This window comes from Streptomyces sp. NPDC001493, assembly GCF_053597235.1.
In genome coordinates, this window is the sequence record NZ_JBSFHV010000007.1 from 54,998 (window position 1) to 112,668 (window position 57,671).

Here is a 57,671-nt window from a genome sequence, read left to right on the forward strand (position 1 = left end):
TGCCGCCGCCGAAGCGGTCAAAGCCGCGATCGACCGTCACCTCGACGCGGTCGAACGCCGTAGCGGGGACGAGGACCCCGCCGTCTACGAAGCGTTCAACGCTCTCGCCGCCGCCGCCGAGGTCTACGACGAACTCCTCTACGAACGGCACGACGAAGTCACTCCCTTCGAGATCCCGGGCGCGGACGATTCCCTGCCCCCGTACGCAGGACCGGCCGAGCCGAGCGCGCTCAGCGTGCTGATCCGGCGCGACTACGCGGTGGCGGAACCGCAGCGGCTGCTCGCCCAGGCGCAACGCCTCGCGGACGCCGATCCGGACGACCTCGACACCGGCCACGCCGCGGTCGTCGGTACGAGCGTCCACGCCGCGCTCGGCGTGCTGTTCGGCGAGTACGAACCCGACGAGATCGCCTCCCGTCACAAGGAGTTCGGCCTCGCCGAGGGAGACTCCACGCTCTGGATCGCCGCCGCCGAGGACACGGCGGAACCGGGCGAGTGGCTCGGGGCCCCGTTCGACGACGTGGACCCGGAACTGGTGGTGTGCCGGTTCGACGTCAGCTCGGTCTTCGACGACGACCTGGACGACGATCCCGACGACGACGACCTGGACGACCTCCCGTCCGGGGCCTGACCGCAGCCGGCGGAGCCCGGCGGCCCACGGAAGACCGGTGGCCCGGTGCGTCGTGCACCGGGCCACCGGCCTGTCCGAGGCGCCGCGGGGCCCGTCTCCGGGCCCAGGACGTTCCGGGCCGCCCGGGCCCAGAACTCTCCGGCCCAGGACTTTCCGGCCCAGGACGCCTAGGACGACGCGTCGGGCGTCGGCAGTGCCTCCAGGAGGGCGCGCAGCCGTGTGGTGCGCTCCTGCGCCGGGATCTCGGCCACGGCCCTGGGCAGCGCCCGGTCCACGCCGTGCACCACGGACAGATGACGCTCGCCCCGGCCGAACGCGGTGTACACCCACGGCCTGCTGAGTCCCTGCGCCGCGTCCCCGGGGAGCACGACGACCGCGGCCGGCCAGCGCGTCCCCGCCGCCTGGTGGGCGCTGAGCGCCCAGCCGTGCCGGACCGCCGAGGCCACCCGCCCCTGCGGTACGACGACCTCGGTGCCCTCGCAGTCCAGCCGCAGCCCCTCGGCGCCGGCCGACACCACGACTCCGGGTACGGTCCGGCCGGGCGCGGGCACGTGGACCACCCGGTCGCCCGGGTCGAAGCCGCCGAACCGGCCGGGCCCGGGGTTGAGGCGCTCCTTGAGCGCCGCGTTCAGCGCCCGGGTGCCCGCCGAGCCGCCGTGGCCCACGGTGATCACCCGGGTGTCCGCGGCGTCGATGCCGAACGCGCGCGGTACGGAGTCGGCGACCAGCTGCACGGTGCGGTGCACGGCCTCGCCCGCGTCCCGCACCGGCACGATCACCACTTCCTTGCCCGGTGCCTCGACCTGGTTCAGCTCACCGATGCCGATGCCGGAGACGAGCTCGCCGATGGGCCCGGGATCGGGTGTGCGGGAGATCACCTGCGGGCAGGCCCGGGCGGCGAGCACGTCCGCGAAGACGCGGCCCGCACCGGCCGAACCCAGCACCCCCGGGTCTCCGCTCAGCACCAGCCGCGTACCGTCCGCGAGGGCCTCCACGAGCGCCGCGGCGGTCTCCACGTCCAGCTGCGGGGCGTCCAGGACCACCAGCAGGTCGAGCGCGAGCGCCCCCTCCTCGTCCCGGCCGGGACCCTCGGCGCCGGAGAGCAGCCCGGCGAGCGTGACGGCCGCGCCGGGGTCCCCGGCCCCGGCGGCCAGCCGGCGGCGGCCGTCCGTGCTGTGGACGGCACCCAGCGCGCGCAGGCCGAGCCCTCGGGCCGCCACCAGCAGGGCGGCGGGCTCGGCGCGGGCCGACTCACCCCCGGAGTGGACGACCAGGCCCGCTCCCGCGACCGCGCGGATCAGCTCGGCGGCCGAGGGCGAGGGAGCCGCCGAGGCCGCGTCCGTCCAGTCGGCGCCCTTCTCGGACGCGTTGGCCAGGCGGCCCAGACCGTCCGCGAGGCTCTCCTCGGCCAGGGCGTACCGGTCGAGCCCCAGCAGAGCGGGGCCCGATGCCTGCGCACCGGCGTTCTCGTCGTCCTCACCGGCGGTGCCGGCACGTTCGTCCCCGGCGTCCCCGGCTGCGGACCCCTCGTCGGGCTCCTCGGCCCCGGCCGGGTCCACGCCCTCCTCGAAGAGCAGCGCGACCCCCTCGGCCACCGCGTCGTCCACGGCCGTCTCCGGGTCCGTCACTCCGTGTCCGGCCAGCGCGGCCCGTACCGTGACGACGTCCAGGGCCGTGTGGCCGCGCACGGCGGCCTGCTCCAGCAGCCACCCCACCAGTGCGGCGGTCCGGCGCGCGTCGTCGGGACCGCACTCCGGCCCCAGCAGCGCGCGGGCGAACCCGTCCGCCTGTTCGGGGCGCACCCCGGGGACGGCCAGCAGCTGCCAGGGGTCCTGCCGCAGCACCTCGGCCGCCTGCTCGCCCAGCGTCCGGGCGGCCGCCGGAGCCAGCGCCGCCGGGCCGCCCGCCCCGGCCAGCACGGTGCGAACCGCCTCCACGGCCTCCTCCGGCGCCTCCTGCGGCACCGGGGCGGCGGAGGCGGGCGCGGGGAGGGGAGCGCGGGGGCGCTCCGCCACCGGGGCGGCCGGGCGCGCGGCGGGAGCCTCGTAGAACGCGGAGGCGGTCTTCTCGCCGCTCTCCACCGCGCGGACGGCGGCCAGCAGATCGGCGGCCGTGCCGCTCAGTCGCGCCCCCGCCGCGATCGGACCCGCCTTCTCGGCCTTCCGCTGCTCGATGCGCTTGCGCAGCTCACGCTGGGCGGCGAGCTCGGCCTGCGCCTCGGACACCGCCGGGGGGTCACCCGCCTCGCCCGTCGTGGTGGCCTCGGGGGTCTCGCCGGTCGCGGAACCGCCGGCCGGATCGTCGGCGGAACCGTCCGCGACGTCGACGGGCAGCCCCGAGGACTCGTCCGAGCCGCTCTCGGGCAGCCCCGAGCGATCCTCGGGCAGCCCCGAGCGGTCCTCGGTGTCCTCGGTGTCCTCGGCCGAGTGGCCCGGGGTCTCCCCCCGGGGAAGCGCAGTCACAGCGTGCTCCAGTCCTGGTCCGGATAGCGGTGCACGGGCGCCGACACGTCGTCGAGCGCCTGGCAGATCTCGTCAGGAAGCGTAAGCGTCTCCACTGACAAAGCCTCGGTGAGCTGCTGCGCGTTGCGCGCGCCGATCACCGGGGCGGCCACGCCCGGCCGGTCGCGCACCCAGGCGAGCGCGACCTGCAGCGGGGTGGTGGCCAGCCCGTCGGCCGCCGTCGCGACCGCCTCCACGATGCGGCTCGCCGCGTCGTCGAGGTACGGCTCCACGAAGGGCGCCAGCTGCTCGGAGGCCCCGCGTGAACCGGACGGGGTGCCGGTGCGGTACTTGCCGGTCAGCACGCCGCGCCCCAGCGGGGACGAGGGCAGCAGCCCCACCCCGAGGTCCAGGGCGGCGGGCAGCACCTCGCGCTCCACGCCGCGCTGCAGCAGGGAGTACTCCATCTGCGTGCTCGCCAGCCGGGTCCGCGCCCCGGGCGCCGCGAGCTGCCAGGTCGCCGCCTTGGCCAGCTGCCAGCCGCAGAAGTTGGACACCCCCGCGTACCGCACCCGGCCGGAGGTGACCGCCAGGTCCAGCGCCTGGAGCGTCTCCTCCAGCGGAGTCACCGGATCGAAGGCGTGCACCTGCCACAGATCGACGTAGTCCGTGCCGAGCCGCTCCAGGGACGCGTCCAGCGCGGCCAGCAGATGCCCGCGCGAACCGTTGAACCTGCGGTACGGGTCGCGCACGCTGCCCGCCTTCGTGGCCACCACGAGGTCCTCCCGCGGCACCAGCCCGCCCAGGAGCCGTCCGAGGAGGTACTCCGCCTCCCCGCCCCCGTAGGCGTCCGCGGTGTCGACCAGAGTGCCGCCCGCGTCCCAGAAGGCCTTCAACTGGTCGGCGGCGTCGTGCTCGTCCGTGTCCCGGCCCCAGGTGAGCGTGCCGAGCCCGATCCGGGACACACGAAGGCCGGTACGGCCGAGATGCCTCTGCTCCATGGGCGCAGAGATTACTGTCCGGGCCCCCGGAGCGGGGAAGCCTGTGGACAACCATGGCGCGGCCCTGCCCCTGCCGGACGGCGTCCCACCGCGCTAGAGTCCGGCGCACAGAGACGTTACTGATCAGTAAGGGGAGCGGATATGCGGCTCGGCATCAATCTCGGTTACTGGGGCGCGGGCATGGACGCCGACAACCTCGCCGTCGCGCAGGAGGCGGACCGCCTCGGCTACGACGTCTGCTGGGCGGCGGAGGCGTACGGCTCCGACGCGCCGACCGTGCTCACCTGGGTCGCGGCACAGACCGAGTCCATCGACGTGGGGTCCGCGATCATGCAGATCCCGGCCCGGCAGCCCGCGATGACCGCCATGACCGCGGCCACCCTCGACTCCCTCTCCGGCGGACGCTTCCGCCTGGGCCTCGGCGTCTCGGGGCCGCAGGTCTCCGAGGGCTGGTACGGCGTGAAGTTCGACAAACCGCTGGCCCGCACGCGCGAGTACGTCGACATCGTCCGCAAGGCGATGGCCCGCGAGCGCCTGACGTACGAGGGGCAGCACTGGACCCTCCCGCTGCCCGGCGGCCCCGGCAAGCCGATCAAGCTGACCGTCCACCCGCAGCGCGAGCACATCCCGCTCTACATCGCCGCCATCGGCCCGAAGAACCTGGAGCAGACCGGCGAGATCGCCGACGGCGCCCTGCTGATCTTCCCGTCCGCCGAACACCTGGAGGAGACCGCGCTGCGGCACCTGCGGGCGGGCCGCGAGAAGGCCGGGCTGCCGCTGGCGGGCTTCGACGTCTGCCCGACCGTCCCGCTGGCGGTCGGCGACGACGTGAAGGGGCTGGCGGACATGTTCCGGCCGTACACGGCGCTCTATGTCGGCGGCATGGGCAGCCGGAAGCAGAACTTCTACAACCAGCTCGCCCAGCGCATGGGGTACGAGAAGGAGGCCGCCGAGATCCAGGACAAGTACCTGGCCGGCGACAAGAACGGCGCCGCCGCCGCGGTTCCGCACCGGCTGATCGACCAGACCACCCTGCTCGGTCCGGTCGACCGGATCGCCGACGGGATGCGCGCCTACGCCGAGGCCGGTGTCACCACCCTCACCCTCGCCCCGGCCGGATTCACGCTGGAGGAGCGGATCGCCGCCCTGCGCGCCGGTACGGAGGCCCTGGAGCGCTCCGGCGCCGCCGAGTAACCGCCACCGGCCGGAGCGGGCGGAGCGGGCCCCGGGCGGTGGCCGGCCGCCCGCTCCGGTTGCCCGGAGCGCCCTGGAGCCTTTGACTTCTTAACTACGGGCAAGCCGTTGTGCGCGGACACCGGTACGGAGGTGGCAGTCATGCTCTCGGCAAAAAGTCTCTTCCAGGAGATCCTCGACGACGACGAGTCGTTCCGGCTCTTCTGCTCCATCGCCGCCAGCGGTGAGTCGCAGGGGGGCTGGGAGAACGCCCGCATCGCCGCGCTCGTACCGGAGAGCCAGCGCGCCCTGGCCCCGAAGATCGTCCGGCACGGTGCCGACGAGGACAAGCACGGCCGGATCTTCAACGCGCTGCTGAAGAAGCGCGGGCTGCCCGCCGCCGATGTCCCGGCCGACACCGACTACACGATGCTGCTGGAGCGCCACGGGATCGGCCTCGCCCATGCGCGGCTCAAGGGCGAGGAACCGCTCACGGAGCGCGACATCGTCACCTATCTGGCCCACAGCCGGGTCACCGAACAGCGGGCCTCCGAGCAGATGCGCCTGCTGCTCAAGTACTTCGCCGACGACCCCGTCATCGGCCGCGCCGTGCGGATGATCTCGCACGACGAGGACAACCACCTCGCCTACTGCCACGAGGAACTCCTCCGCCTCGCCCGGGCCGGCCACGGCCGCACGATCCAGCGCATCCTGCGCGAGTGCGCCCTCGCCGAGATCAGGGTCTACCGCGACGTCAGCCTCGCCGTCATGGCCCACATGGGCCGCGTCCTCGGCTGGCCCCGGCCGAAGGCGGCGGCCCTGGCTGCGGGGATCCACGCGATGTACGCGTACGAGCGGCTGGCCGGCTGGCGCCGGATGGTGAGCCTGGCCGAGCCCGAGCGCCGCGACGCCCTCGGCTCACCGGCCGTCGCGGGCGCCGAGTTCGCCTGAGAGCCGGACCCGGTCCGGGGCGGCCGCACCGGACCGGTGCGGTCAGAGCCAGCCGCGCCGCTTGAACTGCCGGTACAGACCGAAGACCACCCCGGCCATCAGGACGATCACCGCGGGATAGGACCACACCCAGTGGAGCTCCGGCATGTGGTCGAAGTTCATGCCGTAGATGCCCGCGACCATCGTCGGCACGGCGGCCATCGCCGCCCAGGCCGAGATCTTGCGCATGTCGTCGTTCTGCCGGACCCCCATCTGCGCCAGATGCGCCGAGAGGATGTCGGACAGCAGCCGGTCCAGCCCCTCGACCTGCTCGTTGGCGCGGGTGAGGTGGTCGCCGACGTCCCGGAAGAAGGGCTGCGACTCCGCGTGCACGAACGGCACCCCGGTCCCCGCGAGCCGGGTCATCGGCCCGGCCAGCGGCCCGGCGGCCCGGCGGAACTCCATCACCTGGCGCTTGAACGTGTAGATGCGGCTCGCGGTGTGCTGGGACTCGGCGTTGCCGCTCGGCGCGAACACCTGGGTCTCCAGCTCCTCCAGGTCGATCTGCAGCTCGCCCGCCACGTCTATGTAGTGGTCCACGACCGAGTCGCTGACGGCGTACAGCACGGCGGTCGGCCCCTGCCGCAACACCCCGGGCTGGGCCTCCAGCCGGCGCCGCACGTCCGACAGCGGGGAGCTCTCGCCGTGGCGGACCGTCACCACGAACGAGTCGCCCACGAAGACCATCAGCTCGTCCGCGCTGACCGTGTCGCCGTCCGGCTCGTACGCGATCGGCTTGAGCACCATGAGCAAAGAGTCGTCGTAGATCTCCAGCTTGGGCCGCTGGTGCGCCTTGAGCGCGTCCTCCACGGCGAGGGGGTGCAGCCCGAACTCCTTGGTCACCAGGGAGAACTCCTCCTCGGTGGGCTCGTGCAGCCCGATCCAGAGGAAGGCGTCCCCCACGGCCCGCGCCTCGTCCAGCGCGTCGGAGAAGTCGTCGGGGCCGTCCGTCCGGCGCCCGTCCCGGTAGATGGCACAGTCGACAATCACGGCGCGCATTCTTCCCTGCCCCGGCCGAAAGCACACCTTCGCCCCACCCCGGGACCTGCGCGAGGGGTCGTTAGGCTGGCCGGTATGCCCACCCTGATCCTCGTACGCCACGGACGCTCCACCGCCAACACCTCCGGGGTGCTCGCGGGCCGTACCCCCGGTGTCCAGCTGGACGAGCGCGGCGCCGCACAGGCCGCCGGGCTGCCCGGCCGCCTCGCCGGACTGCCGCTCGTGGCCGCCGTCAGCAGCCCCCTCCAGCGTTGCCGGCAGACCCTCCAGCCACTGCTGGACGCGCGCCCCGGTCTCCCCCTGCACGTCGAGGACGACCTTTCGGAATGCGACTACGGGGACTGGTCCGGGCGCAAGCTCGCCGAGCTCTCCGACGAGCCGCTGATGTCGGTCGTGCAGCAGCACCCCTCCGCCGCCGCCTTCCCGGGCGGCGAGTCGATGCGCGCGATGCAGAACCGCGCGGTCGACGCGGTACGGGCCTGGAACGCGCGCATCGAGGCCGAGTACGGCGAGGACGCCGTCTACGTCATGTGCTCGCACGGCGACATCATCAAGGCCGTCGTCGCCGACGCCCTCGGCATGCACCTGGACCTCTTCCAGCGCATCCACGTCGACCCCTGCTCGGTCACCGCCGTCCGCTACACGCGGCTGCGCCCCTTCCTGCTGCGCCTCGGCGACACCGGTGACCTGGCAGGACTCGCCCCGCGCGAGCAGGGACTCGGCGCCGACGCCACCCCCGCCGACGACGCGGACCACGGATCGCACGCCCAGGTGGGGGGCGGCGCTGGGGCGCCGTGATCGCTCCTGGCGATAGGGTGGACGGGCCGTGGGCGGCCCGTCCGAGGGTCTCCCGGCACCCGTCCCCGGGCGGCGGGGGTCAGACCCCGTCCGCCGCCGATTCCCCAAGGGAGAACTGGACGTGTCCCGTCAGGTGTTCCTCTACGACCCGCCGGAACGATTCGTGGCCGGCACGGTCGGGCTGCCTGGACGCCGTACGTTTTTCCTTCAGGCGTCCGCCGGCGGCCGGGTCACCAGCGTGGCCCTGGAGAAGACCCAGGTCGCCGCGCTCGCGGAACGGATCGACGAACTGCTGGACGAGGTCGTCCGCCGCACCGGCGGCAACTCGCCGGTCCCCGCGGTCGCCCCGATGACCGTCGCCGACACCGCGCCGCTCGACACCCCCGTCGAGGAGGAGTTCCGGGTCGGCACGATGGCGCTGGCCTGGGACGGCGACGAGCAGTGCATGATCGTCGAGGCCCAGGCACTCGTCGAGATCGACATCGAGACCGAGGACGACCTCGCGGCGGCGGAGGAAAGGCTTCTCCAGGACGAGGAGAACGGCCCGCCGATGCTCCGGGTGCGCCTCAGCGGCGCCCAGGCCCGGGCCTTCGCCAAGCGCGCCCTGGACGTCGTCTCCGCGGGCCGCCCGCCGTGCCCCCTGTGCAGCCTGCCGCTCGACCCGGAAGGACACGTGTGCCCGCGTCAGAACGGATACCGGCGCGGGGCATGACGACCGCAGCCGAACTGGTCACCCTGCTCACCGAGGGACGGCTCACCGTCCTCGGCCGCGTGCCCGGCGCCTCCAACGCGGTCCTGCGCTGCACCGTCACGCACGAGGGTGTGGAACTGCCGTGCGTGTACAAGCCCGTCGCCGGGGAGCAGCCGCTCTGGGACTTCCCCGACGGCACGCTCGCCCAGCGCGAGGTGGCGGCCTGGGAGGTCTCGGAGGCCACCGGCTGGGGGCTCGTCCCGCCCACCGTGCTGCGCGAGGGCCCGTACGGCGAGGGCATGTGCCAGCTGTGGATCGACGCCGAGCCGGACGCCGGACCGATGCTCGCCCTCGTCGAGGGGGAGGAGCCGGAGGACGGCTGGAAGGCCGTGGGCCTCGCCGAGGTGGGCGAGGGGAAGACCGCTCTGCTGGTGCACGCGGACGACGCCCGGCTGCGGCGGCTCGCGGTGCTCGACGCGGTGATCAACAACAGCGACCGCAAGGGCGGCCACCTCCTGCCCGCACCCGGCGGGCTGCTCTACGGCATCGACCACGGCGTCACCTTCCACGCCGACGACAAGCTGCGCACCCTGCTCTGGGGCTGGGCGGGCGAGCCGTTGACCGCAGAGGCGGTGGAGGTGCTGGACCGGCTCGCCGACGAGCTGGAGGCGGGGGCGCCGCTGTCCGGACGGCTGGGCGGGCTCATCACCCCGGCGGAGCTGGACGCCGTACGCGAACGGGTCGCCGCGCTCCGGGCGACCGGGCTGCACCCGGTGCCGAGCGGACAGTGGCCCGCCATCCCGTGGCCGCCGGTCTGACGGACGTTTTGTCCGGGCCTGTCTTACGGACCTGTGTGGCGCTCTCGTGCGGCGGACCGGTGCGGGCGCGGCGCGCCCGGCGCCGACTAGCCGGGCCGGACGATTCCGTCAAGAATGCGTCTTCGGACACGATTCGCCATCCGGTTCGTATCCGGAACCTCCGTCCGGTTACGCTCATGACATGCATGCCTGGCCCGCTTCTGAGGTCCCCGCCCTGCCTGGCAAGGGCCGCGACCTTCGGATCCACGACACCGCGACCGGCGGACGGATCACCCTTGACCCCGGTCCCGTCGCCCGCATCTACGTCTGCGGCATCACGCCGTACGACGCGACCCACATGGGTCATGCGGCGACCTACAACGCGTTCGATCTCGTACAGCGCGTGTGGCTCGACACCAAGCGGCAGGTTCACTACGTCCAGAACGTGACCGACGTGGACGACCCCCTGCTGGAGCGGGCCGTGCGCGACGGAGAGAACTGGACCGCACTCGCGGAGCGCGAGACCGCCCTGTTCCGTGAGGACATGACCGCTCTGCGGATGCTCCCGCCGAAGCACTACATCGGCGCGGTCGAAGCCATACCGGGCATCGTGCCCCTCGTCGAGCGCCTGCGTGACGCGGGTGCGGCGTACGAGCTGGAGGGCGACGTCTACTTCTCGGTCGAGGCCGACCCGCACTTCGGCGAGGTCTCCGGGCTCGACGCGGAGGCCATGCGGCTGCTCTCCGCCGAGCGCGGCGGCGACCCCGAGCGTCCCGGCAAGAAGAACCCCCTCGACCCGATGCTGTGGATGGCCGCCCGTGAGGGCGAGCCCAGCTGGGACGGCGGCAGCCTCGGAGCCGGACGGCCCGGCTGGCACATCGAGTGCGTCGCCATCGCCCTGGACCACCTCGGCATGGGCTTCGACGTGCAGGGCGGCGGCTCCGACCTCGCGTTCCCGCACCACGAGATGGGCGCCTCGCACGCGCAGGCGCTGACCGGCGAGCACCCGTTCGCCCGGGCGTACGTCCACGCCGGCATGGTCGGCCTGGACGGCGAGAAGATGTCCAAGTCGCGCGGCAACCTGGTCTTCGTCTCCACCCTCCGCCGCGAGGGCGTGGACCCGGCGGCGATCCGCCTCGCCCTGCTCTCGCACCACTACCGGAGCGACTGGGAGTGGACCGACCAGGTCCTCGCCGACGCCGTCGCCCGGCTCGGACGGTGGCGCGCCGCGGTCTCCCGCCCGGACGGCCCGTCCGCCGACGCCCTGGTCGAAGAGGTCCGCGAGGCCCTCGCCGACGACCTGGACGCGGTGACCGCGCTGGCCGCCGTGGACCGCTGGGCCGAGCGTCAGCACTCCGAGGGCGGTACGGACGAGGGCGCACCCGGCCTCGTCTCCCGTACCGTCGACGCGCTCCTGGGCGTCGCCCTGTAGAAACGGCGTCGCCCTGCAGAACGGCGCCGTGCGGAACGGTGCCGTGCGGAACGGTGCCGTGCGGAACGGTGCCGTCGCCCTGCAGAACGTCGTCGGCCCGCAGAACCCGGACGCATCCGCGTACGGCAACGGCCCCGGTTTCCTCTCCGAGAAGAGGGGACCGGGGCCGTTGCCGTCACAGCAGGGGGCGGGTCTCAGCTCTCCGGCTTGTCCCCGTCGGGGGAGCCGGAGTCCGTACCAGGGCCCGCGTCCGTACCAGGGCCGGAGTCCGTACCCGGGCCGTCGCCGTCGTCGTCCGACGGCTTCTTCTCCTCGGACCCTCCGCCGGCCGTGCCCGGACCGGGCTCCGCCGGGCGCTGCGGCTTCGGCGGGCGGGTGCGGCCGCTCGCCGGGTCCCGCAGGTACGGCGCGTCGCCGCTCTCCGTCGCGTGCCCGCCGGGCGCCTGGCCGGGACCCGGACCCGGGCCGGGGTCGCGGCGCCGCAGATAGCGCTCGAACTCGCGGGCGATGGCCTCTCCGGACGCCTCGGGGAGCTCGGCGGTGTCCCGGGCCTCCTCCAGCGTCTGTACGTACTCGGCGACCTCGCTGTCCTCCGCGGCCAGCTGGTCCACACCGATCTGCCAGGCGCGCGCGTCCTCGGGCAGCTCGCCCAGCGGGATGCGCAGCCCGAGCAGGTCCTCCAGCCGGTTCAGCAGGGCCAGCGTCGCCTTCGGGTTGGGCGGCTGCGAGACGTAGTGCGGTACGGCGGCCCATAGGCTCACCGCCGGAACCCCCGCGTGGGTGCACGCCTCCTGGAGGATGCCGACGATGCCGGTCGGGCCCTCGTACCGCGTCTCCTCCAGGTCCATGGTCGCGGCCAGGTCCGGGTCCGAGGTGACCCCGCTGACCGGCACCGGCCGGGTGTGCGGGGTGTCGCCGAGCAGCGCGCCGAGGATGACCACCATCTCGACACCCAGCTCGTGGGCGAAGCCCAGCAGCTCGTTGCAGAACGAGCGCCAGCGCATAGACGGTTCGATGCCTCGGACCAGCACCAGGTCACGGGGCTTGTCGCCACCGACGCGGACCACCGAGAGTCGCGTCGTCGGCCAGGTGATCTTGCGGACACCGCCGTCCAGCCACACCGTGGGGCGGTTGACCTGGAAGTCGTAGTAGTCCTCGGCGTCCAGCGCCGCGAAGACCTCGCCCTTCCATTCCCGGTCCAGATGTCCGACCGCGGTGGAGGCGGCGTCACCGGCGTCGTTCCAGCCCTCGAACGCGGCCACCATGACCGGGTCGATCAGCTCGGGTACACCCTCGAGCTCGATCACCCAGGCCTCCTTCCGAAGTTCCCTTGCGTATACGTACGCACCAACCTTACGGGTTGGAGCATTCCCATCCGAAGCCCCTTTGCACGGGCGGGTGAACCTCGATCGCCGAAGTGCAGCAGCGATCGAATCGGGGCATCCGCCTCCGGATTCATCCGAGCTGTGAGCCCCCAAATTTCTCCTGCGGCTGGACGAAGAGGCTTGTATGACGCTATACATCGGATGTTCGCTGTAGAGATCCGATGTTATTGCCCTGGGGGCGCGCATGAGTCAGACCGTCACGGACGTCGAGGTCCACGACATCCGCTTCCCGACGTCCCGAGAACTGGACGGCTCGGACGCGATGAACCCCGACCCCGACTACTCCGCCGCCTACGTGGTGCTCCGCACCGACGCCCCCGGCACCGGTGACGACGGCACCCTCGAAGGCCACGGGTTCTGCTTCACCATCGGGCGCGGCAACGATGTCATGGCCGCCGCGATCGAGACCCTCAAGCCGTACCTGCTGGGCCGGCCCGTGCCGCGCACCGCGGCGGACCTCGGGGACCTGTACCGCGAGCTGACGCACGACTCGCAGCTGCGCTGGCTCGGCCCGGAGAAGGGGGTCGCGCACATGGCGGCCGGGGCCGTCGTCAACGCCGCCTGGGACCTCGCGGCGAAGGCGGCCGGGCTGCCCGTCTGGCAGTTCCTGGCGACGATGACCCCCGAAGAGCTCGTCTCCCTGGTGGACTTCCGCTACCTCACCGACGCCCTCACCCCCGAGGACGCGCTGGAGATCCTGCGTGCCGCCGAACCGGGCCGCGCCGAGCGGACCGAGCGGCTGCTGGCCCAGGGCTACCCCGCGTACACCACCTCGCCCGGCTGGCTCGGGTACGACGACGAGAAGCTCGTCCGCCTCGCCAAGGAGGCCGTCGCCGACGGCTTCACCCAGATCAAGCTGAAGGTCGGCGGGGACCGCGACGACGACGTACGGCGCCTGAAGCTCGCCCGCGAGGCGGTCGGCCCCGACGTCCGGATCGCCGTGGACGCCAACCAGCGCTGGGACGTGGCCGAGGCGGTGGAGTGGATGAGCGCCCTCGCCCCGTACGACCCGCACTGGATCGAGGAGCCCACCAGCCCCGACGACATCCTCGCGCACGCCGCCATCCGCGCCGGACAGCCGGTCAAGGTCGCCACCGGCGAACACGGCGCGAACCGCGTCGTGTTCAAGCAGCTGCTCCAGGCCGGGGCCGTGGACTTCGTCCAGATCGACGCGGCCCGGGTCGCCGGGGTCAACGAGAACCTCGCGATCCTCCTGCTCGCGGCGAAGTTCCAGGTACCCGTCTGCCCGCACGCCGGCGGCGTCGGACTCTGCGAACTGGTCCAGCACCTCTCGATGTTCGACTTCGTGGCCGTCTCCGGCACCTGGGAGGACCGGGTCATCGAGTACGTCGACCACCTGCACGAGCACTTCACCGAGCCCGCCGTCGTGACCGGCGGACGGTACGTCACCCCGCGCACCCCCGGCTTCTCGGCCCGGATGCTCCCCGCGTCGATCGCCGAACACCGCTACCCCGAGGGCCCCGTCTGGGCGGCCCTCCCCGACCACGAGGAGGCCGGCCGATGACCGGTACGAAGGACTTCGACGGACTGTCCGCCCTGGTGACCGGAGGCGCGTCCGGCATCGGCGCCGCCGTCGCCACGCTGCTGCTGGAACGCGGCGCCCGGGTCGCGGTGCTCGACCGGGACACCACCGGAGCGCCCGAGGGGACGTTCGCCGTCCAGGCCGACGTGACCGACGACGCCCAGGTCCGCGCGGCCGTCGACCGCGCCGCAGCCGAGTTCGGCGGGCTGCACACCCTGGTCTCCAACGCCGGCATCGGCTCCATCGGCACCGTCGAGGACAACGCCGACGAGGAGTGGACCCGGGTCCTGGACATCAACGTCCTCGGCATGGTCCGCACGGCCCGGCACGCCCTGCCGCACCTGCGGGCCGCGGCCCAGGAGCGGCCCGGCGCGGTCTCGATCACCCAGACCTGCTCCATCGCGGCCACCGCCGGACTGCCGCAGCGGGCCCTCTACAGCGCGAGCAAGGGCGCGGTCCTCTCCCTCACCCTCGCCATGGCCGCCGACCACGTCCGCGAGGGCGTCCGCGTCAACTGCGTCAACCCCGGTACCGCGGACACCCCGTGGATCGGACGACTGCTCGGCCAGGCCGGCGACCCCGAGGCCGAACGGGCCGCGCTCAACGCCCGCCAGCCGCTCGGCCGCCTGGTCTCGGCCGACGAGGTCGCCGCCGCGATCGTCTACCTGGCGAGCCCCGCCGCGGCCTCCGTCACCGGCACCGCTCTCGCCGTCGACGGCGGGATGCAGGGCCTGCGGCTGCGCCCCGCCGGGGACTGACCGGCCGCCGGCTGCCGGGCACCGTACCGGCAGCCGGCCCGAGCGCTCAGAGCGTGGAGCGCAGCCACTGCTCCACGCTCGCCACGTGCACCGTCGCCCACGCCCGTGCCGCCTCCGGGTCCCGGTCGCGCAGCGCGGCCAGGATGGCGCGGTGCTCCTGGAGGGTGCGGCTGAGCGCGTCCTCCTGGGTCAGTCCGCGCCAGACCCGCGCCCGGGTGGTCGGCCCCGACAGGCCGTCCAGCAGCGAGCAGAGCACCGTGTTGCCCGAGGCCTGGACGATCCCCCGGTGGAAGCGGAGGTCGGCGGCGACGAGTTCCTCCACCGAGGGCTCCTCGCCCAGCGCGTCGAGTTCCGCCGCGAGCGCGTCGAGCTCCTCGTCCCCGATCCGCGAGGCGGCCATGGCCGTGGCGGCCGGCTCCAGGATGCGGCGGACCGCGAGGAACTCCAGCACCGTGTCGTCGCGGTGGAAGTCCACCACGAAACTCAGCGCCTCCAGCAGGAGCTGGGGGTCCAGGCTGGTGACGTAGGTGCCGTCGCCCTGCCGTACGTCGAGGATGCGGATCAGCGACAGGGCGCGCACCGCCTCGCGCAGGGAGTTGCGGGACAGCCCGAGGTCCGCGGCGAGTTCGCTCTCCTTGGGCAGCCGGTCCCCGGGGCGGAGCGCACCCGAGACGATCATGCCCTTGATCTTTTCGATCGCCTCGTCGGTGACAGCCATGACGGTCCTCCTGGGTACGGACGGGGTTCAGACATCCGATGTCTGAACCCCATTATGAGGGTCCGCCCCGCCCGTCCCCTTCGCCCGGAGCCGGGATCACTCCCACAGGCTCGTCGGGGCCTCCCTGCGGACCACCGGAGCGATCTCCTCCGCGAACCGCTGCAAGGTCTCCAGCTGCTCGGGACGGCTCAGACCGAGGCCGTCCACGGTGATCGACTGGAGATCGTGGTGGTACTCCTCGTAATAACCGAGGATCTTGTCGATGATCTGCTGAGGGCTGCCGATCAGCTGCGGACCGCCCGCGATGGCGTCCTCGATCGTCCGGAACGGGGTGTTGTACCCGGCCTTCCCCTCCAGATGCGGCCGGAAGGACTGCCGCACCCGCGCCTCGTACAGATCCTTGTAGCGCTCCACCGCCTGCTGCGAGCTGTCCGCGATCAGCAGCCCGCCGGAACCGGCCGCCACCCGGGCGTCCGCCGGATCGTGCCCGTACGCCTCGAACCGCTCGCGGTAGTGCGCGATCAGCTTCGCGTACGCGGCCTTCGGCTGGATGGCGTTGGCGGTGAAGAGCGGGTCGCCGTGCTTGGCGGCCAGCTCGGTGGAGTGCAGGCTGGTCGCCGAGCCGTGCCAGACGCGCGGAGCGCCGTCGTACGGACGCGGCACGGTGGTCGTGTTCTTCAGCGGCGGGCGGAACTCGCCCTCCCAGTCGACCCCCTCCTCGGTCCACAGCCGGCGCAGCAGCTCGTACTTCTCCTGCTGGAGGTCCCACTGCCGCTCCTCGTCGAGCCCGAAGAGCGCGAAGTGCCCGGCCTCGGCCCCCTTCCCGACGACCAGTTCGAGCCGCCCGCGCGCTATCTGGTCGAGGGTGGCGTAGTCCTCGGCGACCCGGACCGGATCGAGGATCGCGACGACGGTGACCCCCGTCAGCAGCCGGATGGAGGTCGTCCGCGCGGCCACGGCTCCCAGCACCACGGTCGGGCTCGACGAGAGGAAGGCGCCCGCGTGCCGTTCGCCGACGGCGTACGCGTCGAAGCCGAGCCGCTCGGCGTCCGAGGCGGTCGCGATCACCTCGGCGAATCGGTCGGCGGGGGAGAGGATTTCGCCGGTCAGCGGGTGCGGGGCATGCCCGATGAGGGAGAGCACGGAGAATTTCATGCCCTCCACTGTCGCCGCGTTCCATTGCGGCGGTGTGGCGGCGACATGGCAGGGTCGCCGCCACACGGACCCGCTCCGACGGGCCCTCAGCCGCGCTCCGCCAGCACCGACTCGACCCCGGCCCGCACCTCGTCGGTGGCCAGCCCGCGGATCGTCAGCGTCGTCCGCCGCCGCAGCACGTCGTCGGCGGTCTCGGCCCACTCGTGGTCCCGCGCGTACGCCACCTGCGCCCATATCTCCGGAGCGTCCGGGTGGATGCGGCGGGCGAGGGCCGGGTCCTCCTCCGCGAGCCGGGTGATGTCGAAGGCGAGCGAGCCGTAGTGCGTGGCCAGATGCCGCGCGGTGTCCGCCGCCATGCGGGGGCCGGACCCGGCGCCGTCCGCCAGCAGCCGGTGCGTCACCGCCTCGGGACTGGCGATCCCGGGCAGCGGCAGACGCCTGGGCAGCCGGTCCATCGGCTCCATCGCGTCGCCCAGCGGACGCCCCGGCAGCGCGGCCAGCTTGGCCATCACGGTGCGGCCGATGTGACGGAACGTCGTCCACTTGCCGCCCGCCACCGACAGCATCCCGCCGCGCCCCTCCGTCACGACCGTCTCCCGCTTGGCCGTCGAGGTGTCGCCCGGACCCCCCGGAAGCACCCGCAGCCCGGCGAAGGAGTACGTGATCAGGTCGCGCGAGAGCTGCTGGTCCCGGACGGAGAAGGCCGCCTCGTCCAGGATCTGCGCGGTGTCCTTCTCCGTCACCGCCAGGTCCTCGGGCTCGCCCTCGTACACCTCGTCCGTGGTGCCGAGCAGCAGCATGTCCTCCCATGGCAGGGCGAAAGTGATCCGGTACTTGTCGATCGGCGTCGCCAGCGCCGCCCGCCAGGGGGCGGTGCGCCGCAGCACCAGGTGCGCGCCCTTCGAGAGCCGTACGGAGGGGGCGGCGCCCGGGTCCTCCATCCTCCGCAGCCGGTCCACCCACGGGCCGGTGGCGTTCAGCACCAGGCGGGCGTCCACCCCGAACTCCGTACCGTCGACCCGGTCGGCCAGCTCCGCGCCGGTGACCCGGCCCCGGGTGAACCGGAGCCCGGTCACCGCCGCGTGGTTGAGCACGTCCGCACCGGCCGCGACCGCCGCGCGCACGGTCATCAGGGCCATCCGCGCGTCGTTCATCTGGTCGTCGCCGTAGACCGCGACCGCCTTCAGCCCGTCCGTACGCAGCTCGGGCACCTCCCGGCGGGCCCGCTGCGGGCTGATCACATGGCCGACGCCGTCGCCGAAGGCGGAGAGCGCCGAGTAGGCGAAGACGCCGGCGCCGAGCTTGGCCGCCCCGTGCGGGCCTCCCTTGTAGACCGGCAGGTAGAAGGTGAGCGGGTTGGCGAGGTGCGGGGCGACCTGCCGGGAGACGGCCCGGCGCTCGAAGTGGTTCTCCGCCACCAGCTTCACCGCGCCCGTCTGGAGGTAGCGCAGTCCCCCGTGGAGCAGCTTCGACGAGGCGGAGGAGGTGGCGCCCGCGAAGTCGCCGGCGTCCACCAGGGCCACCCGCAGTCCGGACTGCGCGGCATGCCAGGCGGTGGAGATGCCCAGGATGCCGCCGCCGATCACCAGGAGGTCGTACGTCGTGCGGGAGAGCCGCTCCCTGGTTTCGGCGCGGCTCGGGAGAGAGCCTGCGGCCGGGCGCGTCCCGGGGGCGGGGACGCTCTGCGGGATGGTCATGTCTGCTACTCCTCGGTGTCGTCGAGCCAGCCCATGGAGCGCTGCACCGCTTTGAGCCAGCTCTTGTACTCGCGGTCACGGGTGGCCGCGTCCATACGGGGTGTCCACTCGGCGGCCCGGCGCCAGTTGGCGCGCAGCGCGTCGGTGTCCGGCCAGAAGCCGACGGCGAGACCGGCGGCGTAGGCGGCGCCGAGACAGGTGGTCTCGGCGACCATCGGGCGCACCACGGGCGCGTCCAGGCAGTCGGAGAGCATCTGCATCAGCAGGTTGTTGGAGGTCATGCCGCCGTCGACCTTGAGCGCGGTCAGCTCGACGCCGGAGTCCTTCGTCATGGCGTCACTGATCTCGCGGGTCTGCCAGGCGGTGGCCTCCAGCACGGCCCGGGCGATGTGCGCCTTGGTGACGTACCGCGTGAGCCCGGCGATGACGCCCCGGGCGTCGGGGCGCCAGTACGGGGCGAACAGGCCGGAGAAGGCGGGCACGAAGTACGCGCCGCCGTTGTCGTCCACCGAGGAGGCCAGGGTCTCGATCTCGGCGGCCGAGTTGATGAGCCCCATCTGGTCGCGCATCCACTGCACCAGCGAACCGGTGACGGCGATCGACCCCTCCAGCGCGTACACGGCCGGCTGGTCGCCGATCCGGTAGCCCACGGTGGTCAGCAGTCCGTTGTAGGAGTTGACCGGGGTGCCGCCGGTGTTGATGAGCATGAAGGTGCCGGTGCCGTACGTGGACTTGGCCTCGCCCTCCGAGAAACAGGTCTGGCCGAAGAGCGCCGCCTGCTGGTCGCCGAGCGCGGAGGCCACCGGGACCCCGGCGAGCACCCCGTCGGCGGCGAGCCCGTACACCTCGGCGGAGGAGCGGATCTCCGGCAGGACGGCGGCCGGGATGTCCATGGACCGCAGGATGCGCTCGTCCCACGTCAGGTTGTGCAGGTTCATCAGCAGGGTGCGCGAGGCGTTGGTGACGTCGGTGACGTGCACGCCGCCGTCGGTGCCGCCGGTGAGGTTCCAGATGACCCAGGAGTCCATCGTGCCGAAGAGGATGTCCCCGCGTTCGGCCCGCTCGCGCAGCCCCTCGACGTTGTCGAGCAGCCAGCGGATCTTGGGTCCGGCGAAGTAGGAGGCGAGCGGCAGACCGGTCTCGCGGCGGAAGCGGTCCTGGCCGACGTTGCGGCCGAGCTCCTTGCAGAGCGCGTCGGTACGGGTGTCCTGCCAGACGAGGGCGTTGTGGACGGGCTCTCCGGTGTGCCGGTCCCACAGCAGCGTGGTCTCGCGCTGATTGGTGATGCCGATGGCCTTCACGTCGTCGGCCGTGACACCCGCCTTGACGACGGCTCCGGCCACCACCTCGCGCACGTTCTCCCAGATCTCGGTGGCGTCGTGCTCGACCCAGCCGGGCTTCGGGAAGATCTGCTCGTGCTCCTTCTGGTCGACCGAGACGATCCGGCCGTCCTTGTCGAAGACGATGCAGCGGGTGGAGGTGGTGCCCTGGTCGATGGCCGCGATGAACGGGCCGGCGGTGTGTGCGTCGTTCACGGTGTGCTCCCCGGGGTCTGTGGTGGTGTGGGTGGAGGCGTCTGCCGGGCTCTCGCGCATCAGGCGAAGGCGACGTTGTAGAGGAGGCCGGCCAGGGCGCCGCCGACGAGCGGTCCCACGACGGGTACCCACGCGTAGCCCCAGTCCGAGCCGCCCTTGTTCGGCAGCGGCAGCAGTGCGTGCACGATACGCGGGCCGAGGTCGCGGACCGGGTTGATCGCGTAGCCGGTCGGGCCGCCGAGGGAGAACCCGATGCCGACCACGACCAGGGCGGTGACGAGCGCGCCCAGCGTGCCGAGCCCGTTGCCGTCGTCGTTGAGGCCCTGGGTCAGGATGGCCAGCACCAGCACGAGGGTGGCGATGATCTCGGTGACGAGGTTCTGCACGGCGTTGCGGATCTCGGGGCTGGTGCAGAAGACGCCGAGCACCGGTCCCGCGTCGGGCGCGGTGGTCTGGTCGACCATCCCCTCGGCGGGGTTCTCGGTGCCGGTGATCTCCGGGTCGGTCAGGTGGGCCCGGAACTGCCCGTAGTACACGGCCCACACCAGGACCGCTCCGACGGCCGCACCGAGCAGCTGCGAACCGATGTAGAGGGGCACCTGGCTCCACGGCGTACCGCCCTGGATCGCGAGGCCGATGGTGACGGCCGGGTTGAGATGGGCCCCGGACACACCGCCCGCCAGGTACGCGCCGGTGAGCACCGCGAAGCCCCAGCCGAAGGCGATGGCGACCCAGCCCGCGCCCTTCGCCTTGGAGCGCTTGAGCGTGACGGCGGCACAGACACCACCGCCCAGCAGGATGAGTACGGCGGTACCGATGGTCTCGCCGATGAAGATGTCGGAGCTGGACACCGCGACTCCTTTGTCCTTCGTCCAGAGGAATGCGCACCACCGGGTCCCTCCGGGGGTACACGCCCCAGATGACGCCCCCGCCGAGGGGATGCGCCGCCTGCAGGGGCTTGACCGGCCCTCGGCATTGCCACACCTTAACGCCTATGGTCGCGAGGCGTTCGGCAATGCCGACCGGTGAACGGCAGTGTTTCGCTCGGCCGAGGTGGGAGTCAAGGGGGTGTGGCATACGACTCGGACCGGGTGGTGCGCTCCGGCGGAGAACGGCCGGCCGACGGGGAGGCGACCGGCCACGGCGACCGGCCGGCGCGGGGGCCGCGCATGCGGGAGCCCGCCCGGTCGGGGGAGACGGGCGGGCTCGGAGGTGCCGGGTACGGGCCGGGTGCGGGCCCGTGCGTGCGTGGGCCCCGTGCGCGGATCGGGTACGGGCGGGGCCCCGGGCTCAGAAGCGGCCGGCCCCCAGGTCGCGGGAGACCGCCCGGGCGCAGTCGCGTACCGCCGCGATCAGCTCGGGGCGCAGCTCGCCGTCCGGGCGCAGCCGCTCCACCGCGCCGGTCACCGCGACCGCCCCGACCGGCATCCGGCGGCCGTCGTGGATGGGGGCCGCCACGGCCGCCACCCCGTCCCAGGTCTCCTCCGCGTCGTCCGCCCAGCCGCGCGCCCGGGTCAGCGAGAGCGTCTCCTCGAACGCGTCCTGCGCGGTGACCGTGCGGGCGGTGAAGGAGCGCCGCTCGCCGTCCAGCGCCTCGCTGTGCGCCACCGGGTCGAACGCGGCGAGCACCTTGCCGAGGGCCGTGGAGTGCAGCGGCTGCATCGCGCCGACCTCCAGCACCTGGCGGCTGTCGTCCGGCCGGAAGACGTGGTGCACGATCAGCACCCCGTGCTGGTGCAGCACGCCGAGGTGGACGCTCTCGCCGCTCGACCGGGCCAGGTCGTCGGTCCAGACGAGGGCCCGGGCGCGCAGCTCGTGGACGTCCAGATAGCTGTTGCCCAGGCGCAGCAGCTCCGCGCCCAGCTGGTAGCGGCCGGACGCGGGGTCCTGCTCGACGAAGCCCTCCAGCTGGAGAGTGCGCAGGATGCCGTGGGCCGTTCCCTTGGCGAGGCCCAGGGACGAGGCGATGTCGGAGAGGCCGAGCCGGCGCTCGCCGCCCGCCAGCAGGCGCAGCATCGCCGCCGCCCGCTCCAGCGACTGGATGTTCTTGGCCATCGCGCCGTACTCCTCCACTCGTCCACTCGGTTCGACAATGCTGAACACTATCGGCCCATGTCGACCTCCGCGCGGGGCAAGGGGCAGTGTTCCGTCGCTTCCCCGCCACACCATTTCCGCCACAGCATGCAGTCCGGTCGGTGGGACGCCCGCACAGGGGTCACCGGTAGCGGGCTACGCTGGCCGGGTGCGCCTTCCGCCTGAAGTGCGCAAAGCCGACAGCCGTCGCATCCCTGGGAGATCATCCATGGCCTCGTTGCCGACCCCTTCCGCTGCCGGCCCGAACAGGGTCGAAGCACTCCGCGAAGCACTCGCCACCCGTGTGGTCGTGGCCGACGGTGCCATGGGCACCATGCTCCAGGCCCAGGACCCCACGCTCGAAGACTTCCAGGACCTCGAAGGCTGCAACGAGATCCTCAACATCACCCGCCCCGACATCGTGCGCTCCGTGCACGAGGAGTACTTCGCGGTCGGCGTGGACTGTGTCGAAACCAATACCTTCGGCGCGAACTCCTCCGCCCTGGGCGAGTACGACATTCCCGAGCGCATCCACGAACTCTCCGAGTCCGGCGCGCGCATCGCCCGCGAGGTCGCCGACGCGTTCACCGCGTCCACCGGGCAGCAGCGGTGGGTGCTCGGCTCCATGGGCCCCGGCACCAAGCTGCCGACCCTGGGCCACGCCCCGTACACCCAGCTCCGCGAGGGCTTCCAGCAGAACGCCGAGGGTCTGATCTCCGGGGGCGCCGACGCGCTCATCGTCGAGACCACCCAGGACCTCCTCCAGACCAAGGCCGCCATCCTCGGCGCGCGCCGGGCGCTGGAGGCGCTGGGCAGCGACCTCCCGCTGCTGGTCTCGCTGGCCTTCGAGACGACCGGCACCATGCTGCTCGGCTCGGAGATCGGTGCCGCGCTGACCGCGCTCGAACCGCTCGGCGTCGACATGATCGGCCTGAACTGCTCCACCGGCCCGGCGGAGATGAGCGAGCACCTGCGCTACCTCACCCGCCACTCCCGCATCCCGCTGCTCTGCATGCCCAACGCCGGTCTGCCCGTCCTCACCAAGGACGGCGCGCACTTCCCGCTCGGTCCCGAGGGCCTGGCCGACGCCCAGGAGACCTTCGTCCAGGAGTACGGCCTCTCGCTGGTCGGCGGCTGCTGCGGTACGACCCCCGAGCACCTGCGCCAGGTCGTCGAACGCGTCCGGGGCACCGTCCCCACCACCCGCGACCCGCGTCCCGAGCCCGGCGCCGCCTCGCTCTACCAGACCGTCCCGTTCCGCCAGGACACCTCGTACCTCGCCATCGGTGAGCGTACGAACGCCAACGGGTCCAAGAAGTTCCGCGAGGCCATGCTGGAGGCCCGCTGGGACGACTGCGTGGAGATGGCCCGCGACCAGATCCGCGAGGGCGCGCACATGCTCGACCTCTGCGTCGACTACGTCGGCCGCGACGGGGTCGCCGACATGGAGGAGCTGGCCGGGCGCTTCGCCACCGCCTCGACCCTGCCGATCGTGCTGGACTCCACCGAGGTCCCCGTGCTGCAGGCCGGTCTGGAGAAGCTCGGCGGCCGCGCCGTCCTGAACTCCGTCAACTACGAGGACGGCGACGGACCCGAGTCCCGCTTCGCCAAGGTCACCAAGCTCGCGTCCGAGCACGGCGCCGCGCTGATCGCGCTCACCATCGACGAGGAGGGCCAGGCCCGTACCGTCGAGCACAAGGTCGCCATCGCCGAACGCCTCATCGCGGACCTCACCGGCAACTGGGGCATCCACGAGTCGGACATCCTCATCGACACCCTGACCTTCACCATCTGCACCGGTCAGGAGGAGTCCCGCAAGGACGGCATCGCCACCATCGGCGCCATCCGCGAGCTGAAGAAGCGCCACCCCGACGTCCAGACCACGCTGGGCCTCTCCAACATCTCCTTCGGCCTCAACCCGGCCGCCCGGGTCGTGCTGAACTCCGTCTTCCTCGACGAGTGCGTCAAGGCCGGACTCGACTCCGCCATCGTGCACGCCTCGAAGATCCTGCCGATCGCCCGCCTGGAGGAGGAGCAGGTCAAGGTCGCCCTCGACCTGATCTACGACCGCCGCGCCGAAGGCTACGACCCGCTGCAGCGGCTCATGGAGCTGTTCGAGGGCGTCAACATGAAGTCGATGAAGGCCGGCAAGGCCGAGGAGCTCCTCGCCCTGCCGCTCGACGAGCGCCTCCAGCGCCGCATCATCGACGGCGAGAAGAACGGCCTGGAGGCCGACCTCGACGAGGCCCTGAAGACCCGTCCGGCCCTCGACATCGTCAACGACACCCTGCTCGAAGGCATGAAGGTGGTCGGCGAGCTGTTCGGCTCCGGCCAGATGCAGCTGCCGTTCGTGCTCCAGTCCGCCGAGGTCATGAAGACCGCGGTCGCCTACCTGGAACCGCACATGGAGAAGTCCGACGCGGAGGGCAAGGGCACCATCGTGCTGGCCACCGTCCGCGGCGACGTCCACGACATCGGCAAGAACCTCGTCGACATCATTCTCTCCAACAACGGCTTCAACGTCGTCAACATCGGCATCAAGCAGCCGGTCTCCGCGATCCTGGAAGCCGCGGAGGAGCACAAAGCCGACGTCATCGGCATGTCCGGCCTCCTGGTGAAGTCCACCGTGATCATGAAGGAGAACCTGGAGGAGCTGAACCAGCGCAAGCTGGCCGCCCGGTACCCGGTGATCCTCGGCGGCGCGGCCCTCACCCGCGCCTACGTCGAGCAGGACCTGCACGAGATCTACGAGGGCGAGGTCCGCTACGCCCGCGACGCGTTCGAGGGCCTCCGGCTGATGGACGCCCTCATCGGCGTCAAGCGCGGCGTCCCCGGAGCCGTGCTCCCCGAACTCAAGCAGCGCCGGGTGCCCAAGCGCGACACCGCCGTCCTGGAGGTCACCGAGCCGGAGACCGGCGTCCGCTCCGACGTCGCCACCGACAACCCGGTACCCACCCCGCCGTTCTGGGGCACCCGCGTCGTCAAGGGCATCCAGCTCAAGGAGTACGCCTCCTGGCTCGACGAGGGCGCGCTCTTCAAGGGCCAGTGGGGCCTCAAGCAGGCCCGCGCCGGCGACGGACCGACGTACGAGGAGCTCGTGGAGACCGAGGGCCGCCCGCACCTGCGCGGCTGGCTCGACAAGCTCCAGAGCGAGAACCTGCTCGAAGCCGCCGTGGTCTACGGCTACTTCCCCTGCGTCTCCAAGGGCGACGACCTGATCCTGCTGAACGAGGACGGCTCGGAGCGCACCCGCTTCACCTTCCCCCGACAGCGCCGGGGCCGCCGCCTCTGCCTCGCCGACTTCTTCCGCCCGGAGGAGTCCGGCGAGAAGGACGTCGTCGGCCTCCAGGTCGTCACCGTCGGCTCCAAGATCGGCGCCGAGACCGCCAAGCTCTTCGAGGCCAACGCCTACCGGGACTACCTGGAGCTGCACGGCCTCTCCGTCCAGCTCGCCGAGGCCCTCGCCGAGTACTGGCACGCCCGGGTCCGCTCCGAGCTCGGCTACTCCGGCGAGGACCCGGCCCACGTCGAGGACATGTTCGCGCTGAAGTACCGCGGCGCGCGCTTCTCCCTCGGCTACGGCGCCTGCCCGGACCTGGAGGACCGCGCCAAGATCGCCGACCTGCTCCAGCCCGAGCGCATCGGCGTCCACCTCTCCGAGGAGTTCCAGCTCCACCCGGAGCAGTCCACGGACGCGATCGTCATCCACCACCCGGAGGCGAAGTACTTCAACGCGCGCTGACGCGCCGCGCACGGTCGCCGGGCGCCACCTTCCCGACGTGCTCACGTCGGGAAAACACCCGGGACCGTTCACGCGCGAACGCCGGACGAGTCGTAGACTGGTCGGTCCAGTGAGGCCGGTCGCCCTTCCCCTGAAGGGTGGCCGGCCTTCTCGTCCCTCACGGAAGGTGTGCCGCATGACCAGTACGGTCCCCGCGTCCCTGACCCGCACGGCCGACGGTGCCACCCTGCAGGCCGTCCTTCTCGACATGGACGGCACCCTGGTGGACACCGAGGGTTTCTGGTGGGACACCGAGGTCGAGGTGTTCGCCGACCTCGGCCACCGGCTCGACGAGTCCTGGCGCGAGGTGGTCGTCGGCGGGCCGATGACCCGCAGCGCCGGCTACCTCATCGACGTGACGGGTGCGGACATCGCGGTGGAGGAGCTCACCGTCCTGCTGAACGACCGCTTCGAGAAGCGCATCGGACGGGGCGTCCCCCTCATGCCCGGCGCGGCCCGGCTGCTCGCCGAACTCGCCGCCCACTCCGTGCCGACCGCCCTCGTCTCGGCCTCGCACCGCCGGATCATCGACCGGGTCCTCGACTCGGTGGGCCACCACCACTTCGCGCTGACCATCGCCGGGGACGAGGTCGCCCGCACCAAGCCGCACCCCGATCCCTACCTCGCGGCCGCCGCCGGATTCGGCGCCGACCCGGCCCGCTGCGCCGTCATCGAGGACACCGCCACCGGCGTCGCCTCGGCGGAGGCCGCCGGATGCCGGGTCGTGGCCGTCCCCTCCGTGGCGCCCATCGCACCGGCCGCCGGACGCGCGGTCGTCGGCTCGCTGGAAGACGTCGACCTGGCCTTCCTGCAGAAGCTCGTCCTGGCCCCGGCCTTCCACGGGGACCAGAGCTGATCGGCCCGGCGGATCCCGGCCGGAGCCCGGAGCCCGGTGCGCGCTCCGACAGGGCAGGCCGAGCGGTCACGAACCGCGTGCGCGGCAGGGGCGACCGCGACCCTTCCGCCCTCGCCGCACTGGGGGCGCTGCTCGACGGCTCGCTCACGCAGATCGCCGACGCCTCCGCGGACGCCCGCCGTTTCGACCGCGAGAGCGTCCGAGCGGCCGCCGACGTGTGGGACAACGGAACCTACCCGCTGTTCCGTGCGGCGACCGCCCTCACCCGGCGCGGGCGCGAACGCCGGGCACGCGTGCTGCTGAAGTGGCTCGCCGACCTCGGTGAGCAGCGACGGACCTGGATACTGGAGCGTGCTGCGGCAGCCGGGCACTCCCTGGACCGGCTGCTTCCGCCGACCGAACCGTGGTGCGGGCCGTGGCGCGACCCCGGCGGACACGTGATGGCACCGATGGGCGAGCGGCTGACACGGTCGAGTGCGGGGGAGCTGGCGGCCGACTACGACATGGCGACGGCCCAGGTCCACGATCTGAGGGTCGAGCTGGCGGGCAGCCGCCTCGTGGGCCACGTCCGGCTGGACGTCGACCGCTCTTTTCCGGTCGGAGGAGGTGAGCCGCCCGACCAGGCGAATCTGTACCTGTGGCTGGAGGACGTCGCGGAAGTCAGCTTCGACTCCCTCGACGCCCCGGGCGCCTCGCTCGACGGGTCGAGCACCGGCGAGGCGTCGATCCGTATCGGCACCCGCGGTGCACTCCGCGCGGCCACGGCGCACTACAGCCTCAAAGACCCCTACTGGTACGCCTCCGCCACGGGGCGCCGGGCCGACGCGACCGAGGAGCGTCGCGAGAACCGTTCCGCCGGGGCGGCGTCGCCACCGTGGAGGTATCTGGGCCCGGCCGCGTGGGCGGCGGCGACCGTCCTGCGTGAGGCCATGGTGGAGATCCGCGGAGTCCGCTTCCCCCGCCACTGCGAAGAGATTCCGGTACGAGCCCTGCACCGGGCCTTCGCCGGAGCGGGGGAGGCGATACTCGCCGCGGGGGCACACCGACTGCCCCACCGCAGGGAGGCCGCCTTCCGCGAGCTGATCCGGACCTGGGCCGGGCGCGGAGGTCCCGGCCTGGCCCACTGGTTCGCCACCGTGCTCCGGGACGAGGCCCGCCGGTCGAAACATCTGACCGAACTCCACGAGGCGCTGAGTGGCCGGGTCGGCGCACCCGACCGCTCGCCGACGGACGAGCACCCGGCCGGCGACCCACCGGCGCGGCCCGATCCCGATGGTCCGGGACCGGCGCGGTCCGAGCTCCGGCTGGCCATGTACACCTCGAACCGCAACCAGTTCGGCGGGGACCGGGAGGCATCGGGCCTGATCCACCTGGCGGTGCCGCCAGGGCCCGAGGACGGCGACCCGGCCGCCTGGCGCCTGCGTGAGGACGCGACCCCGGACCCCGCCCGCTTCCGCGTGCGGACCGAGGCCTTCCGAGGGGCCGCCCGTCCCCGCACCACCGTGGACGAGGAGGGAGCCCGCCATCTCACCCTGGGCGACGGGGCCCTCGAGATCACGGGCCGGAACCGGGTGGCCGATCCCCGGCGAACACCGGAGCGGTGACCCGCCGGGCCGGGCGGGCCACCGCTCGGTCCAGCACCGCTCCCGCCACTACTGAGCGCCGGGCCGGACCAGACCGCTCTCGTACGCGTACACCGCCGCCTGCACCCGGTCGCGGAGCTGGAGCTTGGTCAGCACGTGCCCGACGTGCGTCTTCACCGTCGTCTCGCTGACGAAGAGGTCCGCCGCGATCTCCGCGTTCGACAGGCCGCGCGCCACCAGCTTCAGCACCTCGACCTCGCGGTCGGTCAGCCGGTGCAGGGCGTCCGGGACCGGCTCCTCGCCGGACGGGAGGTGGTCGGCGTACTTGTCGAGCAGCCGCCGGGTGACGCTCGGGGCGAGCATCGCCTCGCCCGCGGCCACCACCCGGATCGCCTGGACCAGCTCGTTGGCCGGGGCGTCCTTGAGCAGGAAGCCGCTGGCGCCCGCGCGCAGCGCCTCCACGACGTACTCGTCCAGATCGAACGTCGTCAGCACCAGGACCTTCGCCGGGCCGTTCCGGTCCGGGCCGGTGATCTGGCGGGTCGCCTCCACACCGTCCATCCTCGGCATCCGGATGTCCATCAGCACCACGTCCGGCTGGAGCGCCCGGACCTGGTCGATGGCCTGGAGTCCGTCGCCGGCCTCGCCGACCACCGCGAGATCGCCCTCGGCCTCCAGAATCATCCGGAAACCGGTGCGCAGCAGTGGCTGGTCGTCGACCAGCAGGACGCGGATTGCCACGAAGAACTCCTCAGGAACCGTCTGGGGACGCGGGCCGACCGGCGTCGGCCCCGACCGGCCCCATTCTGCCCGCCCCATCCTCACGGGACTCCGGCAGCACCACGGGGAGCGGATAGACCGGGGGAGTCCCGCCGAATTCCGGACAGACCGCCTGGTGGTCGCACCAGCCGCAGAGCTTGGTCGGCCTCGGCCGCCACTCGCCGGTCTCCGTCGCCAGCCGGATCGCCTCCCAGAGCGCGTGCAGCTTCCGCTCCACCCGCTCCAGGTCCGCGACCACCGGGTCGTACGTCATGACGTCGCCGCTGCCGAGGTAGACCAGCTGGAGCCGGCGCGGCACCACGCCCTTGAGGCGCCAGACCACCAGCGCGTAGAACTTCATCTGGAAGAGCGCGCCCTCCGCGTACTCCGGACGCGGCGCCTTCCCCGTCTTGTAGTCGACGATCCGGACCTCGCCCGTAGGCGCGATGTCGACGCGGTCGATCACCCCGCGCAGCCGCAGCCCCGACTCCAGCTCCGTCTCCACGAACATCTCGCGCTCAACCGGCTCAAGCCGCGTCGGGTCCTCCAGCGAGAACCACCGCTCCACCAGCCGCTCCGCCTCGCCCAGCCACCCCGCGAGCCGCTCACCCCCGGTGTCCTCGGCGAAGAGCTCCGTCAGCTCCGGCTTCGACTCCAGCAGCCGGTCCCACTGCCCCGGCACCAGCGCCCGCGCCCTCGGCGCCGTACGCTCCGCGGCGGGCGCGTCGAAGAGCCGCTCCAGCACCGCGTGCACCAGGGTTCCCCGGGTGGCCGCCTCGCTCGGCTTCTCCGGCAGTTTGTCGATGACGCGGAAGCGGTAGAGCAAAGGGCACTGCATGAAGTCGTTCGCCCGCGACGGCGACAGGGAGGACGGCGGCGCGGGGGGCCGGGGTGCGGAACTCATGCCCCAGACCCTACGACCCGCCACTGACAGCGGGCGGCATACCATCGACGGCAGAGCTTCGGGCACTGCATGATCGACTCAGACGCCCCGGACGGAAGGACCCAGTGGACGAGAGCGACCAGAGCGGCGACAGCGGGCGCCGGCAGCCCGGCGCGGGGGGAACCGACCCCGGACCGGGCAAGGAACGCCCCCGCCGCCCCGCCGGACCCGGCGGCGGCCTGCTGATGGGCCGCCCGTTCGGGGTGCCCGTGTACGTGGCCCCCAGCTGGTTCGTCGTCGCGGCGCTCATCACCTGGGTCTTCGGAGGACAGCTCGACCGCGTCCTGCCCGGGCTCGGCGCCGCCCGCTACCTCGTCGCCCTCTTCTTCGCCATCGCCTTCTACGCCTCCGTACTGGTCCACGAACTCGCGCACACCGTCGCGGCCCTCCGGTACAAGCTGCCCGTGCGCCGCATCCAGCTCCAGTTCTTCGGCGGTGTCTCCGAGATCGAGAAGGAGACCGAGACCCCGGGGCGCGAGTTCGTCCTCGCTTTCGTGGGGCCGCTCCTCTCCCTCGTCCTGGCCGGAGTGTTCTATCTCTCCATGCAGTTCGTGGAGCCCGGCACCGTCCCCGGCGTCCTGCTCGCCGGACTGATGATCTCCAACCTCATCGTCGCCGTCTTCAACCTGCTGCCCGGGCTCCCGCTCGACGGCGGACGCATGCTGCGCGCGGTCGTCTGGAAGATCACCGGCAAGCCCATGAGCGGCACCGTCGTCGCCGCCTGGGTCGGCCGGGGCCTCGCCGTCGCCGTACTCGTCGGCCTGCCGCTGCTCACCCACACCGGCGGCTCGGCCGACGAGATCGGCGGCATGGAGACGGTCACCGACGCCCTGCTCGCCGCCATCCTCGCCGGGATCATCTGGACCGGCGCGGGCAACAGCCTGCGCATGGCACGGCTGCGCGAACACCTCCCCGAGCTCCGGGCCCGCACCCTCACCCGCCGCGCGGTGCCCGTCGAGTCCGCCACCCCGCTCTCCGAAGCGCTGCGCCGGGCCAACGAGGCGGGGGCCCGCGCCCTCGTCGTCGTCGACCCGGAAGGCACCCCGAAGGGCGTCGTCCGGGAGTCCGCCATCGGCGGGGTCCCCGAGCACCGCCGCCCCTGGGTCGCCGTCGGCGGCCTCGCCCAGGACCTCAACGAGGGCATGCGCGTCCCCGCCGAGCTCGCCGGCGAGGAACTGCTGGACCGGCTGCGCGCCACCCCCGCGACCGAGTACCTCGTCGTGGAGGAGTCCGGTGCGGTCTACGGCGTCCTCTCCACGACCGACGTGGAACGCGCCTTCCTCGCCGCCATGACCCGCCCCGGGTCCTGAGGCCGGCTCCGGCGGGCGCCCGCCGTCCACCGGCGGAAGGAGGCCCCGGAAACACCGGTACGCTGGTCACATGTCTGAACCGACCGGTGCCGCCCGCCGCCGTGGGCCCTTCAAGGTCGGGGACCAAGTACAGCTCACCGATCCCAAGGGACGCCACCACACCTTCACGCTCGAAGCCGGAAAGAATTTCCACACCCACAAGGGTTCTTTCCCGCACGACGAGCTGATCGGTGCTCCCGAGGGCAGTGTTGTCCGTACCACGGGAAACGTCGCCTATCTCGCGCTGCGCCCCCTGCTCCCCGACTACGTCCTCTCCATGCCCCGCGGCGCCGCCGTGGTCTACCCCAAGGACGCCGGCCAGATCCTGGCCTTCGCCGACATCTTCCCCGGCGCCCGCGTCGTGGAGGCGGGCGTCGGATCGGGCGCGCTCTCCACCTTCCTGCTCCGCGCCATCGGCGAGCAGGGCATGCTGCACTCCTACGAGCGCCGCGAGGACTTCGCCGAGATCGCCCAGCAGAACGTGGAGCGCTACTTCGGCAGCCCGCACCCGGCCTGGCAGCTCACCATCGGTGACCTCCAGGACAACCTCTCGGACACCGAGGTGGACCGGGTCGTCCTGGACATGCTCGCCCCGTGGGAGTGCCTGGAGGCCGTCTCCAAGGCGCTGGTGCCCGGTGGCATCGTCTGCGCGTACGTCGCCACCACCACCCAGCTGTCGCGGACGGTCGAGTCCATCCGCGAGATCGGCTGCTTCGCCGAGCCGCAGCCCTGGGAATCGATGATCCGCAACTGGCACGTCGAGGGCCTCGCCGTCCGTCCGGACCACCGGATGATCGGCCACACCGGCTTCCTGGTGACCGCCCGCCGCCTGGCCGACGGTGTCGAGCCCCCGATGCGCCGCCGCCGTCCCTCCAAGGGCGCCTACGGCGAGGACTACGACGGCCCCGGCGGCCGGAGCGGTTCCGCCGCCCGCGACTGACGGACGCGATCTCCCGGCCACCGGCCGACCGCGTGACCCACCGAGGTCGCGCGGCACCGACGACCGCGACCCGACCGTGGTGACCGACCACCACGACCGGCTCGCGGTGCAGCGATGGGCGCCGCCGCCCCGCCCTCCCGGACCGACCCGGGCAGGCGGGGCGACGGCGCCCTTCGCGTACCCCCGCTCCGGATCCGGAGCGGGCACGGCACCGGTGCTCCTCCTGTTCCGCCCTCCGGTTCCCGGCGGAAGCCGTCGCACACCCCGCTGTTCCCCGCCCGTGTGAGGTGTGGCACGATGCTGGCCACCCCCTGCCGCCGATGCCCGGCAGGGACGTTCCACATGCTCCCCGGAAACATCAGGAGACAGACCGCGTGCAGCCTTCCGTACTCCCGGATCTCGCGCACAACGACTCCAGGGCGATGCACTGGCTCGCCACCGCCGCCGCGGTGTTCGCGACCGTCGCGGTGGCCGGCCTGCTGCAGCCCGGCGACGGCGCGGCGTCCGCGTCCGCCGCGACCGCGGCTCCGGCCGGTACCGCGGCTCCCCGGACCAGTACCGCCGAAGCCCCCGACCCCGCCGGCGTGGTCTTCCCGCTCGTGTGCGGGAGCGTGGGCCAGGCCGTGGGACGGCAGGCCCGGGGCGATCTGGACGGCGACGGGAAGCCCGAGACCGTGGTGGCCGTCCACTGCGCCGCCGGCTCGGGCACCCCGCCGGACGCCCTCTACGTCCTGACGCACGGAAGCGGGGCCGCACCCCGGGTCGTGGCGACCCTGGTGGACCCCGCTCTGCGGCTGACGGTCGGTGAACTCGCCGTCGAGAACGCGGTCGTCTCCGCGACCACGCTCGGCTACTCCTCGAACCAGGTGCCCAGCTGCTGCCCCGACCAGCGCGAGGAGACCACCTGGCGCTGGTCGGGCGGAGCCTTCGTCCGGTCCGTCGCGCGAGCCGACGCCGGCGTCTGACCGGCCCGGGCCGCCCGCCGGACGCCGCCTACGCCGCGTCCGGCCCGTACACCTCGACGCTGTCCGAAACTCGACGTACGTGGATGCAGTCGCCGGGGCACTCCTTGGCCGAATCCACCACGTCCGTCAGCAGCGGCAGCGGGACCCGCGTGGTCGCGCCCGGCTCCTGGAGCAGCTCGTCGTCGGCGCTCTTCACGTACGCCAGCCCGTCGATGTCCAGCTCGAACACTTCGGGGGCGTACTGGACGCAGATCCCGTCGCCCGTGCAGAGGTCCTGGTCGATCCAGACCTCCAGATCCTCGGTGTCGCTCGCGCCGGGCGAGTCCTGCTGCGCGGTCATATGTCCTGCCGATCCCTGCGTATCTCAACCAATTGAAGCCAGCCCTGACGGGTGTTGAACGGTTCGACGATACAACTGGCTGCTTTCACGTGCCCAAGGGTGGGTATTCCCTTGGCACGAGGGGGAGAGCAAGGGTGAAGATCGGACACACCCCGCAGTCTTTGTGATCTAGGGGTTTCAATCACCACCCACGCAGGTAGGGTCAGGAAGCGTCCAGCTCCCCTTGGAGGAGGTGAGGACCGTGGCAGCCCACGACGACGACATCAACCGCGGCATCCGGCCCGGGCGGGGGTCAGAAGACCCGTCGGGCCAGGTCGCCTATCTTGAGCAGGAAATCGCCGTCCTGCGACGTAAGCTCGCCGACTCTCCGCGTCATTCGAGAATTCTCGAAGAGCGGGTCGTCGAGTTGCAGACCAGTCTGTCCGGTGTGACCGCACAGAACGAACGGCTCGCCCATACGCTCCGCGAGGCCCGCGACCAGATCGTGGCCCTCAAGGAGGAGGTCGACAGGCTCGCGCAGCCGCCTGCCGGTTTCGGCGTGTTCCTGCAGGCCAATGAGGACGGTACCTGCGACATCTTCACCGGGGGCCGCAAGCTCCGGGTGAACGTCAGCCCCAGCGTCGAGCTCGAAGGCCTCCGTCGAGGCCAGGAAGTCATGCTCAACGAAGCGCTCAACGTGGTCGAGGCCATGGAATTCGAGCGGGCCGGGGACATCGTCACTCTCAAGGAGATCCTTGAGGACGGCGAGCGCGCCCTGGTGATCGGGCACACCGACGAGGAACGGGTGGTGCGGCTCGCCGAGCCGCTGCTCGACATCACCATCCGCCCCGGCGACGCGCTCCTGCTGGAACCCAGGTCCGGTTACGTCTACGAAGTGGTGCCCAAGAGCGAGGTCGAGGAACTCGTCCTCGAAGAGGTCCCGGACATCGACTACGACAAGATCGGCGGTCTGGGCGACCAGATCGAGCTGATCCGCGACGCGGTCGAGCTCCCGTACCTCCACCCCGACCTCTTCAAGGAACACGAACTCCGTCCGCCGAAGGGCATCCTGCTCTACGGTCCGCCCGGCTGCGGCAAGACGCTCATCGCCAAGGCCGTCGCCAACTCGCTCGCCAAGAAGGTCGCCGAGGTGACCGGTCAGCCCACGGGGAAGAGCTACTTCCTCAATATCAAGGGCCCCGAGCTCCTCAACAAGTACGTCGGTGAGACCGAGCGGCACATCCGCCTCGTCTTCCAGCGTGCCCGGGAGAAGGCGAGCGAGGGCACCCCCGTCATCGTCTTCTTCGACGAGATGGAATCCCTTTTCCGTACCCGCGGCAGCGGCGTCAGCTCGGACGTGGAGAACACCATCGTCCCGCAGCTGCTCGCCGAGATCGACGGTGTGGAAGGGCTGGAGAACGTCATCGTCATCGGCGCCTCCAACCGCGAGGACATGATCGACCCGGCCATTCTCCGGCCCGGCCGCCTCGACGTGAAGATCAAGATCGAGCGTCCGGACGCGGAGGCCGCGAAGGACATCTTCGCGAAGTACCTGACCTCCTCGCTCCCGCTGCACTCGGACGATCTCGCCGAGCACGCCGGCTCCAAGCCGGCCGCCGCCCACGCCATGATCCAGTCCGTGGTGGAGCGGATGTACACGGAATCCGAGGAGAACCGGTTCCTCGAAGTCACCTACGCCAACGGTGACAAGGAAGTCCTCTACTTCAAGGACTTCAACTCCGGCGCGATGATCCAGAACATCGTCGACCGGGCCAAGAAGATGGCCATCAAGGCATTCCTCGAAGAAGGCCAGAAGGGCATTCGCGTCTCCCATCTCCTCCAGGCGTGCGTGGACGAGTTCAAGGAGAACGAGGACCTGCCCAACACCACCAACCCGGACGACTGGGCCAGGATCTCCGGAAAGAAGGGCGAGCGGATCGTCTTCATCCGCACGCTCGTCACCGGAAAGCAGGGCGCGGACACCGGCCGGTCCATCGACACGGTCGCGAACACCGGTCAGTACCTGTAACGAGCGGACCGGCTGCGGCTGCCCCACGGGGCAACCGCAGCCGGCTGTTTTCCCCGGAGTCGCCGCCGTATTCGCGCCGCATCCGAACAAAGACGTAATGGATCTCCCCACCGGGGCAGAGGCGTTCTAGGCTCTGACGTACCGCCGACCGCGCAGTGCGGGGCCGGACGACCGCGCACGCAATCGGACAAGCAGCGGTACTTGAGCGCCGTTCCCGGAGGGGACGACGCCGGGCAAGGAGGGCCGCATGACCGTACGGCGAGTAATGGGCATCGAGACGGAGTACGGGATCTCCGTCCCCGGCCACCCCAACGCCAATGCCATGCTCACCTCGTCCCAGATCGTCAACGCCTACGCGGCGGCGATGCACCGGGCGCGCCGCGCCCGCTGGGACTTCGAGGAGGAGAATCCGCTGCGGGACGCGCGAGGCTTCGACCTCGCCCGCGAGACCGCCGACTCCAGCCAGCTCACCGACGAGGACATCGGTCTGGCCAACGTCATCCTGACCAACGGTGCCCGGCTCTACGTCGACCACGCGCATCCCGAATACAGCTCCCCCGAGATCACCAACCCGCGGGACGCGGTCCTCTGGGACAAGGCCGGCGAGCGCATCATGGCCGAGGCCGCCGAACTGGCCGCCGCCATCCCCGGCGCCCAGCCGATCCACCTCTACAAGAACAACACCGACAACAAGGGCGCCTCCTACGGCACGCACGAGAACTACCTGATGAGACGGGACACCCCCTTCTCGGACATCGTGCGCCATCTGACCCCGTTCTTCGTCAGCCGCCAGGTCGTCACCGGGGCGGGCCGGGTCGGGATCGGGCAGGACGGCCGCGACCACGGCTTCCAGCTCAGCCAGCGCGCCGACTACTTCGAGGTGGAGGTGGGGCTGGAGACGACGCTCAAGCGCCCCATCATCAACACCCGGGACGAGCCGCACTCCGACGCGGAGAAGTACCGCAGGCTGCACGTCATCATCGGCGACGCCAATCTCTCCGAGATCTCGACCTATCTGAAGCTCGGCACCACCGCCCTGGTCCTCTCGATGATCGAGGACGGGTTCATCAACGTGGACCTCGCCGTCGACCAGCCCGTACGGACCCTGCACCAGGTCTCGCACGACCCGTCCCTCCAGCACCTGATCACGCTCCGCAGCGGCCGCACACTCACCGCGGTGCAGCTCCAGATGGAGTACTTCGAGCTGGCCCGCAAGTACGTCGAGGAGCGGTACGGCGCCGACGCCGACGAGCAGACCCGGGACGTCCTGCTGCGCTGGGAGGACACCCTCAACCGCCTGGAGAACGACCCGATGAGCCTGTCGGGGGAGCTGGACTGGGTGGCCAAACGGGCCCTCATGGACGGTTACCGGCGGCGGGACGGCCTGGAGTGGGACGCCCCGCGCCTGCACCTGGTGGACCTCCAGTACGCGGACGTACGGGCCGACAAGGGGCTCTACAACCGCCTCGTGGCCGGCGGGCGGATGAAACGCCTGCTGACGGAGGACGAGGTCGCCAGGGCGCGTACGAAGCCCCCGGAGGACACCCGGGCCTATTTCCGGGGCCGCTGCCTGGACCAGTACGCCGACGACGTGGCCGCCGCCTCCTGGGACTCGGTCATCTTCGACCTGCCGGGCCATGACTCTCTGCAACGGGTGCCCACCATGGAGCCGCTGCGCGGGACGCGGGAGCACGTCAAGAACCTCCTGGACCGCTGCCGCACGGCGGAGGAGCTGGTCCGGGTGCTGTCCGGCGGCTGAACGGGCCGCCGGAGGGGAATGATCGGACCAGGGCCCGGACGTTGGAAAAGTACCGGGCCGATGTCGGACCCCGTGGGTAGGGTCTGATCAAGAGCTTCGAATGCTTCGAACCGAGCGGGGTGAGCTAGATGGCGACCAAGGACACCGGCGGCGGACAGCAGAAGGCGACGCGCTCCACCGAGGAGACCGAGGAGCAGGCGCAGGAAGCGCAGGCTTCGGAGGACCTCAAGGAGCGCCAGGAGAAGCTGAGCGACGACGTCGACTCGGTCCTGGACGAGATCGACGACGTCCTGGAGGAGAACGCCGAGGACTTCGTGCGGAGCTTCGTACAGAAGGGCGGGGAGTAGTCCGCGCGGACAACACCTGTTCCGCGCGCCGGTCACCGGCGGTGAGCGGGCGCCCGGCGCCCTGAACCGCCGGACCGGCTCCTCGGACGCGTGCCGCCGCTGACCGGGAGGTCACCGGCGGCCGCAGGCCGTCGCGGGAGAGGCGGCCGGGGCGACGAACAGCTCCGCCGGCCGCTTCCCCCGTACAGGTGGATCACCGCCACCGGGCGGGTAGGGTCCGTGACGTACGGTGCTTCAACCGCACACCGGCCATCGGCGCATCGGGCGTCCGTCCCGACCCCGGCGGGCCGTCGCATGCATACCTGGAGGGAAACGCGTGGAAGCCAACACTCGTCACACCGGGCGTCTACCAGCTGCGTTCCTGACGCCGGGTTCGTCCTCGTTCATGGACTTCCTGTCCGACCACGCACCCGCGATGCTCCCGGGCAACCGGAACCTCCCGCCGCTCAAGGGAGCCGTCGAGGCGCCGCACGGGACGACCATCGTCGCGGCCTCGTTCCCCGGCGGCGTGGTGCTCGCCGGTGACCGGCGGGCGACCATGGGCAACATGATCGCCCAGCGCGACATCGAGAAGGTGTTCCCCGCCGACGAGTACTCCGCCGTCGGCATCGCGGGCACCGCCGGTCTCGCGGTGGAGATGGTCAAGCTGTTCCAGCTGGAGCTGGAGCACTTCGAGAAGGTCGAGGGCGCCCAGCTCTCGCTGGAGGGCAAGGCCAACCGCCTCTCCACGATGATCCGCGGCAACCTGGCGATGGCCATGCAGGGACTCGCGGTCGTCCCCCTCTTCGCCGGCTACGACGTCGACAAGGGCCGGGGCAGGATCTTCTCCTACGACGTCACCGGCGGACGCTCCGAGGAGCACGCCGGATACGCCTCCACCGGCTCCGGCTCGCTCTTCGCCCGGGGCTCCATGAAGAAGCTCTACCGCGAGGACCTGACGGAGTCCCAGGCGCTCACCCTGGTCGTGCAGGCCCTGTACGACGCAGCGGACGACGACTCCGCGACCGGCGGCCCCGACGTGGCGCGCCGCATCTACCCGATCGTCACCGTCATCACCGACGAGGGCTTCCGCCGGCTGTCGGACGGGGAGTCCTCCGCGATCGCCCGCGAGATCCTGGAGCGCCGCCTCGAACACCCCGACGGCCCGCGCGCGGCTCTGCTCTGATCCGGCCCGGGGTTCCGGGGATTTCGAGATGCACTCGTCACTGACAGAAAGGGACGGATAGCCGGTGTCGACGCCGTTCTATGTCTCACCCCAGCAGGCCATGGCCGACCGGGCGGAATACGCCCGCAAAGGCATCGCCCGCGGTCGCAGCCTGGTTGTGCTGCAGTACGCCGACGGCATTGTGTTCGTCGGCGAGAACCCGTCCCGCGCGCTGCACAAGTTCAGCGAGATCTACGACCGGATCGGCTTCGCCGCCGCCGGCAAGTACAACGAGTACGAGAACCTCCGCATCGGCGGGGTGCGCTACGCCGATCTGCGCGGATACACCTACGACCGCGACGACGTGACGGCCCGTGGGCTGGCCAACGTCTACGCGCAGACGCTCGGCACCATCTTCTCCAGCGCGGCCGAGAAGCCGTACGAGGTGGAGCTGGTCGTCGCCGAGGTCGGCGCCGAGCCCGAGGGCGACCAGATCTACCGGCTGCCGCACGACGGCTCGATCGTGGACGAGCACGGGTCGGTCGCGGTCGGCGGGAACGCCGAGCAGATCAGCACCTTCCTCGACCAGCGGCACCGCGACGGCATGACGCTCGCCGAGGCGCTCAAGCTCGCCGTGCAGGCGCTCTCCCGCGACCCCAACGGCAGCGAGCGGGAGATCCCCGCGGAGCGGCTGGAGGTCGCGGTGCTGGACCGGACCCGGCCCCAGCAGCGCAAGTTCAAGCGGATCGTCGGACGGCAGCTCGCGCGGCTGCTGGAGGCCGACGGCGCCGCGGCCACCACGCCCACGGACGCACCGTCCGACACGGAGGAGTCCGAGGGGACGAGCGGTTCCGCCGAGGAGTAGTCCGCGACGGACGACATGACGGTGCCCGGGTCTGGTCCGACGGACGAGACCCGGGCACCGTCATGTCATCCGCCCGCCGGCGGCGGGGCGGTGGAGCCGCGCACCACCAGCTCCACCGGCAGGCTGCCGGTGCGGGCGGGGCGGCCCTCCAGCACCGCGAGCAGAGCCGCCATGCCCCGCTCGCCGACCTGCTCCGCGGGGAGGGCCACCGTGGTCAGCTCGGGTTCCACCGCGGTGGCGAGCGCCAGGTCGTCGAAGCCCGACACGGACAGGTCGTCGGGCACCCGCAGGCCCAGCCGCCGTGCCGCCTTGCAGGCGCCCGCCGCCAGCACGTCCCCGTCGCAGACCAGCGCGGTCGGCCGGGGCCCCGGCGCGGTCAGCGCCGCCTCGGCCGCCCGCAGCCCGCCGGAGACCTCCAGCGGCGAGGCGACCGTGCGCAGCGAGGTGCCGGGCACGGCGGCGAGCGCCTCGCGCAGGGCGCGGGCGCGCACCGCGAAGGTCCACGAGTCGACGGCGGCGGCCACGTGCGTGAAGCGGCGGTGGCCGAGGGCGAGCAGGTGCTCCGCGACCTGGCGCATTCCGTCCGCGATGTCGAGGTTCACCTGGGCCGCCGCACCCGCCCCGGACGGGTCGCTGTCCAGCATCACCAGCGGCAGCTCCGTACCGCCCAGCGCCCCGAGGGCCTCGGTCGCCATGGAGGAGGCGATCACCCCGTCGAGCGCCGCGCGGGCGCTGGCGAAGGGGTCCTTCGCCGGTCCGGTGCCGTCGGGCGACGGGTAGAGCACCACGCCGAAGTCGTGGTCCGCGGCGACCGAGGCGGCACCCGTGTAGACCCGGGCGAAGAACTCGTGGGTGAGCGCGGGCACCACCAGCAGCGCGGTCCTGGTCCGGCCCAGGCGCAGGCTGCGGGCGGCGAGGTTGGGCCGGTAGCCGAGCTCGCGTGCGCCGGCCCGGACCCGCTCGGCGGTGGCTTCCGACACCCGGCCGGACCACTTGCCGCCCAGTACCAGGGAGACCGTCGCCTGCGACACCCCCGCGACCCGCGCCACGTCCCGGCTGGTGGGGCGGGCCGGGGCCGGCTGGGACGGGCTGCTCACTGGGGCCTCCGTGCGGGTGGTGGCGGTGCCGACCGATCGGTTCCGGCCGGGCGGCCGGTGCCGCGCGGTGGACCGGCGGACTGCGCACATGGTACGTATGACCCTCGACGTTATACGTAAAACCTCGGGCGGGCGCGGGCCCGTACCGGGGGAGAGGGGCGGGAATGGCCGCGGGATATCTGGACATCCTCCGGGAGCGGCACGCGGCCCGGCTGCTCACCGGAACCCTGGTGGGGCGGCTGCCGAACGGCATCGCCCCGATCGCGATCGTGCTCTTCATCCGGGCCGAGGGCGGCAGCTACTCGCTGGCCGGCGGGCTCGCCGCCGCGTACGGCCTCGCCACGGCGGTCGGGCAGCCGCTCCTCGGCCGGGCTGTGGACCTGTACGGCCAGCCGCGCGTGCAGTTGCCGGCGTCGGTCGTCTCCGCCCTCGGCATGGTGCTGCTGGCCCTGGTGGGCCTGGACCCGCTGCCGCTCGCCTACGCGGCGGTCGTCGTCGCCGGGGTCGCCACCCCGCCCCTGGAGGGCGGACTGCGCGCGCTCTGGCCCTCCGTCCTCGGGCAGCGCGAGGAGCGGGTGCACCGCGCCTACGCGCTGGACGCGGTCGCCCAGGAGGTCATGTTCACCGCGGGGCCGCTGCTGGTGACCCTGCTGGTGTCGCTCTGGTCGCCCGCCGTGGCGCTCCTCGTCGTCAACGCCGCCGGGGTCCTCGGGGCGCTCTCGGTGGTCCTGTCCGAGCCCTCCCGCACCTGGCGGTCCGCACCCCGCGAGGCCCACTGGCTCGGCGCCCTGCGCTCGCCCGGACTCCTCGCCCTCCTCGGCGCGCTCTTCTTCGTCGGGATCGCGCTCGGCTCGATCACCGTGGCGGGCGTCGCCTACGCCGACGACCAGGGCCGCGAGTCGGTGTACGGCTGGCTGATGGCGGCGCTCGGCCTCGGCGCGCTCATCGGCGGCGCGGTGTACGGGGCCCGGCAGTGGGCCGGTGCGCCCGAGCGGCGGCTCCGCTCCCTCGTCGCCCTGCTCGCCCTCGGCTACCTGCCGCTGATGCTGACGCCCGGCGTGGTCGCGATGACGGCCCTCGCCGCCCTCGCCGGGGTGTTCCTCGCCCCGGCCATCGCCTGCTCGTTCATCGTGGTCGACCGGCACGCACCCCGGGGCACCGTGACCGAGGCGTTCTCCTGGCTGGTGACGACCATCGGCGTGGGCGCGGCGGCCGGTACGGCGGTGGCGGGGCCGGCCGTCGAGCTGGGCGGGACGGCCTGGAGTTTCGCCGTCGCGGGAGCGGGCGGAGTCGCCGCGCTCATCGTTCTGCTGGCCACCGGAAAGGTCCTCGCAGTTCCCGCACGCGCGCGCACCGTTGTGGCCGGATCGGAAAATGATCGAAACGGAGCTGTCGAACCCGGTTTCAGCTCACGCCGTAAGGCGTAATGTTCAGTCATGGACCGCCGCATTTTCGGGCTGGAGAACGAGTACGGCGTCACGTGCACGTTCAGGGGACAGCGCCGACTGTCACCTGACGAAGTGGCGCGCTACCTCTTCCGCCGTGTCGTGTCATGGGGCCGCAGCAGCAATGTCTTTCTGCGGAACGGCGCCCGCCTCTACCTCGACGTGGGTTCGCATCCGGAATACGCAACTCCCGAATGCGACAACCTCACTGAGCTTGTCACCCACGACAAGGCAGGCGAACGCATTCTGGAAGGTCTGCTCGTCGACGCCGAACGCCGCCTGCACGAGGAAGGAATCGCGGGCGACGTCTATCTCTTCAAGAACAACACCGACTCAGCGGGCAACTCCTACGGCTGCCACGAGAACTACCTCGTGGCCCGCCACGGGGAATTCTCCCGGCTCGCGGACATCCTCATTCCGTTCCTCGTCACGAGGCAGCTGATCTGCGGCGCGGGCAAGGTCTTGCAGACCCCGCGCGGAGCGGTCTACTGCGTGAGCCAGCGTGCCGAGCACATCTGGGAGGGCGTCAGCTCCGCCACCACGCGCTCCCGTCCGATCATCAACACCCGCGACGAACCGCACGCGGACGCCGAGCGCTACCGCCGCCTGCACGTCATCGTCGGTGACTCGAACATGTCCGAGACGACCATGCTGCTCAAGGTCGGGGCCACCGACCTCGTGCTCCGCATGATCGAGGCGGGCACGGTGATGCGCGACCTGACGCTGGAGAACCCGATCCGGGCCATCCGCGAGGTCAGCCACGACACGACCGGCCGGCGCAAGGTGCGTCTGGCCAGCGGCCGTGAGGCGTCGGCCATCGAGATCCAGCGCGAGTACTACGACAAGGCGGTCGACTTCGTCGAACGCCGGGGCATCCGCACCGGCACCGTCGACCAGGTCCTCGAACTCTGGGGCCGCACCCTGGACGCGATCGAGGCGGAGGACCTCGACAAGATCGCCACCGAGATCGACTGGGTCATGAAGTACAAGCTCATCGAGCGGTACCGGGCCAAGCACAACATGACCATGTCGCACCCGAGGGTCGCCCAGATAGACCTCGCCTACCACGACATCCACCGGCGCCGGGGTCTGTACTACCTCCTGGAGCGCAAGGGCCAGGCCACCCGCATCTGCAACGACCTGAAGATCTTCGAGGGCAAATCCGTGCCCCCGCAGACCACCCGGGCGCGGCTGCGCGGGGACTTCATCAAGCGGGCCCAGGAGCAGCGGCGGGACTTCACCGTCGACTGGGTCCACCTCAAGCTCAACGACCAGGCACAGCGCACGGTGTTGTGCAAGGACCCGTTCCGGTCCGTCGACGACCGGGTGGAGAAGCTGATCGCGGGCATGTGAGGTCCCGCGCGCGCCGGCCTTCCGTGCCGGCGCGGAGTGAACGTCACCGTGCCGCCGGGCGCGGACGGACAGGCCCCGGAACACCCGTTCCGGGGCCTGTCCGTGTGTCCGTACCCATCGGGGCCCGCGCGTTCGAACACCACGCCGCACGGAGCGCCCGACGGTCGCACGCACGGGGGAGACGACCGGACGGGCCGCGGCGCGGGGCGTCACGAACCGGCTCCGCGCCGCGCGAAGGCCGTAAGGTGTCCGGGACCCATGACTGTGTCGTCTGAGATCTGAGGAACCAGTGCGCCGACTTGCCGGCCTTCTCGTCGTCCCCCTCCTGCTGCTCTCCGCAGCCTGCGGCAGCGACGACAAGGCCTCCGACTCCGCCTCGTCCGAGACCGGCGTGCCCGCGATCACCGCGGGTGCCAAGTTCGGTGAGAAACCCACCCTCGCCAAGGGCGAGGGCGACCCGCCCAAGGAGCTGAAGACCACGGTCATCAGCGAGGGCGACGGCGCCGCGCTGAAGAACGGCGACGCGGTCCAGGTCAACTACCTCGGCCAGGCGTGGGACTCCACGAAGCCCTTCGACAACAGCTTCGACCGCAAGAGCCCGTTCGACCTGACCCTGGGCGCCGGCATGGTCATCCAGGGCTGGGACAAGGGGCTCGTCGGCCAGAAGGTCGGCAGCCGCGTCCAGCTCGTCATCCCGCCGGACCTCGGCTACGGCGCGCAGGGGCAGGGCGACATCAAGCCCAACGCGACCCTCGTCTTCGTCATCGACGTCGTCAAGGCCACCCAGATCCCGACGTCCGCCGAGGGAACCAAGGTCGCCCAGAACGACGCCGCGCTGCCGAAGGTCGGGACCAACACCGACGGCAAGGCGCCCAGCGTCACCATCCCGAAGAGCGACCCGCCCACCAAGCTCTCCTCCACCTACGTGCTGGAGTCCGACGGTGAGGTCATCAAGGACACCGACAGCGTCGTGGTGAACTACGTGGGGCTGCTGTGGAAGGACGGAAAGACGTTCGACAGCACCTACGAACAGGGGAAGACGCAGACCTTCCCGCTGGAGCAGGTGACCCTCAAGGGCCTCAAGAACGGTCTGGTCGGCAAGAAGATCGGCAGCCGGGTCCTTCTGGTCATCCCGCCGGACCAGGCCTTCGGCGACACCGCGCAGCAGTCGATTCCGGCCAAGTCCACCCTGGTGTTCGCGGTGGACCTCCTGACGAAGATGTAAGACTGTCCCGGTTGTGCAGTTCATCTTTTCTGAGGAGCAGTTTCAGTGAGCATCGAGAAGCCCGAGGTCGACTTCCCGGGTGGCGAGGCGCCGAAGGACCTTGAGATCAAGGAGATCTGGGAGGGTGACGGCGCCGTCGCCGAGGATGGCGACAACGTCTCCGTCCACTACGTGGGCGTGGCCTTCTCCACCGGTGAAGAGTTCGACTCCTCGTGGAACCGGGGTACGCCGCTCCAGTTCAAGCTCGGCTCCGGCATGGTCATCAAGGGCTGGGACCAGGGCGTCAAGGGAATGAAGGTCGGCGGCCGCCGCCAGCTGATCATCCCGGCGCACCTCGCCTACGGCGACCGTGGCGCCGGCCGCGCCATCGCGCCGGGTGAGACGCTGATCTTCGTCTGCGACCTCGTCGCTGTCTGATCATCCGATCGTCGGGCGGTCCGACCATCTGGCCGCCTGATCCTCTGGCCGGACAGCGACCCTGTCGCCGTCCGCCGGGATCGCGCCTCCCCCGCGGAGGCCAGGGAGGGCCCGTGCCGTCAGGCACGGGCCCTCCCGCCGTCCGTCCGGGGCACGCGTGTTTTTGCCGGGACCCCCGGGGGCGGTACGGTCGAGCGTCGTAGCGCATGGAGAGAAAGGGCGTCGATGGCGATTGCCAAGGCCGAGCGGCTGATGAACCTCGCGCTGTGCCTGCTGGGCACCCGGCGTCCGCTCAGCAAGCGTGAGCTGCGGGGCTCCATCGAGGCATACCTCGAAGCCGGATCGGACGATTCCTTCAACCGCATGTTCGAGCGCGACAAGGACGATCTGCGCGAACTCGGCCTCGTCATCGAGACCGTCGAGGGACTCGACGGCGACATCGGCTACCTCGCCCGCCGGGACAGCAACCGGCTCCCCCCGATCACCCTCAGCGCGGAGGAGGCGGCGGCCCTGGAGATCGCCGCCAAGGTGTGGCAGCAGGCCCGCCTCGCCGGAGCGGCCAGCGGCGCGCTGCAGAAGCTCCGCGCCGCCGGAATGCCCGAGGCCGAGGACACGTACGAGGTACCGAGCGCCCTCGAACCGCGCATCCCCGTGCACGAGGCCGCCTTCGAACCGCTGATGCTCGCCTGCCGCGACCGGCGCCCGGTCACCTTCGACTACCGCAAGGGCAACTCCGCCCACGCCGAGCAGCGTCAGGTCGAGCCCTGGGGACTGGAGTGCTGGCGCGGCCACTGGTACCTGGCCGGCTGGGACCGCGAGCGGGGCGCCGAGCGCGTGTTCCGCCTCTCGCGCATCACGGGCAGGGTCCGCTCCCGTGCCGGAGTCTTCACCGCCGCCATCCCCGACGTGGTCACCGTCCGGGAGACCGTGGAGAGCTGGGCCGGCGAGACCGCGACCCGTACCGCCCGGATCAGACTGCGCACCGGCGCCGGCTTCCCGCTGCGTTCCCGCGCGGTCTCGACGCGGGACCTCGGCGACGGCTGGGACGAACTGGAGATCCCGTACGGGCACGGCCTCGACGCCTGGCTCGTCGAGTTCGGACCGGACGTCGTCGTGCTCGAACCGGCCGATCTGCGGGCCGACGTGGTCGACCGGCTGCGCGCCGTGGCCAAGGACTGAAGGACTCCAGGAACGAGGACGACGACACCATGGCCACGAACGCGATCGACCAGACCCGGCGGATGCTCTCCCTGGTGACCTATCTGCGGGAGCGCCCCGGCGCCCATGTGCAGGATGTCGCCCGGGCCTTCGGCATCACCGAGGACGAGCTCATCTCCGACCTCGACGTGCTGCCCATGTGCGGGACCAGCTTCCGCGGCGGCGACCTGCTCGACATCGACACCGACGGCGACCGGATCTGGTGGCACAACCCGGACGACGTCGCGGAGCCGCTGCGGCTCGCCGCCGACGAGGCCACCGCGCTGCTCGTCGCCGCCCGTGCCGTGGCCACCCTGCCCGGACTGCGCGAGAGCGACCGGCTCGCGCTCGTCCGGGCCACCGCCAAGCTGGAGACGGCAGCGGGGGAGACCGGTGCGGCCAGCTCCCGTCTCTCGGTGACCTTCGAGTCCGAGGGCGGCGTCTTCGCCGAGGTCGACCGGGCCATCTCCGAGCGCAGACGGCTCTGGCTCCGCTACTACTCGCCCGCCCGCGACCAGCTCACCGAGCGCGAGGTGGACCCGATCCGGCTCTTCGCCGTGGGCCACACCTACCTGGAGGGCTGGTGCCGGCTCTCCGAGGACCGGCGCACCTTCCGCCTCGACCGGGTCGCGGAGATCAAGCTGCTCGACGCCCCGGCGGCACCCCCGGAACTGGAGCTCCGGGACCTCTCGGAGGGGCTCGTGCAGCCGGCCGCCGAGGACCCGGAAGTGGTGATCGAGGTCGGCGCGGGCGGCCGCTGGGTCGCCGAGTACTACCCGCACGACCGTGCCGAGGAGCGCCCCGACGGCGGTCTGCGGATCACCCTGCGCACCCCGGACCCGGCCTCCCTGCGGAGGCTGGCGCTCCGTCTCGGCGGAGAGGGCCGCATCGTCTCGCCCCCCGAGCTCGCCGACAGCGCCCGCCGGGCCGCCGCCGAAGCGCTCGCCGCCTACGAGGGCGCGGTCTGACGATGACCGGAACACAGGACGGCACGAAGACCCGGATGCCCCGCGTGACGGGCGACGCGGCCCGGATCGCGGCGGCCCGCGCCGTACGGTTCAGGGCAGGCTGCCCCGACTGCCGTACGCGGTTCGAGCTCGGTGCCGAGGCGCTGCGTCTGGCGATCGGGGCGGGCCCCCGCACCACCTTCTACTCCTTCACCTGTCCCGAGTGCGGCTCGGCCGTGCGCAAGCCCGCCGGGGAGCGCATCGTCGAGCTCCTCACCGGCGGCGGCGTGCGGACCCTGCGGCTGCACACCGCTCCCTGAACGCCGTCCCGTTTCCCCGGAAGAGGATCCGCCGCATGTTCTGGCCCATGCTCGCCATCGCCCTGGGGTTCCTGGGGATCGCCGTCCTCGGTGTTCTCGCCGTCCGGGTCTTCCTGGAAGTCCGGCGGCTGGGCCGCCAGGTGGCGACCACGTCGGAGCGGATCAACCGGGCCGCCCAGGACCTGGAGCGGGCCGCGACCCGTCTCGCCTCCACGGCCGACGTCCTGCGGTGAGGGGTGTCCCGTATCCCTGGCAGGTGTGCGAGGAACCACGGGACGGTCATTAGCCGGAACCGCGCCCTCTGGAAAACCCGGACCGCGCGGTACCCTGCTGAAGTCGGTCCAGGCAGGAGGCGTGGTCCGGAACCGCGCGTATACGCAGGCATTGCCTCGCGTTTACTCCTGCGGGTTACGATCGCTGCCAGCTGACGGGTCGGACACCTGTCCGACTGATCGGGTAGTGAGCCCGCTCCTCCAGTCACCCCAGTGAGAAGGAAGTCGCACATGATCGGCAATCTGAAGCCGCTAGAGATCGTTCTGATCATCGCTGTCATCCTGCTGCTCTTCGGTGCCAAGAAGCTTCCGGACATGGCGCGCTCGCTCGGCAAGTCCGCCCGCATCCTCAAGAGCGAGGCCAAGGCGATGAAGCGCGACGACGCCGAGCCCGCCACCCCGGCCGCCGAGACGGTCGCGGACCCCGCGCCGCAGGCCGCCGCCACCCGTACCATCCAGGCCGCCCCGGGCGATGTCACCAGCTCCCGCCCCGTCGCCGAGCCCAAGCCCACCACCCAGAGCTGACAGCTGATCCGTTCCACCGACAGCTGCCGCACGAGACGAGGGAAGTGGGTTGCTCAAGTCTGCCCGCAAGCAGGAGAAGAACGACGAGGGGCGGATGCCCCTCCTCGATCACCTGCGTGAGCTGCGTAACCGGCTTCTGAAGGCCGTTCTGGCCATTGTCGTGGTGACGATCGTCGCCGCCTTCTTCCAGAAGGACATCTACGACTTCCTTCTGAAGCCGATCCTCTCGTCGGTCGGCTGCAAGAACGGCGTGGTCACCGCGATCAACGGCAAGCCGTGCGCGCTGCTGAAGACCGACACCCTGATGGCGCCGTTCACCAACGCCCTCAAGGTCGCTCTGATGTCCGGCGTGCTCCTCGCCACACCGGTCTGGCTCTACCAGCTCTGGGCCTTCGTGGCCCCGGGGCTGCACAAGAACGAGAAGCGGTACGCCTACGGCTTCGCCGTCCTCGGCGCCCCGCTCTTCCTGGCCGGCGGTTACCTCGCCTACCTGATCCTGCCGCAGACCGCGCAGATCATGCTCGGCTTCAGCCCGGACAGCGTGCAGAACCAGATCGGGCTCGACAGCTACCTCGACCTGCTGACCCGCATGATCGTGGTCTTCGGCCTGGCCTTCGAGCTCCCCCTGCTGCTCGTCGCGCTGAACCTCACCGGGATCGTCACCGGTAAGCGGATGCTCGGCTGGTGGCGCGGGATGATCGTCGGCCTCACCGCCTTCGCCGCCATCGCCACCCCCGGTGGCGAGCCGCTGTCGATGCTGCTGCTGGCCGGCCCGCTGGCCGTCCTGTACTTCTTCGCGACCGGCTTCTCGCTCCTGAACGACAAGCGCCGCAACCGCGGCAACCCCGATGCCGACCTCGACGACGACGAGGCCTCGGAGCTCGACCTCACTCCCGAACGCATCGACACCGTGGAGAGCGTGTCCGCGGGCCGGGCCACCCTTCCCGGACAGGCGTCGGGCGAGCAGGACGGTGCCGGATCGCAACATCTCAACGGTTACGACGACATCACCTGACCTTGTAGGGTCCGGCGGGTGACCAGCGAGATCACCCTCTTCGTCAATCCCACCGCGGGCAGCGGCCGGGGCGCGCACGCCGCGCAGCCGGCCGCTTCCGCGTTGAGGGACGCCGGATTCTCCGTACGGACCGTGCTCGGCGAGGACGCGGCCGACGCCCTGCGCCGGGCGCGGGAGGCGGTGGCCTCCGGCACCGGTGCGCTGATCGCGGTGGGCGGCGACGGCATGGTCTCCCTCGCGCTCCAGGCGGTGGCCGGTACCCGGACCCCGCTCGGGGTGGTCGCCGTCGGCACCGGCAACGACTTCGCCCGGACCCTCGGGCTCCCGGTGCGCGATCCTCTGGCCGCCGGACGGCTGGCGGCCGACGCCCTGAAGCGGGACCGCATACGCACCCTCGACCTCGGGCGGGCCGGCGACCGGTGGTTCGGCACCGTGCTGGCGTCCGGCTTCGACTCCCGGGTCAACGACCGGGGCAACCGGATGCGCCGGATCCCCGGCCGCTTCAAGTACGACCTGGCGATCCTCGCCGAGCTGGCCTCCTTCCGGCCGGTCCCGTACCGGATACGGCTGGACGGCGGGGCCGTCCGGGAGGTCGAGGCGACCCTGGTCGCCGTCGGCAACGGGTCCTCCTACGGCGGTGGCATGCGGATCTGCGCGGACGCCGCCATGGACGACGGGCTCTTCGACGTGACCGTCGTCGGCGACTGCAGCCGGACCACTCTGCTGAAGGTCTTCCCGCGGGTCTACCGGGGGACCCACCTCACGCACCCCGTGGTCACCGTCCACCGCGCCGCCTCCGTCGAACTGGCCGCCGCCTCCACCACCGCCTACGCCGACGGCGAACCCCTGGGAGCGCTCCCGGTGACGGCGGTGTGCGTACCGGGCGCCGTACGGGTCCTCACCGGCTGAGCGCGCGCCCCGGCCGGGGCGGCCGGAAAAAGGGCGCATGGACTGTCGGAGGTGGCGGGTAGGCTCGTCAACAAGATGACAGAGGACCTCTCACCAGCCGAGCGCTACCACGCCTCCCGCCTCCGCCAGGCCGAGATGGCCACGGCGCTGTGGCCCTTCCGCGAGATGTACGAGTTCGAACTCGACCCCTTCCAGATCGAGGCCTGCAAGGCACTGGAAGCGGGCAAGGGCGTGCTGGTCGCGGCCCCGACCGGTTCGGGCAAGACGATCGTCGGCGAGTTCGCGGTGCACCTCGCCCTGGAGCAGGGGCGCAAGTGCTTCTACACCACGCCGATCAAGGCGCTCTCCAACCAGAAGTTCGCCGACCTGGTCAAGCGCTACGGCGCCGACAAGGTCGGCCTGCTGACCGGTGACAACAGCGTCAACTCCGAAGCGCCGGTGGTCGTGATGACCACCGAGGTGCTGCGGAACATGCTGTACGCGGGCTCCCAGTCCCTCAACGGCCTCGGATACGTCGTGATGGACGAGGTGCACTACCTCTCCGACCGCTTCCGGGGCGCGGTCTGGGAGGAAGTGATCATCCACCTGCCCGAATCCGTGACGCTGGTCTCTCTCTCCGCGACCGTCTCCAACGCCGAGGAGTTCGGCGACTGGCTGGACACCGTGCGCGGCGACACCGAGGTCATCGTCTCCGAGGAGCGGCCGGTTCCGCTCTGGCAGCACGTGCTGGCCGGGCGGCGGATGTACGACCTCTTCGAGGAGGAGACCGACCACGGAGGCCGGGGCTCCGCCCGTCGCGAGACCAACCCCGACCTGATCCGGCTCGCCCGCATGGAGAGCCAGGGCGGGTACAACCCGCGCGACCGCCGCCGCGGCAAGATGGTGCGCGAGGCGGACCGTGAGCGCGAGCGCCGCCAGCGGAGCCGGATCTGGACGCCCTCGCGTCCCGAGGTGATCGACCGGCTGGACGCCGAGGGGCTGCTGCCCGCCATCACCTTCATCTTCAGCCGGGCCGGCTGCGAGGCGGCCGTGCAGCAGTGCCTCGCCGCCGGGCTGCGGCTCAACGACGAGGACAAGCGCCGCCTGGTGCGGGAGATCGTCGAGGAGCGGACCGCCTCCATCCCCGCCGAGGACCTGCACGTCCTCGGGTACTACGAATGGCTCGAAGGCCTGGAGCGGGGCATCGCCGCGCACCACGCGGGCATGCTGCCGACCTTCAAGGAGGTCGTGGAGGAGCTCTTCGTCCGCGGTCTGGTCAAGGCCGTCTTCGCCACCGAGACCCTCGCGCTCGGCATCAACATGCCGGCGCGTTCGGTGGTGCTGGAGAAGCTCGTCAAGTGGAACGGCGAGCAGCACGCGGACATCACGCCCGGCGAATACACCCAGCTCACCGGGCGCGCGGGACGCCGTGGCATCGATGTCGAGGGCCACGCCGTGGTGCTCTGGCAGCGCGGCATGGACCCGGGCGCGCTGGCCGGGCTCGCGGGGACGCGTACGTACCCGCTCCGCTCCAGCTTCCGTCCGTCGTACAACATGGCGGTCAACCTGGTGCAGCAGTTCGGGCGGCACCGTTCGCGCGAGCTGCTGGAGACCTCCTTCGCGCAGTTCCAGGCGGACCGCTCGGTCGTCGGGATCTCCCGTCAGGTCCAGCGCAACGAAGAGGGCCTGGAGGGGTACCGCGAGGGCATGACCTGCCACCTCGGGGACTTCGAGGAGTACGCCCGCCTGCGGCGGGACCTCAAGGACCGCGAGACCGACCTGGCCAAGCAGGGCGCCTCGCAGCGCCGTGCCGCCGCCGCCTCCTCCCTGGAGAAGCTCAAGCCGGGCGACATCATCCACGTGCCGACCGGCAAGTTCGCCGGGCTCGCGCTGGTGCTCGACCCCGGCATCCCCGCCGGACGGACCAACGGCCACCGCGGTTTCGACCAGCACGACGGTCCGCGCCCGCTGGTGCTCACCGCCGAGCGCCAGGTGAAGCGGCTGGCGTCGATGGACTTCCCCGTCCCGGTGGAGGCCATCGAGCGGATGCGGGTGCCCAAGACGTTCAACCCGCGCTCGCCGCAGTCCCGCCGCGACCTCGCCTCCGCCCTGCGGACCAAGGCCGGGCACATCGTGCCGGACCGCCACCGCAAGGGACGCGCCGCCGCCGCCGACGACCGGGAGATCGCCCGCCTGCGCTCCGAGCTGCGGGCCCACCCCTGTCACGGCTGCGACGAGCGCGAGGACCACGCGCGCTGGGCGGAGCGGTACCACCGCCTCAAGCGCGACACCCGGCAGCTGGAGAACCGCATCGAGGGACGGACGAACACCATCGCCCGCACCTTCGACCGGATCGTGGCCCTGCTGACCGAGCTGGACTACCTGCGCTCCAACGAGGTCACCGAGCACGGCCGACGGCTGGCCCGGCTCTACGGCGAGCTCGACCTGCTGGCGAGCGAGTGCCTGCGGGACGGGGTCTGGGAAGGCCTCAACCCCGCCGAACTCGCGGCCTGCGTCTCGGCGCTGGTGTACGAGGCACGGCAGGCGGACGACGCGGTGGCGCCCAAGCTGCCGTCCGGCCCGGCGAAGACGGCCATGGCCGAGATGGTCCGCATCTGGGGACGGCTCGACGCCCTGGAGGAGGACTTCAAGATCAACCAGACCGAGGGGGTCGGCCAGCGCGAGCCCGACCTCGGCTTCGCCTGGGCGGTCTACATGTGGGCCTCCGGCCGCACCCTGGACGAGGTGCTGCGCGAGGCCGAGATGCCGGCCGGCGACTTCGTCCGCTGGTGCAAGCAGGTCATCGACGTGCTCGGACAGGTGGCCGCCGCGGCCCCGCGCGAGGGCAGCACGGTGGCGAAGAACGCCCGCAAGGCCGTCGACGGAGTGCTGCGCGGCGTGGTGGCGTACAGCTCGGTGGGCTGAGGCGGGACGTACCGACGGAACGGGCCCGGGAGCATCGCGCTCCCGGGCCCGCTCTGTGTCCCCCCGCCGTCCGTGGTCAGCGGACGGTGGTGGTCCGCTTCTCCAGCAGGGCCGCGCAGTTGGAGTTCTCCACCGACACCCAGATGTTGTCGATGTTGCCGCCCCAGCTCACGCAGTGGCCCTTGCCGTAGACGCGGGCCGGGCCCGCGTACGAGGTGTAGTTCCCGTAGTCCTCGGCATAGCCGTCGGTGTCCGACACGTAGATGTACACGGACATGGCCTTGACCGTGCCCGGGGTGCTGCGGATGGTCGCGACGCAGTTGTTGCCGTTCGCGGAGTTGTAGGTGAGGTAGACGGTCCCCAGTGAACCGACGGGCGCCGAGTTCACCGTCTTGTAGCCACTGCCGCAGACCCCCTGCGGTGTGACGTTGGGCGCGGCCTCGGCGGTGGCGGCCACCGCCACCGTGCTGCCCGCCAGGAGCGCGGTCAACGCTCCGACGGACGCGACAATGCGCGTGAATCCCATAATTTCCCCCTTGTGACGCTGAGAGCGTTTGCTCCCACTTGATGTGACCCTCCAACGGCACGGATGGTTGCACGCGGATTTCGCGGAGTCATGGGGAGCCGGCCGGTTTCGCCGGGGGAGGCCGGACGACGGCGGGTGGGAGCACCCCGTGCCCGCACGGAGACGCCCGGGCGGGCACGCTCTCGTCAGCGCTGTCGCTTCCCCGGCTTCTCCCGCTTCTCCCACAGGGAGCGCCGGGCGGCCCGGGTACGCAGAGCCCGGTAGCGGAGGGCGTCGTGCGGGCTCGGGAGATAGCGCCAGGGAAGGGCGTTCAGATGGCCGTCGACATGGCGGAACTGCGCCACGGCCTCGCGGTACCGCCCCTGGTGGGCGAGGACGTAGCCCACGAAGTGGCGGACGTACGGCAGCCGGGGATGATCGTCCGGCGCGGCGGCGATGTCCACCAGCGCGGCGTCGACCATGGCGCGCACCCGTGGTGCCCCGAAGGACGCGGCGGACGGTGCCATGTCGCTGTTCTCGAACCACGCGATCAACGGGAGGGCCGCCAGCAGGCTCCCGGCGGGTGCGTTCAGGGCGGCCTTCTCCGCGAAGTCACGGGCGATCTGCTTGGAGCCGTGCCACTTGGCACACCAGTACTGCAAGGCGCTGAGGTGCGCGTCGAAGTGGTGCGGGGCGCGCTCCGTGATCTCCCGCCACAGAAGATGCATGTCGCGGTTCGGGTAGCTGAGCCCCATCGCCATCCAGATCTCGGCGACGTGGGGCGTCGGGTCCGCCGGGTTGAGCCGGGCGGCCCGCACGAGGTCGTCGCGGGAGTCCCACAGCGCCTGGTGGAAACGCTCGAACCTCGCCCTGGACGTGTCACTCGCCCGCATCGCGCCCCGGAGCTTCCACGCGTACGCGATCCGCGCGCGTGCGCGGACCACCGCCGCGTCCGGGTCGTAGGGCCGGGCGGCCTCCCACGCCAGCAGCCACCCGTCCCCGTGGGTGGCCGCGACCCGGCCCAGCACGTCGCTGTACAGGGCGCGCCGCTCCCAGTCCTCCCCGGCCTCGGCGAGGAGCCGCGCCGCCGGCTCCCACTTCTGCCGCCGGGCCGCGGCGGCCGCCTTCTGCAACGCGGGGTCCGGACCCGCCAGTTGACGGGACTGCCACTTCATTGGGAGGAGGAAGAACCAGAACAGGCAGACGACCGCCACCAAGACCGGGAACGACACCGCGGATGACCCCAAGACTCTCTGCGCGCAGGGAGACGGGAAAGCCCACGCCCCCGGCGGCGTGGGCAGGGTGGACCGTCGGTCCGACGCACCCGGCCGTCACGCCTGGGCCGTGTGTCGGAAGTCCCGCCCGCCCTCCGGGCGGACGGCGCCACTTTCGACACACTGCCTAATGATCATCGTAAGTCTGTTCCCCCGTCGCGGCGTCGGCGGAGAGGCCCCGAACCCGGATCAGGCGGCCGACGTCCTCGCGGCGTCCCGCTTGGCGACTTCCTCGCGCACGATCGGGATCACATGGCGCCCGAAGTCGATCGCGTCGTCGAGCAGGTCGTAACCCCGGGCCGACAGGATCTCGACCCCCAGGTCGTAGTAGTCCAGCAGGGCCTGCGCGACCGTCTCCGGAGTGCCCACCAGCGCCGTGGAGTTGCCGGCGCCGCCCGTCTCGGCCGAGGTCGGCGTCCAGAGCGCGCGGTCGTGGCGCTCACCACGGCCCGCGACGGCGAGCAGCCGCTGCGAGCCCGAGTTCTGCGGGTTGGTCAGCGGGGGGCGGCGGCGCAGCTGGCCGCCCGCCTTGCGGGCCTTGATCCGGTCGAGCGTCCGGTGCGCCTTCTCCCAGGCGAGCTCCTCGGTCGGAGCGATGATCGGGCGGAACGCCACCTGGATCCTCGGTACGTCGGTGCGCCCCGCCGCCTTCGCCGCCGCCTTGATCGAGGCGATCTGCTCGGCGGTCTCGGCCAGGGGTTCGCCCCACAGGCAGAAGATGTCGGCCTCGGCGCCCCCGGCCGCGTACGCCGCGGGGGACGAACCCCCGAACGAGACCTGCGGGTGCGGTTGCTGGACGGGGAAGGTGTCGCTCACGAAGTCGTTGAACCGGTAGTGCGTGCCCTCGTGGTCGAAGGGCTCGTGGGAGGTCCATGCCTTCTTGATGATCTGGATGGCCTCGCGGGTGCGGGCGTACCGCTCGTCCTTGGTGAGGAAGTCGCCCTCGCGCTGCTGCTCGTGGTCGTTGCCGCCGGTGATGAAGTGGACGGCGAGCCGGCCGTCGCTGATCCGGTCGAGCGTGGCGAAGGTCTTCGCGGCGAACGTCGGGTACGAGACGTTGGGCCGGTGCGCCACGAGGATCTGGAGCCGGTCCGTGCGGGCGGCGATGAAGGCGGCGGCCGGTGACGGGTCGGGGGAGCCGGAGCCGTACGCGAAGAGCACCCGGTCCCAGCCGTGGTCCTCGTGGGCGCGGGCCAGCTTGAGCGTGTACTCCTTGTCGAAGGACGCACCCGAGCGGGGCGTCACTTCGGAACCTTCGTTGGTCGCTGCGATGCCGAGGAACTCTACGGGCATGGCGAAGCCTCATCTTCCGCTGCGGGTGGAACCGGCCGGACGGCGCGGTGCTGTCGTGCTGACGAAGAAGCAGTCAGGGACGACAGGACGCCGACCACACGCGACCGAAGTCGATGTGATCGCGGGTGACCAGCCGCAGTTGAGGGCGCATTCGCCCAGTGGACCAGCCGGATCGGTCCGGCGTCAACGGGGTGTCCGAGCGGTGGGCACGGCGGCGGTGTCAGGCCTCCCGGTCCTAAAGCGCAACACGCTTTAGGCGGTTCCCGGGTGCTCACCGTCCAGGCGGAGGGCGAGCGCCGTCAGCTCCGCGGTGCGCAGGACCCGTTCTCCGTACCCGGGCAGCGGTACGTGGAGCGGCCCGGTCCAGCGGGCGGGGATCGCGCTCATGCCGTGCACGGCACCCGCGAGCGCGCCGGTCACCGCGGCCACCGTGTCGGTGTCCCCTCCGACGTCGATCGCCGCCGCGAGCGCCGCTTCGAACGAGGGTGTCGTCCGCAGGGCCCAGACGGCGGTGCCCAGGCAGGGCCAGACCGCACCGTTGAACTCGGTCGCCAGGCCCGGGTGCCAGTCCGGGGCGAGCACCGCGGCCCAGCGGGCGCGCTGGTCCTCGCGCACTTCGGCGAGGGCGGCGGGCAGGGCGGCGGTCGGGTCGCCGCCGTCCAGCGCCACCCGGATGAGCTCGTGGAGGAGGGCGGTGCCCTCCCAGGCGGCGGGGTCGCCGTGGGTCAGAGCCGCGATCCTCCGGGCGGCGTCCATCGTGGCGGCGCGGGCCCCGGCCTCGTCGCCGGGGCCCGCCGCACGCGCGAAGCGGACGGCCGAACCGGCCGCCCGCATCAGCGAGCCGTTGCCCGCCGCACGGCCCTCCACCTGGAAGTGGAGGGCGGCGGCCAGATCCCAGGGATCGCCGCCCAGCAGGACGATCTCCGTCTGGATGCCGAGGTCCTTGGGATCGGCAGCCGCCCACCGCCGGAAACGGTCGAAGATGTCGGGGAGATCGAGCCCGTCCCGTTCCAGCAGGGACTCGGAGACGAGTACGGCCATCTGCGTGTCGTCGGTCGCCTCGCCCGGGTCCCAGCCGCCGCCCCCGCACATCGTGCCGGTGCCGTCCGGGAAGCGGGCCGACCAGACTCCGGCCGGCCCGAATTCGAAAGGTGCTCCGAGCGCGTCCCCGACCGCCGAGCCGACGACGGTGCCCACCACCCGGTTCTGCCTGCTTCCCCACCCCATGGGGGCACCCTACGGCCCGCGTTCAGGGCGTCAGTCTCGGGAACCCGGTGTTCCGCCCCGGCATCAGCCCCGGGAACCCGGCGTTCCCCGTCCGCCGGTGGCCTTCATCCCGGCCCGGCCGCCCGTCGAGCCTCCGCTCTTCATGGAAGCGGCCGCGCAGATCAGCCCCAGGACCACGGCGAGTCCGCCGATGATGACGTTGTTCAGGATGACCCCGAGATCGGGGCCGCTGCCCACGATCCACGGGGCGACGATCATCCAGGCTCCCATCGCGCAGATCGCCCAGCTCA

Annotated in this window: 51 protein-coding genes (2 of these 51 running past the window's edge); 32 read left to right on the forward strand and 19 right to left on the reverse strand. The window is 71.8% G+C overall.

Annotation, left to right across the window (positions count from 1 at the left end):
- On the forward strand, nt 1-631 hold the 3' portion of the coding sequence (locus tag ACWCWD_RS12790; RefSeq protein ID WP_450772444.1) for a hypothetical protein. Its footprint begins 38 nt before the window's first position; the window shows 631 of its 669 coding nt (coding positions 39-669); its start codon lies off the left edge, out of view; it ends in the stop codon at nt 629-631.
- A 167-nt stretch (nt 632-798) separates the two neighbouring features.
- On the opposite strand, the gene ACWCWD_RS12795 is transcribed toward ACWCWD_RS12790, so the two are convergent.
- On the reverse strand, nt 799-3,093 hold the full coding sequence (locus ACWCWD_RS12795; RefSeq protein WP_450772446.1) for a helix-hairpin-helix domain-containing protein: 2,295 nt from the start codon (nt 3,091-3,093) through the stop codon (nt 799-801).
- Nucleotides 3,090-4,073: an aldo/keto reductase gene (locus ACWCWD_RS12800; RefSeq protein ID WP_266702666.1), complete on the reverse strand. Its 984-nt coding sequence runs from the start codon at nt 4,071-4,073 to the stop codon at nt 3,090-3,092. The genes ACWCWD_RS12795 and ACWCWD_RS12800 overlap by 4 nt, the downstream gene beginning before the upstream one ends.
- A gap of 141 nt (nt 4,074-4,214) precedes the next feature.
- Between ACWCWD_RS12800 and ACWCWD_RS12805 the strand changes: the two genes are divergently transcribed.
- Both ACWCWD_RS12805 and ACWCWD_RS12810 read left to right on the forward strand, forming a co-directional pair.
- Complete coding sequence (locus ACWCWD_RS12805; protein WP_450772448.1) at nt 4,215-5,267, forward strand: LLM class F420-dependent oxidoreductase; 1,053 nt, start codon at nt 4,215-4,217, stop codon at nt 5,265-5,267.
- A 141-nt stretch (nt 5,268-5,408) separates the two neighbouring features.
- A complete protein-coding gene (locus tag ACWCWD_RS12810; RefSeq protein ID WP_450772449.1) occupies nt 5,409-6,197 on the forward strand; it encodes a ferritin-like domain-containing protein in 789 nt (262 codons plus the stop codon).
- 42 nt (nt 6,198-6,239) lie between these two features.
- On the opposite strand, the gene ACWCWD_RS12815 is transcribed toward ACWCWD_RS12810, so the two are convergent.
- Entirely contained in the window at nt 6,240-7,235 is a 996-nt protein-coding gene (locus ACWCWD_RS12815; protein ID WP_450772451.1) for a magnesium and cobalt transport protein CorA, read from the reverse strand.
- 75 nt (nt 7,236-7,310) lie between these two features.
- On the opposite strand from ACWCWD_RS12815, the gene ACWCWD_RS12820 reads away from it, so the two are divergent.
- The 4 genes from ACWCWD_RS12820 to mshC all read left to right on the forward strand — a co-directional run bounded on the left by ACWCWD_RS12820 (nt 7,311) and on the right by mshC (nt 10,953).
- Complete coding sequence (locus ACWCWD_RS12820) at nt 7,311-8,033, forward strand: histidine phosphatase family protein (RefSeq protein ID WP_450772452.1); 723 nt, start codon at nt 7,311-7,313, stop codon at nt 8,031-8,033.
- Nucleotides 8,034-8,154: 121 nt separating this feature from the next.
- Entirely contained in the window at nt 8,155-8,745 is a 591-nt protein-coding gene (locus ACWCWD_RS12825; RefSeq protein ID WP_450772453.1) for a DUF3090 domain-containing protein, read from the forward strand.
- Nucleotides 8,709-9,542: an SCO1664 family protein gene (locus tag ACWCWD_RS12830; protein WP_450772455.1), complete on the forward strand. Its 834-nt coding sequence runs from the start codon at nt 8,709-8,711 to the stop codon at nt 9,540-9,542. The genes ACWCWD_RS12825 and ACWCWD_RS12830 overlap by 37 nt, the downstream gene beginning before the upstream one ends.
- Nucleotides 9,543-9,723: 181 nt before the next feature.
- Entirely contained in the window at nt 9,724-10,953 is a 1,230-nt protein-coding gene (mshC, locus tag ACWCWD_RS12835) for a cysteine--1-D-myo-inosityl 2-amino-2-deoxy-alpha-D-glucopyranoside ligase (RefSeq protein WP_450772456.1), read from the forward strand.
- A 194-nt stretch (nt 10,954-11,147) separates the two neighbouring features.
- Here the strand turns inward: mshC and ACWCWD_RS12840 are convergent, their stop codons facing one another.
- The gene (locus ACWCWD_RS12840; protein WP_450772458.1) at nt 11,148-12,260 is read right to left on the reverse strand and encodes a PAC2 family protein; all 1,113 of its coding nucleotides are present in this window, start codon (nt 12,258-12,260) and stop codon (nt 11,148-11,150) included.
- A 262-nt stretch (nt 12,261-12,522) separates the two neighbouring features.
- On the opposite strand from ACWCWD_RS12840, the gene ACWCWD_RS12845 reads away from it, so the two are divergent.
- On the forward strand, nt 12,523-13,863 hold the full coding sequence (locus tag ACWCWD_RS12845) for an enolase C-terminal domain-like protein (RefSeq protein ID WP_450772459.1): 1,341 nt from the start codon (nt 12,523-12,525) through the stop codon (nt 13,861-13,863).
- The gene (locus ACWCWD_RS12850) at nt 13,860-14,639 is read left to right on the forward strand and encodes an SDR family NAD(P)-dependent oxidoreductase (protein ID WP_450772461.1); all 780 of its coding nucleotides are present in this window, start codon (nt 13,860-13,862) and stop codon (nt 14,637-14,639) included. The genes ACWCWD_RS12845 and ACWCWD_RS12850 overlap by 4 nt, the downstream gene beginning before the upstream one ends.
- 46 nt (nt 14,640-14,685) lie before the next feature.
- Here ACWCWD_RS12850 and ACWCWD_RS12855 read toward each other — a convergent pair whose 3' ends face one another.
- From ACWCWD_RS12855 to ACWCWD_RS12880, 6 genes are all read right to left on the reverse strand, one after another.
- Nucleotides 14,686-15,357, reverse strand: coding sequence for a FadR/GntR family transcriptional regulator (locus tag ACWCWD_RS12855; protein ID WP_327174859.1), 672 nt, complete (start codon nt 15,355-15,357; stop codon nt 14,686-14,688).
- A gap of 96 nt (nt 15,358-15,453) precedes the next feature.
- Nucleotides 15,454-16,512 carry an LLM class flavin-dependent oxidoreductase gene (locus ACWCWD_RS12860; RefSeq protein ID WP_450772463.1) on the reverse strand — a complete coding sequence of 353 codons (1,059 nt, stop codon included), beginning with the start codon at nt 16,510-16,512 and terminating at the stop codon, nt 15,454-15,456.
- A gap of 86 nt (nt 16,513-16,598) precedes the next feature.
- On the reverse strand, nt 16,599-18,209 hold the full coding sequence (locus ACWCWD_RS12865; RefSeq protein WP_450772465.1) for an FAD-dependent oxidoreductase: 1,611 nt from the start codon (nt 18,207-18,209) through the stop codon (nt 16,599-16,601).
- Between the two features lie 5 nt (nt 18,210-18,214).
- A complete protein-coding gene (gene glpK, locus ACWCWD_RS12870) occupies nt 18,215-19,744 on the reverse strand; it encodes a glycerol kinase GlpK (RefSeq protein ID WP_450772467.1) in 1,530 nt (509 codons plus the stop codon).
- Between the two features lie 59 nt (nt 19,745-19,803).
- The gene (locus tag ACWCWD_RS12875; RefSeq protein ID WP_450772469.1) at nt 19,804-20,595 is read right to left on the reverse strand and encodes an MIP/aquaporin family protein; all 792 of its coding nucleotides are present in this window, start codon (nt 20,593-20,595) and stop codon (nt 19,804-19,806) included.
- A 439-nt stretch (nt 20,596-21,034) separates the two neighbouring features.
- Complete coding sequence (locus ACWCWD_RS12880; RefSeq protein ID WP_450772471.1) at nt 21,035-21,799, reverse strand: IclR family transcriptional regulator; 765 nt, start codon at nt 21,797-21,799, stop codon at nt 21,035-21,037.
- Nucleotides 21,800-22,046: 247 nt separating this feature from the next.
- Between ACWCWD_RS12880 and metH the strand changes: the two genes are divergently transcribed.
- From metH to ACWCWD_RS12895, 3 genes are all read left to right on the forward strand, one after another.
- Entirely contained in the window at nt 22,047-25,559 is a 3,513-nt protein-coding gene (metH, locus tag ACWCWD_RS12885; RefSeq protein WP_450772473.1) for a methionine synthase, read from the forward strand.
- A gap of 175 nt (nt 25,560-25,734) precedes the next feature.
- Complete coding sequence (locus tag ACWCWD_RS12890; RefSeq protein WP_450772474.1) at nt 25,735-26,454, forward strand: HAD family hydrolase; 720 nt, start codon at nt 25,735-25,737, stop codon at nt 26,452-26,454.
- Nucleotides 26,455-26,531: 77 nt separating this feature from the next.
- On the forward strand, nt 26,532-28,058 hold the full coding sequence (locus ACWCWD_RS12895; RefSeq protein ID WP_450772475.1) for a hypothetical protein: 1,527 nt from the start codon (nt 26,532-26,534) through the stop codon (nt 28,056-28,058).
- Between the two features lie 48 nt (nt 28,059-28,106).
- Here the strand turns inward: ACWCWD_RS12895 and ACWCWD_RS12900 are convergent, their stop codons facing one another.
- Together ACWCWD_RS12900 and ACWCWD_RS12905 are read right to left on the reverse strand one after the other, a co-directional pair.
- Nucleotides 28,107-28,778: a response regulator gene (locus ACWCWD_RS12900; protein WP_390964908.1), complete on the reverse strand. Its 672-nt coding sequence runs from the start codon at nt 28,776-28,778 to the stop codon at nt 28,107-28,109.
- A gap of 10 nt (nt 28,779-28,788) precedes the next feature.
- Nucleotides 28,789-29,700, reverse strand: a complete 912-nt coding sequence (locus ACWCWD_RS12905) for a RecB family exonuclease (protein WP_450772477.1) — start codon at nt 29,698-29,700, stop codon at nt 28,789-28,791.
- A 104-nt stretch (nt 29,701-29,804) separates the two neighbouring features.
- Between ACWCWD_RS12905 and ACWCWD_RS12910 the strand changes: the two genes are divergently transcribed.
- The 3 genes from ACWCWD_RS12910 to ACWCWD_RS12920 all read left to right on the forward strand — a co-directional run bounded on the left by ACWCWD_RS12910 (nt 29,805) and on the right by ACWCWD_RS12920 (nt 32,993).
- Nucleotides 29,805-31,049, forward strand: a complete 1,245-nt coding sequence (locus ACWCWD_RS12910; protein ID WP_450772479.1) for a site-2 protease family protein — start codon at nt 29,805-29,807, stop codon at nt 31,047-31,049.
- A gap of 70 nt (nt 31,050-31,119) precedes the next feature.
- On the forward strand, nt 31,120-32,028 hold the full coding sequence (locus ACWCWD_RS12915) for a tRNA (adenine-N1)-methyltransferase (RefSeq protein WP_450772481.1): 909 nt from the start codon (nt 31,120-31,122) through the stop codon (nt 32,026-32,028).
- A 374-nt stretch (nt 32,029-32,402) separates the two neighbouring features.
- Nucleotides 32,403-32,993, forward strand: a complete 591-nt coding sequence (locus ACWCWD_RS12920; protein ID WP_450772482.1) for a hypothetical protein — start codon at nt 32,403-32,405, stop codon at nt 32,991-32,993.
- 28 nt (nt 32,994-33,021) lie between these two features.
- Here the strand turns inward: ACWCWD_RS12920 and ACWCWD_RS12925 are convergent, their stop codons facing one another.
- Entirely contained in the window at nt 33,022-33,333 is a 312-nt protein-coding gene (locus tag ACWCWD_RS12925; RefSeq protein ID WP_327174846.1) for a ferredoxin, read from the reverse strand.
- A gap of 241 nt (nt 33,334-33,574) precedes the next feature.
- Here ACWCWD_RS12925 and arc point away from each other — a divergent pair, with 241 nt between their 5' ends.
- From arc to prcA, 5 genes are all read left to right on the forward strand, one after another.
- The gene (gene arc / locus ACWCWD_RS12930; protein ID WP_450772484.1) at nt 33,575-35,341 is read left to right on the forward strand and encodes a proteasome ATPase; all 1,767 of its coding nucleotides are present in this window, start codon (nt 33,575-33,577) and stop codon (nt 35,339-35,341) included.
- A 247-nt stretch (nt 35,342-35,588) separates the two neighbouring features.
- Nucleotides 35,589-37,100 (forward strand): depupylase/deamidase Dop, encoded by a 1,512-nt coding sequence (dop, locus tag ACWCWD_RS12935; RefSeq protein ID WP_450772486.1) that lies wholly within the window; start codon nt 35,589-35,591, stop codon nt 37,098-37,100.
- A gap of 128 nt (nt 37,101-37,228) precedes the next feature.
- Entirely contained in the window at nt 37,229-37,447 is a 219-nt protein-coding gene (locus ACWCWD_RS12940) for a ubiquitin-like protein Pup (RefSeq protein WP_266702617.1), read from the forward strand.
- A 316-nt stretch (nt 37,448-37,763) separates the two neighbouring features.
- Nucleotides 37,764-38,612 (forward strand): proteasome subunit beta, encoded by an 849-nt coding sequence (gene prcB, locus ACWCWD_RS12945; RefSeq protein ID WP_450772488.1) that lies wholly within the window; start codon nt 37,764-37,766, stop codon nt 38,610-38,612.
- Between the two features lie 64 nt (nt 38,613-38,676).
- Entirely contained in the window at nt 38,677-39,456 is a 780-nt protein-coding gene (prcA, locus tag ACWCWD_RS12950; RefSeq protein WP_450772490.1) for a proteasome subunit alpha, read from the forward strand.
- A gap of 65 nt (nt 39,457-39,521) precedes the next feature.
- On the opposite strand, the gene ACWCWD_RS12955 is transcribed toward prcA, so the two are convergent.
- Nucleotides 39,522-40,553, reverse strand: coding sequence for a LacI family DNA-binding transcriptional regulator (locus tag ACWCWD_RS12955; protein ID WP_450772491.1), 1,032 nt, complete (start codon nt 40,551-40,553; stop codon nt 39,522-39,524).
- A 164-nt stretch (nt 40,554-40,717) separates the two neighbouring features.
- On the opposite strand from ACWCWD_RS12955, the gene ACWCWD_RS12960 reads away from it, so the two are divergent.
- The 12 genes from ACWCWD_RS12960 to ACWCWD_RS13015 all read left to right on the forward strand — a co-directional run bounded on the left by ACWCWD_RS12960 (nt 40,718) and on the right by ACWCWD_RS13015 (nt 53,082).
- A complete protein-coding gene (locus ACWCWD_RS12960) occupies nt 40,718-41,980 on the forward strand; it encodes an MFS transporter (protein ID WP_450772492.1) in 1,263 nt (420 codons plus the stop codon).
- Nucleotides 41,981-41,989: 9 nt separating this feature from the next.
- Nucleotides 41,990-43,351 (forward strand): Pup--protein ligase, encoded by a 1,362-nt coding sequence (gene pafA / locus ACWCWD_RS12965; protein WP_266702607.1) that lies wholly within the window; start codon nt 41,990-41,992, stop codon nt 43,349-43,351.
- Between the two features lie 289 nt (nt 43,352-43,640).
- Nucleotides 43,641-44,576, forward strand: a complete 936-nt coding sequence (locus tag ACWCWD_RS12970; protein ID WP_390964920.1) for an FKBP-type peptidyl-prolyl cis-trans isomerase — start codon at nt 43,641-43,643, stop codon at nt 44,574-44,576.
- Nucleotides 44,577-44,621: 45 nt separating this feature from the next.
- A complete protein-coding gene (locus tag ACWCWD_RS12975; RefSeq protein WP_450772494.1) occupies nt 44,622-44,993 on the forward strand; it encodes an FKBP-type peptidyl-prolyl cis-trans isomerase in 372 nt (123 codons plus the stop codon).
- A gap of 225 nt (nt 44,994-45,218) precedes the next feature.
- Nucleotides 45,219-46,172 (forward strand): helix-turn-helix transcriptional regulator, encoded by a 954-nt coding sequence (locus ACWCWD_RS12980; RefSeq protein ID WP_327174836.1) that lies wholly within the window; start codon nt 45,219-45,221, stop codon nt 46,170-46,172.
- A gap of 29 nt (nt 46,173-46,201) precedes the next feature.
- The gene (locus ACWCWD_RS12985) at nt 46,202-47,158 is read left to right on the forward strand and encodes a helix-turn-helix transcriptional regulator (protein WP_450772496.1); all 957 of its coding nucleotides are present in this window, start codon (nt 46,202-46,204) and stop codon (nt 47,156-47,158) included.
- Nucleotides 47,159-47,193: 35 nt separating this feature from the next.
- Nucleotides 47,194-47,457 (forward strand): hypothetical protein, encoded by a 264-nt coding sequence (locus ACWCWD_RS12990; RefSeq protein ID WP_450772710.1) that lies wholly within the window; start codon nt 47,194-47,196, stop codon nt 47,455-47,457.
- 35 nt (nt 47,458-47,492) lie between these two features.
- On the forward strand, nt 47,493-47,690 hold the full coding sequence (locus ACWCWD_RS12995; RefSeq protein WP_387371924.1) for a hypothetical protein: 198 nt from the start codon (nt 47,493-47,495) through the stop codon (nt 47,688-47,690).
- 270 nt (nt 47,691-47,960) lie between these two features.
- Nucleotides 47,961-48,254 carry a Sec-independent protein translocase subunit TatA gene (gene tatA, locus ACWCWD_RS13000; RefSeq protein ID WP_327174832.1) on the forward strand — a complete coding sequence of 98 codons (294 nt, stop codon included), beginning with the start codon at nt 47,961-47,963 and terminating at the stop codon, nt 48,252-48,254.
- Between the two features lie 49 nt (nt 48,255-48,303).
- The gene (gene tatC, locus ACWCWD_RS13005; protein WP_450772498.1) at nt 48,304-49,269 is read left to right on the forward strand and encodes a twin-arginine translocase subunit TatC; all 966 of its coding nucleotides are present in this window, start codon (nt 48,304-48,306) and stop codon (nt 49,267-49,269) included.
- A gap of 18 nt (nt 49,270-49,287) precedes the next feature.
- Nucleotides 49,288-50,178, forward strand: a complete 891-nt coding sequence (locus ACWCWD_RS13010) for a diacylglycerol kinase (RefSeq protein WP_450772499.1) — start codon at nt 49,288-49,290, stop codon at nt 50,176-50,178.
- Nucleotides 50,179-50,253: 75 nt separating this feature from the next.
- Nucleotides 50,254-53,082, forward strand: a complete 2,829-nt coding sequence (locus ACWCWD_RS13015; protein ID WP_450772501.1) for a DEAD/DEAH box helicase — start codon at nt 50,254-50,256, stop codon at nt 53,080-53,082.
- A gap of 76 nt (nt 53,083-53,158) precedes the next feature.
- Here ACWCWD_RS13015 and ACWCWD_RS13020 read toward each other — a convergent pair whose 3' ends face one another.
- The 5 genes from ACWCWD_RS13020 to ACWCWD_RS13040 form a co-directional block, all read right to left on the reverse strand.
- The gene (locus ACWCWD_RS13020; RefSeq protein ID WP_450772502.1) at nt 53,159-53,608 is read right to left on the reverse strand and encodes a spore-associated protein; all 450 of its coding nucleotides are present in this window, start codon (nt 53,606-53,608) and stop codon (nt 53,159-53,161) included.
- Between the two features lie 185 nt (nt 53,609-53,793).
- Complete coding sequence (locus ACWCWD_RS13025; protein WP_450772503.1) at nt 53,794-54,819, reverse strand: hypothetical protein; 1,026 nt, start codon at nt 54,817-54,819, stop codon at nt 53,794-53,796.
- A gap of 231 nt (nt 54,820-55,050) precedes the next feature.
- On the reverse strand, nt 55,051-56,154 hold the full coding sequence (locus tag ACWCWD_RS13030; protein ID WP_450772504.1) for an LLM class flavin-dependent oxidoreductase: 1,104 nt from the start codon (nt 56,152-56,154) through the stop codon (nt 55,051-55,053).
- A 252-nt stretch (nt 56,155-56,406) separates the two neighbouring features.
- Nucleotides 56,407-57,381 (reverse strand): ADP-ribosylglycohydrolase family protein, encoded by a 975-nt coding sequence (locus tag ACWCWD_RS13035; RefSeq protein WP_450772505.1) that lies wholly within the window; start codon nt 57,379-57,381, stop codon nt 56,407-56,409.
- Nucleotides 57,382-57,444: 63 nt separating this feature from the next.
- A protein-coding gene (locus tag ACWCWD_RS13040) for an SPW repeat protein (protein WP_450772506.1) crosses the window boundary here: on the reverse strand, nt 57,445-57,671 show its final stretch. It continues 295 nt past the right edge of the window; 227 of the gene's 522 nt are visible here — the last part of the coding sequence; its start codon lies off the right edge, out of view — the gene reads right to left on this strand; the stop codon is at nt 57,445-57,447.

Coding starts and splice junctions, on each gene's coding strand:
- ACWCWD_RS12800 (WP_266702666.1), bottom strand. CDS start 4,073: ATGGAGCAGAGGCATCTCGGCCGTACCGGCCTTCGTGTGTCCCGGATC.
- ACWCWD_RS12805 (WP_450772448.1), top strand. CDS start 4,215: ATGCGGCTCGGCATCAATCTCGGTTACTGGGGCGCGGGCATGGACGCC.
- ACWCWD_RS12810 (WP_450772449.1), top strand. CDS start 5,409: ATGCTCTCGGCAAAAAGTCTCTTCCAGGAGATCCTCGACGACGACGAG.
- ACWCWD_RS12815 (WP_450772451.1), bottom strand. CDS start 7,235: ATGCGCGCCGTGATTGTCGACTGTGCCATCTACCGGGACGGGCGCCGG.
- ACWCWD_RS12820 (WP_450772452.1), top strand. CDS start 7,311: ATGCCCACCCTGATCCTCGTACGCCACGGACGCTCCACCGCCAACACC.
- mshC (WP_450772456.1), top strand. CDS start 9,724: ATGCATGCCTGGCCCGCTTCTGAGGTCCCCGCCCTGCCTGGCAAGGGC.
- ACWCWD_RS12845 (WP_450772459.1), top strand. CDS start 12,523: ATGAGTCAGACCGTCACGGACGTCGAGGTCCACGACATCCGCTTCCCG.
- ACWCWD_RS12850 (WP_450772461.1), top strand. CDS start 13,860: ATGACCGGTACGAAGGACTTCGACGGACTGTCCGCCCTGGTGACCGGA.
- ACWCWD_RS12855 (WP_327174859.1), bottom strand. CDS start 15,357: ATGGCTGTCACCGACGAGGCGATCGAAAAGATCAAGGGCATGATCGTC.
- ACWCWD_RS12860 (WP_450772463.1), bottom strand. CDS start 16,512: ATGAAATTCTCCGTGCTCTCCCTCATCGGGCATGCCCCGCACCCGCTG.
- ACWCWD_RS12865 (WP_450772465.1), bottom strand. CDS start 18,209: ATGACCATCCCGCAGAGCGTCCCCGCCCCCGGGACGCGCCCGGCCGCA.
- ACWCWD_RS12880 (WP_450772471.1), bottom strand. CDS start 21,799: ATGGCCAAGAACATCCAGTCGCTGGAGCGGGCGGCGGCGATGCTGCGC.
- metH (WP_450772473.1), top strand. CDS start 22,047: ATGGCCTCGTTGCCGACCCCTTCCGCTGCCGGCCCGAACAGGGTCGAA.
- ACWCWD_RS12890 (WP_450772474.1), top strand. CDS start 25,735: ATGACCAGTACGGTCCCCGCGTCCCTGACCCGCACGGCCGACGGTGCC.
- ACWCWD_RS12905 (WP_450772477.1), bottom strand. CDS start 29,700: ATGAGTTCCGCACCCCGGCCCCCCGCGCCGCCGTCCTCCCTGTCGCCG.
- ACWCWD_RS12915 (WP_450772481.1), top strand. CDS start 31,120: ATGTCTGAACCGACCGGTGCCGCCCGCCGCCGTGGGCCCTTCAAGGTC.
- ACWCWD_RS12925 (WP_327174846.1), bottom strand. CDS start 33,333: ATGACCGCGCAGCAGGACTCGCCCGGCGCGAGCGACACCGAGGATCTG.
- dop (WP_450772486.1), top strand. CDS start 35,589: ATGACCGTACGGCGAGTAATGGGCATCGAGACGGAGTACGGGATCTCC.
- ACWCWD_RS12940 (WP_266702617.1), top strand. CDS start 37,229: ATGGCGACCAAGGACACCGGCGGCGGACAGCAGAAGGCGACGCGCTCC.
- ACWCWD_RS12960 (WP_450772492.1), top strand. CDS start 40,718: ATGGCCGCGGGATATCTGGACATCCTCCGGGAGCGGCACGCGGCCCGG.
- pafA (WP_266702607.1), top strand. CDS start 41,990: ATGGACCGCCGCATTTTCGGGCTGGAGAACGAGTACGGCGTCACGTGC.
- ACWCWD_RS12980 (WP_327174836.1), top strand. CDS start 45,219: ATGGCGATTGCCAAGGCCGAGCGGCTGATGAACCTCGCGCTGTGCCTG.
- ACWCWD_RS12985 (WP_450772496.1), top strand. CDS start 46,202: ATGGCCACGAACGCGATCGACCAGACCCGGCGGATGCTCTCCCTGGTG.
- ACWCWD_RS12990 (WP_450772710.1), top strand. CDS start 47,194: ATGCCCCGCGTGACGGGCGACGCGGCCCGGATCGCGGCGGCCCGCGCC.
- ACWCWD_RS12995 (WP_387371924.1), top strand. CDS start 47,493: ATGTTCTGGCCCATGCTCGCCATCGCCCTGGGGTTCCTGGGGATCGCC.
- tatA (WP_327174832.1), top strand. CDS start 47,961: ATGATCGGCAATCTGAAGCCGCTAGAGATCGTTCTGATCATCGCTGTC.
- ACWCWD_RS13015 (WP_450772501.1), top strand. CDS start 50,254: ATGACAGAGGACCTCTCACCAGCCGAGCGCTACCACGCCTCCCGCCTC.
- ACWCWD_RS13020 (WP_450772502.1), bottom strand. CDS start 53,608: ATGGGATTCACGCGCATTGTCGCGTCCGTCGGAGCGTTGACCGCGCTC.
- ACWCWD_RS13030 (WP_450772504.1), bottom strand. CDS start 56,154: ATGCCCGTAGAGTTCCTCGGCATCGCAGCGACCAACGAAGGTTCCGAA.
- ACWCWD_RS13035 (WP_450772505.1), bottom strand. CDS start 57,381: ATGGGGTGGGGAAGCAGGCAGAACCGGGTGGTGGGCACCGTCGTCGGC.